This window comes from Streptomyces viridochromogenes (assembly GCF_001270495.1).
Classification (GTDB): domain Bacteria; phylum Actinomycetota; class Actinomycetes; order Streptomycetales; family Streptomycetaceae; genus Streptomyces; species Streptomyces viridochromogenes_A.
On sequence record NZ_LGUR01000072.1, the window covers coordinates 1 to 57,671 of the forward strand.

Below are 57,671 nucleotides of genomic sequence, written 5' to 3' on the forward strand. Positions count from 1 at the left end.
GTACGCCTTCAGCACCGACTTGTTCAGCGTCCCCATCATCCCGGCACTCGCCTCGATACCGATGATCTTCCCGCCGAACTCCTTGCCCCGGCCCTTCAGGTCCGCCAGCGAGTCGACACCCTTCACATAGGAGGGGACCGTCAGCTCCAACGACGTCGGCCCGTACCAGGCGCCCAGGTCGTCGAGCTGGGAGCTGTACTTGTCCCAGTACGCCTTGTGCGTGGTCGGCAGCCAGGCGTCGGTCTGGAAGTCGATGTCGCCGCGGGCCACGCCCGAGTAGAGCGGGCCGGGGTCGAGCTGCTTGACGTCGGTCTCGTAGCCGCGCTGTTCCAGGAGCTCCTTCCACAGGTACGTGGTGGCGGTGCCCTCGTCCCAGGGGATGTAGCCGATGTTGATCTTCTTGCCCTGTCCGACGTCCGTGCCGGCCGCGGCCTCCTGGCTGCTCCCTGAGCCGGCCAGGTTCATGCCGCCCGCGACGAGCGCGAGGATCACGACGCCGATGACCGCCACCGCGCCGCCCGGCTTGTAGTGCGCGAGCTTGAAGCGGCCCGCGGCGGCGACGGCGGCCTTGGCCGCGGCCCGGCGGCCGAGCGGGGAGACCCGCTGGCCCAGCGCTCCGGTCATACGGTCCAGGTACATCGCGAGGATGACCACGGCCACACCGCTCTCGGCGGCCAGGCCGACCTTGAGCTGGGTGATGGCGGAGTAGACCTGCTCGCCGAGGCCACCGGCGCCGGCCATACCGCCGATGACCACCATCGACAGGGCCAGCATGATGACCTGGTTGACACCGGCCATGATCGTCGGCAGCGCGAGCGGCAGCTGGACGCGTGCCAGGGTGCTGCGCGGGCTGGTGCCGAACGCCTCGGCGGCCTCGATCAGTTCGCCGTCCACCTGCCGGATGCCCAGCTCGGTCATGCGGACGCCCGGGGGCATGGCGAAGATGATCGTCGCGAGGAGACCGGGGGTGGTGCCGACGCCGAAGAACATGACGCCGGGGATGAGGTAGATGAAGGCCGGCATCGTCTGCATGACGTCGAGCACGGGCCGCAGCTGGGCGCTGACCCGCTCGCTGCGGGCGGCCCAGATGCCGAGCGGCACCGCGAACACGATGGTGATGACCGAGGCGACGAGGACGAGCGAGAGCGTGTCCATCGCGTCGTCCCACAGCCCGAGCGAATCGATCAGGGCGAGGCCGACGAAGGCCAGGGCGCCGGGCAGCAGTCCGCGCAGCCAGCACGCGATCACCGCGAGGACACCGGCCATCAGAAGCGGCTCGCCGCCTCCGAGGACGGCGTCGACGGCGTCGTACATGCCGCCGAGCACGGTGTTGACGATGTCGAACACCCAGGTCAGATGGGACTGGAGCCAGCCCACCAGGTCTTCGATCCAGTTGCCGAAGTGGAGCCTAGGCATTGGCGATCACCTTCCCGTCGCGGGTGCCGCGCGGGTTGTCGCAGGGGCCGGGCTCGCCCTGCTGGTCGCCGAGGAAGCCGACCAGGCGTTGTCTGGGTACGCGACCGACGAGTTTCCCGTCCGCGTCGAGGACGGCCACGGGGTGCGTGAGGCGGGCGCTGATCGCGCAGAGTTCGGTGACCGGGGTGTCCGTCGTCGCGGTCTCGCAGCCGCAGGTGACCTCGTCACCGGCGATGTCGTCGTCCATGACGGCCTCCGCGGTCAGCACGCGGGAGCGGTCGACGTCCTGGATGAAGGAGGCGACGTAGTCGTTGGCCGGGCGCAGGAGGATGTCCTGGGCCGTGCCGGTCTGGACGATACGGCCGTCCCGCATGACCGCGATGCGGTCGCCCAGGCGCATGGCCTCGTTGAGGTCATGGGTGATGAAGACGATCGTCTTCTTCAGGGTCTGCTGGAGCTGGAGCAGCTGGTCCTGCATGTCCCGGCGGATCAGCGGGTCGAGCGCGCTGAAGGACTCGTCCATGAGGAGCAGGTCGGCGTCGGTGGCGAGGGCGCGGGCGAGGCCCACGCGCTGCTGCATGCCGCCGGACAGTTCGTCGGGCCAGGACTTCTCCCAGCCGGCCAGTCCGGACAGGGCCAGCGCCTCGCCGGCGCGCTTCTCGCGCTCGGCGCGGGGCACGCCCTGCACGGCCAGGCCGTAGGCGGCGTTCTCCAGCACGCTGCGGTGCGGGAAGAGCGCGAAGTGCTGGAAGACCATGCTGATCTTGTGCGCGCGGACCTGGCGCAGCTCGCGGTCGCCGATCGCGGTCAGGTCCTGGCCGTCGAAGCGGACGTGACCCGCGGTCGGCTCCAGGAGCCCGTTGAGCATGCGCAGCAGGGTGGACTTGCCGGATCCGGACAGGCCCATCACGACGAAGATCTGGCCCGGTTCCACGGTGAAGGAGGCGTCGATCACGGCGGCGGTGGTGCCGTCGGCGCGCAGTTCCTCCCGGTCGGCGCCTTGGCGGAGCCGTTCGACGGCCTCGTCCGGTCGTCTGCCGAACACCTTGTAGAGATGTTCGGCCTCAAGCCTGGATGACACGGGTACCTCTTGTCTCGACGGCCAATGAACCGGAACGACGGCGCAGCAGTTGAATGCGCAAGAGTTGAATCCGCAAGCGCGTCGCTCCCGGGGCCGCGCCTGCCCTCGTTTTCCGGACACAAACGCACAAGTGGTCCAGGCCACAGGCATGGGCCCCCGGCAACGCGATGCGCACCGTCCGGCCACTGTCAGTGCCGTACGGCATGATGCGTGGCGTGACCGGACGACTGATGCTCCTCGACACCGCCTCGCTGTACTTCCGCGCCTATTTCGGCGTCCCGGACTCCGTGAAGGCCCCGGACGGCACGCCGGTGAACGCCGTGCGCGGGCTCCTCGACTTCATCGACCGCCTGGTCAAGGACCACCGCCCGGATGCGCTGGTGGCCTGCATGGACGCCGACTGGCGACCGCAGTGGCGGGTCGACCTGATCCCCTCCTACAAGGCGCATCGCGTCGCCGAGGAGCACGAGGTGGGGCCGGACGAGGAGGAGGTGCCCGACACGCTGTCCCCGCAGGTGCCGGTCATCGAGGCCGTCCTGGACGCCCTCGGCATCGCGCGGGTGGGGGTCGAGGGATACGAGGCGGACGACGTCATCGGCACGTTCACCGGGCGGGCGAAGGGCCCGGTCGACATCGTCACCGGCGACCGCGACCTGTACCAGCTGGTGGACGACGCGCGCGGGGTGCGGGTGCTGTATCCGCTCAAGGGCGTGGGCACTCTCCAGCTCACCGACGAGGCGTGGCTGCGCGAGAAGTACGGCGTCGACGGCCGTGGGTACGCCGATCTGGCGCTGCTGCGCGGCGACCCGAGCGACGGACTGCCGGGCGTGCCCGGCATCGGCGAGAAGACGGCCGCGAAGCTGCTGGCCGAGTTCGGCGACCTGGCCGGGATCATGGCGGCGGTCGACGACCCCAAGGCGAAGCTCACGCCCTCGCAGCGCAAGCGGCTCGACGAGTCGCGGGCGTACGTCGCCGTCGCGCCCACGGTGGTGCGGGTCGCGGGCGATGTTCCACTGCCCGACGTGGACACGACGCTGCCGCGGACGCCCCGGGATCCGGCGGGGCTGGACGAGCTGGCGATGCGGTGGGGGCTGGGCGGGTCGCTACAGCGGCTGCTGGCGACACTGGGGGCGTGAAGGGCGCGACAGGCGCACAGGGCCGGCGGGGCGGGTGAATGCGGATCATCGCGCGGGGAATTCGGACCTTGCGCGCGACATGCGCCCGTTCATGAACGAGTCGTAGCGGCATTCTCCGGGACGAGGTGCTAACTTAGGTAAACCTAAGCTTGGAACGAGGGAGGCCAGTGATGGCACTACGCCCTGCCCGCAAGCCGCGGAAGCCCCACTCCGCGCAGGTCATCCGTACCGAACGGCTGACCCCGCACATGCAGCGTGTGGTGCTGGGTGGCGAGGGGCTCGCCGACTTCGCGGCGGACACCTGCACGGACCACTACGTGAAGATGCTGTTCTCCCCCGAGGGCGTGAGCTATCCCGAGCCCTTCGACCTGGAGCGCATCCGCGAGGAGCTGCCGCGCGAGCAGTGGCCGGTGACGCGGACGTACACCGTGCGAGCGTGGGACCCCGAGCACCGTGAGCTCACGCTGGACTTCGTGCTGCACGGCGACGAGGGCCTGGCCGGCCCGTGGGCGATGCGCGCCCAGCCCGGCGAGACCGTGCGTTTCACGGGCCCCGGCGGCGCCTACGCCCCCGACCCGGACGCCGACTGGCATCTGCTCGTCGGTGACGAGAGCGCGCTGCCCGCGATCGCCCGCTCCCTGGAGTCGCTGCCCGACAGCGCCACGGCCTACGCCTTCGTGGAGATCGCGGGCCCCGAGGAGGAGCAGAAGATCGACTCCGACGTCGAGGTCATCTGGCTGCACCGCGGCGCCCGCCCCGTCGGCGAGGCGCTGGTCGAGGCCGTCCGCGCGCTGGAGTTCCCGGAGGGCCGGGTGCACGCCTTCGTGCACGGCGAGGCCCACTTCGTGAAGGAGCTGCGCCAGCTGCTGCGGGTCGAGCGCGGCATGGCCCGCGAGGACCTGTCGATCTCCGGCTACTGGCGGCTCGGCCACGACGAGGACGGCTGGCAGGCCTCCAAGCGGGACTGGAACGCACGGATCGAGGCGGAGCAGGAGGGGACGGCACCGGCCGCGTAGCGCCCGTCCCTGTGTGAATGCTTCGAGGGGCGGCACCTTTCCAGGTGCCGCCCCTCCGCCATGCCCGTGCCCATGTCACCCCGGCGGCGCCCGCCCCGGGTCAGTCGCCCTGCACGCGCGCGTGCAGGTGCATGTCGTGCCAGCCGTCCTGGTGGAGGAGAGCGCTGCGCTTGGTGCCCTCCAGGGCGAAGCCGGTCTTGGTGGCGACACGGCAGGAGGCCGTGTTGGCGACGGCGTGCAGGAGTTCGAGGCGGTGGAGGCCGATGTCGTGGAGCGCCCAGCGGGTCAGGGTGGTCGTGGCGCGTACGGCGACACCCTTCCCGCGGGCCGCCGCTGCGGTCCAGTAGGCGACCTCGGCCGTGCCGTCGGCGAGTTGGATCTCGCGCAGGGCAACACGCCCCAGCAGGCGGTCGGTATCGGACTCGACGACGGCCCACTGAGCGGCCCGCTCCCCCGCCCAGGCCCGCTGCCACTCCTCGATCCAGCCGCCCACCTCGGCCACGGAGTCGGCTGCCCGGACATGCCACTGGTGGAGGACCGGGTCCTGGAAGATCTCGTGGACGGCGGGCGCGTCCTCGGCCAGCCAAGGGCGCAGGAGGAGGCCGTCGCCGGTGGGGAGGGTGGGCTGCGGGGTGCCGGCGAGGGCGCCGGCCGGGACGACGGGGCTGGTCAGATCAGGCATGGTGCGCATCCTGCCAACGCACTGACGACCCGCCCAACGGGTTTTCCGCCGCCGTACGCTTGATCGTGATGAGACGCCGTACGCCGCCCCCGCCCTCTCCCCTGCCGCAGCGCGACGGGGTCGACGCCGTGCGGGTGCGGCTTCCCTTCGAGGGGGCGTGGGCCACCGTGCGGGAGCATCTGGTGGAGCGGCTCACGGGGGCGGGGCCCGGTGTCGTCACGGGGATGTTCGACGCGGGGCTGGTCGTCGGGGCGGACGGGAAGCCGGTGCCGCCCGACGCGGCGTATGTGCCGGGGATGTTCGTGTGGTTCCACCGGGAGCTGCCCGCCGAGGTGCGGGTTCCGTTCACGGTGGACGTCGTGTATCGCGACGAGCACATCGTCGTCGCCGACAAGCCGCACTTCCTGGCCACGACCCCGCGCGGCGGCCATGTCACCGAGACCGCGCTGGCCCGGCTGCGCCGGGAACTGGGCGTCCCCGCGCTGAGCTCCGCGCACCGGCTCGACCGGCTCACCGCCGGGCTGGTGCTGTTCACGGTGCGGCCCGAGGAACGCGGCGCGTATCAGACGCTGTTCCGCGACCGGCTGGTGCACAAGGAGTACGAGGCCGTCGCGCCGTACGATCCCGCGCTCGCCCTGCCCCGGACCGTGCGCAGCCGCATCGTGAAGGAGCGCGGGGTGCTCGCGGCCCGGGAGGTCGAGGGTGAGCCGAACGCCGTCACGCGGGTCGAGGTCGTCGAGCGGCGCGCCGACGGACTCGCCCGGTACCGGCTGGTGCCCTCGACCGGGCAGACCCATCAGCTGCGGGTCCATATGAACGCCCTCGGGGTGCCGATCCTCGGCGACCCGCTGTACCCGGAGGTGACCGCCCCCGTCCCGGCCGGCGACTTCCGGCGCCCGCTCCAACTTCTGGCGCGGGCACTGGAGTTCACCGATCCGGTGACGGGGACGGCACATCGGTTCCGCAGCGCGAGGGCCCTGGATGCCTGGGTCTCGTACTCCGGGTGGGCGGCTCCGCGGCCGCCCCGCACGGAGTCGGCTCAGTCTCAGTAACCCCGCCACCACACCAGGAAACGCCGCCAGGCCCCCTTCGGCCGGACCGGTTCCGGCGTCGGCAACGGCTGCTGCGCCGCGGGCTGCTGGGGTGCGGCCGACTGAGGTGCGGGAGCGGGGGCCGGCTGCGCCTGGGGCGTGCCCACCTGCCAGGTGGCGCGCTGGGGCGGGACCGGGGCGCGGCCCGGCTTCTGCATCACGTCCTGCGGGGGCTTGGGCGCGAAGCGGACCGGCATCTCCACCAGGTGGCTGGAGGCGATCGACCCCCGCCACTCCAACTCGTCCTCGTCGCAGTCGAGTTCGACGTCGGGCAGTCGCATCAGGAGCGCGTCGACGCCGACTTCGGCGATCGCACGGCCGATGTCGGCGCCCGGGCACTCGTGCGGCCCGCCGCCGAAGGCGAGGTGGGAACGGTTGCCCATCATGTTGGCGGCCAGGTCGGGACGTACCCGCGGATCGACATTGCCCGGGGCCGGGGCGAAGAGCAGCCCGTCGCCCTTGCGGATGCGCTGACCGCCCAACTCCGTGTCCTGCTTGGCGAAGTAGGCGAAGACGGTGCTGAACGGCGGCTCGTCCCACAGGGACTGCTCCACCGCCTGCGGAACCGTCATCTGGCCGCCGCTGAGCTGGGCGCGGAACCGCGGGTCGGTGAGGACCACGCGCAGCACGTTGGCGAGGAGGTTGGCGGTGGCCTCGTAGGCGGCGATGAGCACGACCCGCAGGTGCTGGCCGATCTCGTCGTCGGTGAGCCGGGCCGGGTGGTTGATCAGGTGGGTCGCGAAGTCCTCCTCGGGCCTGGCCCGGCGCTTGGCCGTGAGCCGCATCAGCGCGTCCATGATGTACGCGTTGCTGGCGATGGCGGTCTCGGTGCCCTTGAGCATGTCGCGGGCGGCCTCGACGATACGGTCGTTGTACTCGTCGGGCATGCCGAGGATCTCGCACATCACGGCCATCGGCAGATGCTCGGAGAACTGCGCGACCAGGTCGGCGCGGCCCTCCTCGCAGAACCGGTTGACGAGGCGCTGCGTGGAGCGGTTGATGTGGCGGCGCATACCGCGGTGGTCGATGGTGGACATGGCGCCGGTGACCGCGCCACGCAGCCGCAGGTGCTCGTCGCCCTCGGCGTGGGAGCAGATCGGCTGCCAGGCGATGTGCGGCATCAGCGGGTGGTCGGGCTTGACCATGCCCTCCAGGAGCGGGGTCCAGATACGGCTGTCCCGGCAGAACTGCGAGGGCGTACGCACCATGTGCAGGTTCTCGGTGTGACCGAGGACCACCCACATCGGCACGTCCTCGTGCAGCAGCACGGGCGCCACCTGGCCGTGCTGCTCACGCAGTTGCTCGTACAGCTCGCTCAGGTCCTCCGCCTCGTGGAGCCGGTGCAGTCCCCCGGGGCCGAGTCCGAGTCCATGGGCGGGGCAGCCGGGCGGCGGGGTGAAGGGGTCGTGCGTACCGGTCGGGGAATGGGAGTCAGGCGTCACAGTGGTCGCTCCGAAGTGGATCCGGTGTCTGGGGAGTCAGGACGGATGCGGGTGCAGGGGATACGGGAGCCAGGCGATACGGGGCCAGGCGATACGGGGATGCAGGGGTCGCAGGAGGCCCGGGGGTGGTGGGACCGCTGCGGCGATCGGGCCCTACCTGAGCGCTCCCGACATGGCGAGCGAGTGCAGGAAGCGCATCAGGGTCATCAGGACGTCACGGCTGGAGGCCCGGCGGCGTACGTCGCACTCGACGATGGGGATCTCCGGGTCCAGGTCGAGCGCCGTGCGCAGGTCCTCGACGGGGTAACGGGGCGCGTCGGGGAAGGAGTTGACGGCGACGACGAACGGCACGCCGCGCTCTTCGAGTCGCCCTATGACGTCGAAGCTGACTTCGAGCCGGCGGGTGTCGATCAGCACGACCGCGCCGAGCGCGCCCTCGAACAACCCGTTCCACAGGAACCAGAAGCGCTCCTGGCCGGGGGTGCCGAAGAGGTAAAGCACAAGCTCGTCGGTGATGCTGATGCGGCCGAAGTCCATGGCCACGGTGGTGGCCGTCTTGGAGTCCGAGCCGAAGTTGTCGTCGACACCGATGCCGGCCTGCGTCATGGTCTCTTCGGTGGTCAGCGGCCTGATCTCGCTGACCGAGCCGACCATGGTCGTCTTGCCGACCCCGAAGCCGCCCACGATCACGATCTTGACCGCGGCCTCGGCCGTGTGCGGCAGCTGGTCCTCGGTCCGTGGACCGGGGATGGTGTCAGAGCCTTTGAAGTCCATGCATCACCGCTTCGAGAAGGGAACGGTCGGCGACGGCCTGGCGCACGATCGGGTCGCGCGCCGTCACCAGTTCGGCCGTCAGCATGTCGGTGAGCAGGACCGTCATCGTGCTGAACGGCAGGTTGAGATAGGCCGAGAGCTCGGCCACGGACAGGGGGGACGTGCAGAGCCGGAGCAGCGCCGTCTGCTCGGGCGCGGCGGAGGGCGGTGGTTCGGCGCTCGCCACGATTAAGGTGACGAGGTCGAGCTCGGCGCGCTCGCCGTCCTTTCCGGCCACCACGAAGAGCCGTTCCGGGTTCTTCTTCTCCCCTGGCTTCTCGCCCGGCTTCTCCCTCGGCCGGGGCGACTGCGGGGGCCGCTGTTCGGTCGGATGTCGCCGCTGGCGTTGCGGAGGAGTCATACGGTCTGCCCGTTGCGCCGGGGCGGACTGGTGAGATGGGCACCGATCCGGGCGACGAGGTCGGACATGCGGTTGCTCATCATTCCGGGTTCGGCGAACGTGTCGGAGAGCACAGCGAGATAGGCGTTGGCACCGGCTGCCATCAGATAGAAGTAGCCGCCGTTGATCTCGATGAGGACCATCTTCATCTTGCCGTCGCTGTTGGGAATCTCGGAGGCGACGGCGGCCGCCAGGCTCTGCAGCCCGGCGCAGGCCGCGGCGACGCGGTCGGCGGTGTCCGGGTCACCGCCGTAGCGGGCGATGCGCAGTCCGTCGGCGGAGAGCACGACGATCATCTCGATGCCCGGTACGCCGTCGTGGAGCTCCTTGAGCATCCAGTCGAAGTTGGCGCGCTGCTGGATCACTTGAGGTCCCCCTCGTCATCGGCCTCGGGGCGGGCCGGTTGGGCGGGTCGGGTTCGCGGCTTGAGTGTGAGCGGGTCTGGCTTGTCCTTGAGTCCGTTCCAGAACGCCTCGACCCACGCACCGGGGGCGGGCTCGTCCTTCGCCGGCTCGGGCTCGGGTTCGGGCCTGGTCGTGGACCAGACGGTCGGCCTGCCCTCCCGTTCGGCCTGCTCGATGGCCGCCTGCTCGGCGATCCGCTTGCTGAGCGGGGTCTTGACCCGGCTGCGGCGCTGTGGCAGCCCGTTGGCGGTCCATTCGGTGACCACCGGGACGTCGTCTTCCATCGAGACCGTGGCGGGGATCTTCGGGCTGGTGGGGCGGCGCTTCTTGGGGGTGCGCTTGGGGCCTTCGAGCGCACCGGGTCCGAGCTTGGGCGCCGCCGCGGCACCGATGCCGTGGGCGTATCCGGGTGCGGCGTCGGTGGTCAGCATCTCGCGCGGGATGATGAGGACCGCGCGGACACCGCCGTATGCGGAGGTGCGCAGGGAGACCTGCATGTTGAACGCCGTGCACAGTCGGCCCACGACGGCCAGGCCGAGGCGCGGGGACTCGCCGAGTTCCTGGAGGTCCGTGCCCTGCTTGGCGCGTTCGAGCATGCCCTCGACCCGGGCGCGGGTTTCCTCGCTGAGGCTGACGCCGGCGTCCTCGATCTCGATCGCGATGCCGGTCTGCACCTCGGTGGCGGTGACGCGTACCTCGGTCTGCGGCGGCGAGTAGCGCGTGGCGTTGTCGAGCAGCTCGGCCGCGGCGTGGATGACCGGCTCGACGGAGATACCGCGCACGTTGACCTGGGCGATGGAGTCCAGCTTGATCCGGCGGTACTCCAGGATCCGGGACATGGCACCGCGCAGCACGCTGTACAGCTGGACGGGGTTGGGCCACTGCCGGCCGGGGCGGCCGCCGCCGAGCACGGAGATGGAGTCGGCGAGACGGCCGATCAGCATGGTGCCGTGGTCGATGCGGAGCAGGTCGTCGAAGACCTCGGGGTTACGGCCGTGGTCCTCCTCCATCTCCCTCAGTTCCGCGGCCTGTTGGTGCACGATCGACTGGACGCGGCGGGCGATGTTGACGAAGGAGCGCTGGGCGGAGTCCCGCAGGGCCCCTTCGTGGTCGATGATGTCGAGCATCGTCTTGACCAAGGCGACCTGTGCCGGGGGGAGTTGGGCATAGGACGGGTCGATCAGGGCGAGATCGCGGATCACCTCATGGGGTGAATTGTCACAGCGCAGCCGGTGGATCGCGGCGGGCGTGATCTCCGTGGCGAGGCGGATCATCTCGTCGTCGTGGGCGGCGATACGCCGTTCCAGATACGCGGTGTGACGGGCGTGCTCGGCCCGCAGATCCCGCAGGGCGTGGCCGCGACGCACCGCCTGGGCCGCTGCCGCCAGTACCAGCAGCATGGCCACGGCACCGCATACGCCGACGGCCGTCCGGGCCGGTTCCGCCACGACGGCGACGGCGGCTCCGGTCGCCGCGGCCATCAGTATCGCCGGTAGCAACAGCGTGCGCGTGTAAGGGAGTTCACCGCGACGAGGCGGGGATTGAACGCTCACCATGTGGGCCCTCTGAAACGAATCGGGTGGGTGTAGGGGGAGCTTGCAGGGGGGTATGTCATGGGTATGTCGGAATCTTCTGCATGATTGGGAACAAGCGCACGATTACACCTCAACTCGGTGCGCTGCGGGCGAGCTTAGTCCGACCGGATCATCGCTGTGTCATATTCAGCAAGCACCTGAAATGGGGCGCGCGGCGGTAGTACGCTCGGCCCCATTTATACGCTCGGATTACTTTCGCACACGGTGCGTTACGGCGTACGGGCGTGCGAAGAGCACTCACCGTGACGGGTGAAGACCCGTGACGAGTGACGATCGGATTCCGGCGGCACAGGCGAAGCAGGCCGACGCAGCCGCTTGGCGGGGATCAGCGAGGGAACGGTCGGGCCTGCCGCGGACGGCAAAAAGAAAGGCAAGGAGGTCGTTGACTCCTTGCCACTCTCAACTTATAGCGCACCAGGGGCCTTGCGGCAAGGCCCCCCTCGTACCGCAGAATCTCCGGCCTAAGGCCAAATACCTGCGGAAACGGGAGTCTTGAGTGCGCGTGGTGTTGTCGACCTACGGGTCGCGGGGGGATGTCGAACCGATGGTCGGGCTCGCGGTGCGGTTGCGGGAGCTCGGCGCGGAGGTGCGGGTGTGCGCTCCGCCCGACGAGGATTTCGCGCGGCGGCTGGCCGGTGTCGACGTGCCGCTGGTGCCGGTCGGCCCGTCGGCGCGTGCGCTGACGAAGGCACCGCCGGCGCCGTCGTCGATGCCCCAGCGCGCGGCCGAGGTGATCGCCGGCCAGCTGGAGGTGATCCCCGCGGCGGCCGAGGGGTGTGACGTGCTGGTGGCGACCGGGATGATACCGGCCGCGGCCGGCGCGCGGACGGTCGCCGAGAAGCTGGGCATCCCCTCCGTGTCGGTGACCTTCCAGCAACTCCAGCTGCCGTCGCCGCACCGCCGGCCGCTGGAGTACCGGGGCCGCCCGTTCCCGCCGGAGGTGACCGACAACCGGGTGCTGTGGGACCTGGACGCCCAGAGCATCAACGCGCTGTTCGGTGAAGCGCTCAACACGAACCGGGCGTCGATCGGCCTGGCCCCGGTGGACGACGTCCGCGACTACGTCTTCGGCGGCCGGCCGTGGTTGGCGACCGACCCGGTCCTGGACCCGCTGCACGAGATGCCGGGCCTCGACGTCGTCCAGACCGGCGCGTGGATCGCGCCCGACGTCCGCCCGCTCCCGGCCGGGCTGGAGGCGTTCCTGGACGCCGGCGCCCCGCCGGTTTACGTGGGCTTCGGCAGCATGCCCCTGCACGCGTCAACGGACGCCGCCCAGGTGGCCATCGACGCGGTGCGCGCGCAGGGCCGCCGCGTCCTCATGTCCCGCGGCTGGGCCGACCTCGCCCTGGTCGACGACCAGGACGACTGCTTCGTCGTGGGCGAGGCCAACCACCAGGCACTGTTCACCCGGGTGGCCGCCGTCATGCACCACGGTGGTGCCGGTACGACGACCACGGCCGCCCGGGCCGGTGCGCCCCAGGTCGTGGTGCCCCAGATGGCGGACCAGCCGTACTGGGCCGGCCGGGTGGCCGACCTGGGCATCGGGGCGGCACACGACGGTCCGACGCCGGCCTTCGCGTCCCTGTCGGCCGCGCTCGAAACGGCCCTGACCCCCGAGACCCACGCGCGGGCGACCGCCGTGGCCGCCTCGATCCGCACCGACGGGGCGGAAGTGGCCGCGAAGCTGGTGCTCGACGCGGTCGCCTGAGGACAGGCCACCCCGCGCCGCGCCCGCGTGCACCACGCGGGCGCGCCCAGGCGCCTCGCGCGACGCAAGGGCGCGATCCCCAAATCCGTAGAGCCCTCAATGGCCGCAGGGCCACTGGGCCACGGAGCCGCATGGCCATAGAACCGCATGGCCACAGAACCGCGAGTCACCACACCGCCACACCGCCGCACCGCAGTGCTGCAGCAAATCGACCGCACCACCTTCGGAGTCGCCGTGAACCCCGTGACCACCAGCGCGTTCGACCTTCCCGACCGCCTCTCCCCCAAGGCCGACCCGACTCTGATCGCCGGCGACGAGCAGCACTTCGCGGCCATCGCGGAGTGCCTCGACCAGTCGATCGCCGAGCTGACGGACCGTCTCGACGCCGCGCGCAGGGCACCCGGCGGCAAAGGGCAGCAGGCCATGGACCGGGACATCGAGGTGCACCGGCTGACAGCGCGTCTGCGTACGCTGCGCCGCTTCGGCCTGGACCTGTGCCTGGGGCACATGGTCGACGCGGACACCGCCGAGTCCGTCTACATCGGTCGACTCGGCCTGACGGACAGCACAGGCCGTCGCCTGCTGCTCGACTGGCGCTCCCCCGCCGCCGAGCCGTTCTTCGGAGCCACCCACGCCAACCCGATGGGGCTGGCGAGCCGCCGTAGATATCGCTGGGCCGACGGCCGGATCAGTGACTACTGGGACGAGGTGTTCACCTCGGACGGGTTCGGCGGGCACCAGGCCGCGCTCGACGACCAGTCCGCCTTCATCGCCAGCCTGGGCAGCGACCGTTCGCCCCGGATGCGGGACGTGCTGGGCACCATCCAGGCCGACCAGGACGCCATCATCCGCGCGGGATCCCGCGGCGCGCTCGTCGTCGACGGCGGCCCGGGCACCGGCAAGACCGTCGTCGCGCTGCACCGCTCCGCCTACCTCCTCCACTCCGACCCGCGCCTCGGGCACCGCCGGGGCGGCGTGCTCTTCGTCGGTCCGCACCGCCCCTACCTGGCGTATGTCTCCGACGTTCTGCCCAGCCTCGGCGAGGAGGGCGTACAGACCTGCATCCTGCGGGACCTCGTCGCCGAGGGCGCCACCGCGACCGTCGAGGCCGATCCGGACGTGGCACGCCTGAAGTCGTCCGCCGACCTGGTGAAGGCGATCGAGAAGGCCGTCCGGTTCTACGAGGAGCCGCCCACCAAGGGCATGACGGTCACGACCCACTGGTCGGATGTCTGGCTGAGCGCCGGCGACTGGGCGGTGGCGTTCGAAGCGGCGGAACCCGGCACCCCGCACAACGAGGCACGTGACCAGGTCTGGGAGGAGTTGCTCACGATCCTGGTGGACAAGCACGAAGGCGACGCCTCTACGCAGGACGGCGAGGTCTCGGCGGACCTGCTGCGCAGGTCGCTGAGGCGGAACAGGGAACTGCTGACGGCCTTCAACCGCGCGTGGCCGCTGCTCGAAGCGGCGGACCTGGTCGGCGATCTGTGGTCGGTACCCGCCTACCTGCGGATGTGCGCGCCCTGGCTCAGCCGCGAGGACGTCCAGCGGCTCCAGCGCACGGACGCCCAGGCCTGGACGGTGTCCGACCTGCCGCTCCTGGACGCGGCACGACAGCGGCTCGGCGACCCGGAGGCGTCCCGGCGCAAGCGCCGCCACGAGGCCACTGTCGCCGCCGAACGCGAGCGCATGGACAGGGTCGTCGACAACCTGCTGGAGGCCCACACCCACGACGACGGCGAAGGCGTCCTGGTCATGCTGCACGGACAGGACATGCGGAACTCCCTGGTCGACGACTCGGCCCTGCCCACCGCCGAGCCTGACCTGCTCGCCGGCCCGTTCGCGCACATCGTCGTCGACGAGGCCCAGGAACTGACCGACGCGGAGTGGCAGATGCTGCTCCTGCGCTGCCCGTCCCGAAGCTTCACCATCGTCGGCGACCGCGCCCAGGCCAGGCAGGGCTTCACGGAGCCATGGCGGGAACGGCTCGAACGGGTCGGGTTCGGCCGCATCGAACTGGCCTCCCTCAGCATCAACTACCGGACACCGGAGGAGATCATGGCGGCGGCCGAGCCGGTCATCCGCACCGCCCTCCCGGACGCGAACGTACCGACCTCCATCCGCAGCAACGGCATCCCCGTCGTCTACGGATCCACCACGGACCTCGCCGCGACCCTCGAGACCTGGCTCGCCACGCACCCCGAGGGGATCGCCTGCGTGATCGGCGACCCCACGTTCCGCCCGACGGACCGGGTCCAGTCACTGGCCCCGGAACTCTCCAAGGGGTTGGAGTTCGACTTGGTGGTCCTCATGAACCCGGAGGAGTTCGGCGAGGGCATCGCGGGCGCGGTGGACCGCTATGTGGCAATGACGCGGGCGACCCAGCAGCTCGTCATCCTGACCCGCACCTCTTGAGATGCGGCGCGTGCACGTCCCCTCAGGGGCGCGGGGCGGTGTCGATTTGCGGCTCCGCCGCGTGGGCACGCCGAGCCACGACGAACCCACACCCGCCGACAACCCACTCACCCCACCGACGAATAGGCGACAACCCCCCGCAACAGCCCATCCACGGCCTTCCGCGCACTCTTGGCCACGGTCGAGCCCTCCGCAGGAGAAGCCGCCGCGATCTGCCCCAGCACGTCGATCACCTGCTTGCACCACCGCACGAAGTCACCGGCCGGCATCTCCGCCTCACGCAACACCTCATCGAGCCCCGCGCCGCCGGCCCACATGTACGCGGCCCAGGCGAACCCGAGATCCGGCTCACGCTGCCCGACCCCCTCGCTCTGCGTGATCCGGAAGTCCTCCTCAAGGGCATCGAGCCGCCCCCAGATCCGCACCATCTCACCGAGCGCGGCCTTGGCCTTGCCCGAAGGCAGCTTCGGGGCCATCGCATCGTCCCCGACCCGTGCCTCGTACACCAACGCCGAGACACAGGCGGCCAGCTCGGCCGGGCCGAGGCCCTCCCACACCCGTTCCCGCAGGCATTCGCTGGCCAGCAGGTCGAGTTCGCCGTACAGCCGAGCGAGCCGCTTTCCGTGCTCGGTGACCTCGTCGCCGCGCAGATAGTCCAGTTCGGTCAACAGCGCCACAATACGATCAAACGTACGGGCGATGGTGTTCGTCCGCCCCTCGATACGACGCTCCAGCTGCGAGGTGTCCCGCAGCAGCCGGTGGTAGCGCTCGGCCCAACGGGCGTGGTCCTCACGGTCGTTGCAGCCGTGGCAGGCGTGCGCGCGGATCGCCGTGCGCAGCCGGGCGATCTCCCGGTCGTCCGCCGCCTGGGACCGCCGCTTGCGCTGCCGCTCGGGCGCGATGTGCCCCGCCTTGGTGCGCAGCGCGGAGGCGAGGTCCCGACGGGACTGCGGGGAGCGCGGGTTGAAGGACTTGGGGATCCGCATCCGCTCCAACGCCTCGACGGGGACGGGGAAGTCCATGGACGCCAGCCGCTTGACCTGCCGTTCGGCGGTCAGGACCAGCGGGCGCGGGCCGTCGTGGTGCTCGAAGCCGCGGTGGCCGTTGGACCGCCCGGCGGGCAGCCCGGGGTCCAGCACCAGCGCGAGACCGGCGTACTTGCCCGTCGGCACATGGATGACGTCACCCGGCTTGAGCTTCTCCAGCGCGACCGCGGCCTCCGCGCGCCGCTGCGCCGCACCCTCCCGGGCCAACTCGGTCTCACGGTCCTTGAGTTCGCGACGCAGTCGGGCGTACTCCTCGAAGTCCCCGAGATGGCAGGTCATGGACTCCTTGTAACCGGACAGCCCTTCCTCGTTGCGCTGCACCTGCCGGGAGATCCCGACGACCGACTTGTCGGCCTGGAACTGTGCGAACGAGGTCTCCAGCAGCTCGCGCGAGCGGTGCCGGCCGAACTGCCCGACCAGGTTGACCGCCATGTTGTACGACGGCTTGAAGCTGGACTTCAGCGGGTACGTGCGCGTGCCGGCCAGCCCGGCGAGGTGCTCGGGGCTGGAGCCTCGCTGCCACAGCACCACGGCATGGCCCTCGACGTCGATGCCGCGGCGGCCCGCTCGGCCGGTGAGCTGCGTGTACTCACCGGGCGTGATGTCGGCGTGCTGCTCGCCGTTCCACTTGACGAGCTTCTCCAACACCACCGACCGGGCAGGCATGTTGATGCCCAGAGCCAGTGTCTCCGTGGCGAACACGGCCTTCACCAGGCCCCGGACGAACAGCTCCTCGACGACCTCCTTGAAGGTCGGCAGCATGCCCGCGTGGTGAGCGGCTATGCCGCGCTCCAGACCTTCCAGCCACTCGTAGTAGCCGAGGACGTGCAGATCCTCGGACGGGATGGCCGATGTGCGCTCCTCGACGAGGGCACGCACCTTCTCCCGCGCCTCGTCGTCGTTCAGCCTCAGTCCGGCGTACAGGCACTGCTGTACGGCGGCCTCACACGCGGCCCGGCTGAAGATGAAGGTGATCGCGGGCAGCAGCCCTTCGGCGTCGAGGCGTTCGATGACCTCGGGCCGCCCCGGCGTCCACACCCGGGACCGCTGTCTGCGCTCCCGCTCCCGGTCGGCCTCCCGCATGGCACGCCCACGCCTGCGGTCCTGGTACGACGGTCTGGTCGCCTCCATCCGGGCCAGCCGCATGAGGTCGGGGTTGACCGCCTTCTTGCTGCCCTCGCCCTCCTCGAACAGGTCGTACATCCGCCGCCCGGCGAGCACGTGCTGGAACAGCGGAACGGGCCGGTGCTCGGAGACGATCACCTCGGTGTCGCCGCGGACGGTGTCGAGCCAGTCGCCGAACTCCTCGGCGTTCGACACGGTCGCCGAGAGCGAGACGAGCGTGACCGACTCGGGGAGGTGGATGATCACCTCTTCCCATACGGCGCCGCGGAAGCGGTCGGAGAGGTAGTGGACCTCGTCCATGACCACATAGCCGAGGCCGAGGAGGGTCTGCGACCCGGCGTACAGCATGTTCCGCAGCACCTCGGTCGTCATCACGACCACCGGGGCGTCGGAGTTGATGCTGTTGTCGCCCGTGAGCAGGCCGACCATGCCGTCGCCGTAACGGCGGCACAGGTCGGCGTACTTCTGGTTCGACAGTGCCTTGATGGGCGTCGTGTAGAAGCACTTCTTGCCCTGCATCAGGGCGAGGTGGACGGCGAACTCGCCGACGATCGTCTTGCCTGAGCCGGTGGGCGCGGCCACCAGTACGCCCTTGCCCGCCTCGAGTGCCTGGCAGGCCTCGATCTGGAAGGGGTCGAGGCCGAAGTCGTACATCTCGCGGAAGGAGGCGAGCGCGGTGGCCTGCTCGGCAGCGCGCCTGCGTGCTGCCGCATACCGCTCGGCCGGTGAGAGGTCCTCTGTCATCGTGCTTTCGAGCGTACCGGGCCCCACTGACAACAGGACGATCATTATCCGGATCGGCACCCGGCAAACCCGGGATCCCCGCAGCTCATGGCCGCGCAGCGGAAACGGCCGGGTGCGCCCCGTAGGCGCCCCGGCCGTGTCTGCCCGAAAACCGCTTCGCTCAGGTCACGTCGTCGTAGCCGTTGACCCGCTCCGTGCTCGCCTGCTCGGGCAGCGCCCGGCTCGCGGAGACGGTTTCGACCTCTCCGATGCTCTCGGGGGTCAGGTCGAGGTCGGAGGCCTCGTCGTCGTCCAGATCCGAGTCCGGGTTGTTACGGCTGCGCCGTCGGTCGTTCAGGATGGAGAAGCCGACCGCCATGAAGTACAGGATGACGATGGGCCCGGCGAGGGCCATCATGCCGATGGGGTCGGTGGTGGGGGTCGCCACAGCGCCGAAGACGAAGACACCCATCACGACGCCGCGCCACCAGCCGAGCATGCGGCGCCCCGTCACCATGCCCGTCATGTTCAGCATGACCAGGAGCAGGGGGAGCTCGAAGGCCGCACCGAAGACAAGGACCATCCGGACACTGAAGTCGAGGATCTTGTCCATCGGCAGGATGTTCGCCGACCCGTCGGGCGTGATGCCCAGCAGGACACGCATGCTGATCGGCATGATCGTGTAGGCGAGCCAGGCGCCCCCGAAGAACAGCGGCACGGCGGCCGCCACGAAGTAGTACGTGTACTTGCGCTCGCTCTTGTGCAGTCCCGGGGCGACGAACGCCCACAGCTGGTAGAGCCAGACAGGGCTGGACAGGACGATGCCCGCCATGAGGCTCACCTTCACCGTGGTCGTGAAGGGAGAAAGAAGGTCGGTGTACGCGACGACCGCGCAGGCACCTCCCGTGGTCTCGCCCAGTCCCTTGGTGCAGCGAGGCACAGGATCGGAGAGGAACTGCATGAGTTCCTGGTTGTAGAAGGCGGCCGCGATGGTGACGACCGTGATCGCCAGCATGCCTTTCGCGAGCCGGTTGCGGAGCTCACGAAGGTGCTCCACGAGGGGCATCCGCCCCTCGGGATCCTTCTCCTTCTTGCGGGCAGACTTCAGCAACCCACGTTCCCATCTCGTGCGGCGGGCCGGAGGTCACCGGCCCTGCGTCAGCGCTTGGTGGTGTCCGTCGGCTCGTTGACCGGGCGAGCGTTCGTCGCGTCGCCGGGGGCGGCCTGGATGATGCGCTGAGCGGGGGGCTGCTGGTCGCTGTTGTTCGGCGGGTCGGCCGGGGCGGCGGACTTGTCCTCTTCCTTCATCGCCTTGGCCTCGCTCTTGAGGATGCGAGCCGACTTGCCGAGAGAGCGGGCCATGTCCGGGAGCTTCTTGGCGCCGAACAGCAGGATGATCACGACGAGGATCAGAATGATCTCGGTGGGGCCGAGCCTACCCATAGCTTTTACCTTCTTCACCGAGGCGACATGGTCCGAATACCCGGCCGGTCGGACATTCATCCGACCACCGTGCTGCCAGGGATCGTAACGCTCAGGGGTGAACGCGGGACAATCCCTGTGCATACTCCCAGTCCGCGGGCCCGCGCCTCGCTCTCGGGCCGCAATCCGCAGCGTACCTGGCGTGGGCGGCAAGTTGACAGGGCGAAGTGGCCCAAAACGCACGCGACGCAGGTCTCACACCGAATCCTTGAGCGGACTACAGGGAGTCCACAGCCCGGGCGGCACTGGCGGTCGCCCGCTCCAGGTCCTCCGCCGCCCTGCTGATGCGCCGAGCTGAGTCCGTGACCTGCCGACCGAGGCGCTCTGCCTCCAGGAAGACCCGCACGGCGAGCACACCGAGCACGAGGAGACCCAGAAAACCCACCGCTACCGCGAACATCGGCCAGAACATGACGCCGAGCCTAGACCGTCCTACAGCGTGGAGTGCAGCCGCAGGGTGCTGACTCCGCCGCCCGTCAGCAGCTCGACGATCCGCTCGCCCGCCGGCTTGCGGACGGACGCGCCGCACTCGGGACAGGTGAAGGAGTAGAACGTCGTACGGCTGGTCGCGCCGATGGCGAGTCGAAAGGCGCTCGCGGCGAGTTCGAAGCGGCCCCGGCAGTCCGGGCAGCCGGCCTTGAACACCACCGGGGACACGCTTCTCATCCCGCCGAACGCGGACGCCACCGTCATCTCCCGCACCCCGGACGTCGCCGACTCGCTCAAAGCCCTGCTCCCGCCTGTCGCACCGCTAGTCCAACCGCCTGCCGAGCTGTCTGTCCCACCGGCCTGTTCTACCGGCCTGCCCTACCGACCCGTCCTACTGTCCGTCGTCCACCGAGCGCGCCCCGTGAGCGTCGTGCGCCTCGACTCCGTCGTACGCGGCCAGCGCCTCGCGGGCCGCCTGCCGGGCGCTGTCGGCCAGCTCGGACGGCGAGACGATCCGGCCGTCCCGCCCGAGCCGCAGCGCCAGGCGTCGCAGCGACGCCGGGTCAGGGGTGCGCAGAGTGATACGCAGCCCGCCGTCCGCCAGCTCATCCGCGCTGTCGTGCGGGTAGTACTCGGCCACCCAGCGTCCGCCCGGGCCTACCTCGACGACGACCTCGGGATCCTCCGCGGCGGGCTGCACCAGCCCCTCGGAAAGGTCCCGCAGCTCGATCTCGGGGGCCGCGGACGGCTCGTCGAGGATCTTGATCTCGGCAACCCGGTCGAGCCGGAAGGTGCGGCGCGCCTCGGAGCGGCGGCACCATGCCTCGACGTAGGTGTGGCCGACGCTGACCAGGCGGATCGGGTCGATCTCGCGCTCGGTGACCTCGTCCCGGGCGGGCGAGTAGTAGCGGATCCACAGCCGGCGCCGCTCGGAGATCGCGCGGTCGACATCGGCGAAGACGCCACCCTCGGACTCGAAGGTCACCGACAGCCGGGAGCTGGCGCCGGCCGCCTCCCCGGCCGCGGTCTCCACCTTGGCGGTCGCCCGCAGCAACGCCTGCCGGTCGCTCTCGCGCAGTCCAGGCAGCGTGGACACGGCCCGCGCCGCCACCAGCAGCGCGGTGGCCTCGTCTGCGGCGAGCCGCAGCGGCTCGGCGACGTCGTCGGGGTTGTGCCACCAGATGCGCTCACCGTCGGTGTCGATGTCGAGCAGGTCACCGCCACGGAAGCTGGTCCCGCACATGGGCAGCACGTCGAGATCCGAGACCAGCTCGTCCTCGGAGATACCGAAGGCACGCGCCACGTCCTCGACGCGGGCACCCGGACGCTCCCTCAGATACGTCACCAGCGAAAGCATCCGCCGGGTCTGGTCGATGGCATTGACGGGCCGAACCGGTTTGCCTGCCACTGTCTTGCTCCGCTCCCCCTCAGCCCTTGGCCACGGCACGCAGCCGGTCCACCACATCGGCCCGCAACTCCGCGGGCTCCAGGACCACCACGTCGGGCCCGAACTCCACCAGCCACGCATCCAGCCCGTGGCCGTACGGAATCTCCAACTCGTCCCAGCCGTCCCCGAGTTCCCGCACCGCCGTGGCCTTCGCCCGAAGGGGGTACCCCGCGCCCGTACGCAGCCGGATCAGCGCGGAACGGTCGGCGGTCTCCCCCGCCCAGCCCGCCACGGTCTCCCGCACGGTGACCACATCGGGGACCGGTGCGGTGAACCGCGCGCCACGCGAACGCACCTTGCCCGTGATCCGGGACAACCGGAACACGCGCTCCGCGCCGCGGTCCCGGTCCCAGCCCGCCAGATACCAGTGGCCGCGCCAGCACTCCAGCGCCCACGGCTCGACATGCCGGGGCTCGGGACGGGCGGCGGTGGCCTTGCGGTAGTCGAAGAGGACGGGGCGGCGGTCGCGGCAGGCCAGCATCAGCGGCTCGAACGCGGCCTCGTGCACCGGGATCCGGGGCTCCAGCGCGCCATGCGCCTCGTAGGGGTCGACATCCTCGGGCAGCCCCGCCGCGCGCAGCTTCTGCAGGGCGCCGCTGGCCGCGCCCGCGAGCCGGACCTGCTGCCACACCTTGGCCGCCAGCCCCAGAGCGGCGGCCTCCTCGGCGTCCAGGGTGATGGGCGGGAGGCGGTTGCTGTCCCGGCGGGCCAGATAGCCGACCTCGCCGTCGAGGTTCTCCACCGTCTCGATGACCAGACCGAGCTCGCGCAGATCGTCCTTGTCGCGCTCGAACATCCGGTTGAAGGAGTCGTCGGAGCCGGCCTCCAGATAGGCCTCGATGGACTCACGCAGCTCGCGCTTGCTCAGCGGCCGCCGCGTCCCGAGCAGACACAGCGCCAGGTTCATGAGCCGCTCGGCCTTGGCAATGGCCATCGACGCCCTTCGCCTTCCCTATGAAGCTTACGGACGATGACCGTACCGCTCCGCGGTGGCCTGGCAAAAGCCGAGGGCCCATGCGCGGACAGGCATGGGCCCCAGGTAGTCGGGTCCGGTCGTACACCGATCAGCCGTACGCCGATCCGACGTGCGCCGATCAGAGGCGACGATCAGACACCGAGCAGGTCGACCACGAAGATCAGGGTCTCGCCGGGCTTGATCGCCGGGGTCGGGCTCTGGTTGCCGTAGGCGAGGTGGGCCGGGATGGTCAGCTGGCGGCGGCCGCCGACCTTCATGCCCTGCACACCCTGGTCCCAGCCCTTGATGACGCGGCCGCCACCCAGCGGGAAGCGGAACGGCGTACCACGGTTCCAGCTGGCGTCGAACTCCTCGCCCGTGCTGAAGGCCACACCCACGTAGTGCACGGTGACGGTCTGGCCCGCCTGCGCAACCGCGCCGTCGCCCTCCCAGATGTCCTTGATCTCGAGGTCCGCCGGGGGCTCGCCACCCGGGAAGTCGATCTCGGGCTTGTCGATGCTCACTTCTTACGCTCCTGCTGGTTGTGGAAAGGCAACGGCACAGTCTTACACCCGGGCCCGGCTACATCGCCGCCAGGATGTCGACCGAGAAGACCAGAGTGGAGCCCTTCTTGATGACACCGCCACTCGGCGGGGTGTCGCCGTACGCCAGGTCCGGGGGTACGACGACCAGCACCCGGCTGCCCACCTTCTTCCCGGTCAAACCCTGCGCCAGCCCCTTCACGACCTGCTGCATCTGCGGCAGCGCGAACTGGCTCAGCTGCCCCTGCTTGTAGGACGACTCGAACTCCTTGCCGCTGTCCCAGACCACGCCCTTGAACTGGCACAGGACGGTCTGCTCCGCCTTGACCTCGGCGCCGTCGCCCTCCAGGACATAGGCCGACACCAGCTTGGTCGGCGCGTCCGACTTGGGGACGGTGACCGACGGCGCCTTGCCGTCGGTGTTGGTGCCGATCTTGGGCAGATCGATGTTGTCCTGCGCCACCGCCTTGCCCTCGGCCGAGCTCTTGGCGTTGAACGTCTCCTCGACGTCGATGACGAAGACCAGCGTGTCGGTCCCCTTGATACCCGCGTCCTGATTGCCCTGCGGGCCGTAACCCCAGGTCGGCGGGATGGCCATCTCGACCCGGCTGCCCGCCTTCCGCCCCGCCAGACCGTACCGCCAGCCGTCGATGACACGGCCCTGGGTGAGCTGGATCAGCAGCGGCTTCTTGGAGTCGTAGGAGTTGTCGAAGGACTTGCCGGTGGCCCAGATCTGACCGAGATAGTTGGCCACGACGAAGTCGTTCTCCGCCATCGTCCGGCCGCTACCCGCGATGACCGTCCGCACCGCCAGGTCCTTCGACGGCTCTCCGCTGCCCTTGGCGACCGTCGGCTTCTCCCCGAACTTCGTGCCCGCGGTGATCGCCGGCAGCGGACCGTCCACGATCTTCGGCGCCGGAGCCGCCGATGTCGCCGGAGCCGAGGGCGACGCACTGTCGCTCGCCTTGCTCGAGTCGTCCTTGTCATCGCCGCATGCGGCGAGCGTGACCATTCCTGCGGGTACGGCGATGAGAAGTGAGCGTCGGCGCACGGTGAGAGCCTCGTAATCGGTCGATCTTGTGGATGGCGTGCGCGCAACTCTACGGCGTGAGAAGGGCGCCGTACGGGAAACGTACGGCGCCCGCGTTGCGTTCCGGAAATTCCGCCGGAACCCGTCGCTCACATACCGGCGATGAGTTTCTCCACCCGATCGTCCACCGAACGGAACGGGTCCTTGCACAACACCGTGCGCTGCGCCTGGTCGTTGAGCTTGAGATGCACCCAGTCGACGGTGAAGTCCCGGCGCTGTTCCTGGGCCCTGCGGATGAAATCACCGCGCAGCCGGGCCCGAGTGGTCTGCGGCGGAACAGACTTGCCCTCGAAGATCTTCAAGTCGTTGCAGATACGGGCGGCTTGCCCCTTCTTCTCCAGTAGGTAGTACAGGCCACGACGACGGTGGATGTCGTGGTAGGCGAGGTCTATCTGCGCGACCCGCGGATGCGACATGGTCATGTTGTGCTTGGCCCGGTACCGCTCGATGAGCTTGTACTTCATGACCCAGTCGATCTCGGTACCGATCCGGTCGAGGTCCTCGGCCTCGATCGCGTCCAGCGTGCGACCCCACAGCTCCAGGACCTGCTCGACCGTGCCCGTGCGAATGCCGCGGCGCTCGCAGAAGTCCACGGCCTTCTCGTAGTACTCGCGCTGCACCTCCAGCGCCGATGCCTCCCGGCCACTGGCCAGGCGCACCTTGCGGCGACCCGTGATGTCGTGGCTGACCTCGCGGATCGCCCGGATCGGGTTCTCCAGGGTCAGATCGCGCATCACCGTGCCCGCCTCGATCATGCGCAGCACCAGATCGGTCGCGCCGACCTTGAGCAGCATGGTCGTCTCGGACATGTTCGAGTCGCCCACGATCACATGCAGCCGCCGGTAACGCTCGGCATCCGCGTGCGGCTCGTCACGCGTGTTGATGATCGGCCGGGAACGGGTCGTCGCCGAGGAGACGCCCTCCCAGATGTGCTCCGCCCGCTGACTGACGCAGTACACCGCACCACGCGGAGTCTGCAGCACCTTCCCGGCGCCACACAGCAACTGCCGGGTGACAAGGAACGGGATGAGGATGTCCGCGAGCCGGGAGAACTCGCCATGGCGTGCCACCAGATAGTTCTCGTGGCATCCGTACGAGTTGCCCGCCGAGTCGGTGTTGTTCTTGAAGAGGTAGACGTCGCCCGCGATTCCCTCCTCGTGCAGGCGTCGTTCCGCGTCCACCAGGAGTCCTTCGAGAATGCGCTCGCCTGCTTTGTCGTGGGTGACCAGTTCGGTCACGTTGTCACATTCGGGTGTCGCGTATTCCGGATGTGAGCCCACGTCGAGATACAGGCGGGCGCCGTTACGCAGAAAGACATTGCTGCTACGGCCCCATGACACGACACGGCGGAAGAGGTACCGCGCCACCTCGTCAGGCGACAGGCGGCGCTGTCCCCTGAACGTGCACGTGACGCCGTACTCGTTCTCCAGCCCGAAAATGCGGCGGTCCATGACTGAACATTACGCCCGATCCCCCGAGCTGAAACGGGGTTCGACAGCACGGTTTGGATCATTTTCCGATGAAGCCGCAACCACCGCACCCCTCGCGGGAGCTGCGAGGACCCCTCCCGTGGCCAGCAGGACCAGCAACGACACCGCCCCCGCGGCACTCGGCACGGCGAACCCCCACAGCGTTCCGCCCGCCTCGACGACCGGCCCCGCCAGGCCCGTTCCCACCGACGCACCCACCGTGAACGTCGTCACAAGCCACGAGAACGCCTCGGTGACCGTCCCGCGCGGCGCATGCCGGTCGACCAGCACGAACGCACAAGCGATGCACGGCGCGAGAAACACCCCCGCGAGCACCGCCAGCAACGTCATCGCCACCACACCCGGCATCAGCATCAACGGCAGATAACACACCGCCAGAAGCGCCACCAGCAGGCGCAGTCGCCGCGCCGGCTCACCAGCCCACTGCCGCGCCCCGTACACCACACCACCGACCAGCGCACCCAGCCCCACGCCCGCCATCAACCAGCCGTACACCACGTCCCCGCCGTTTCCGTCCGCGTACGACACGGCCGCGACCGCGATCGACCCGAGCGCCATCCCGATGAACAGGAACGAGGCCAGCAGCGCCAGCAACCCGGACGAACGCAACGCCCCCAGCCAGTGCGCCTCACGCGGCGCCGAACGCCACGCGCGCGAAGGCGGCGACACCACCACCGACAGCGCACCCAGCACCCCGATGACGTTCACGACGAGCAACGCCACCTGCGCCGACCACAACGACGCACACAGCGTCAGCAACAACGGTCCGACCGTGAACATGACTTCCTGGGCCACCGCGTCCATCGCATACGCCGCATGCACCTGGCCCTCCTTGTGGAGGACCGACGACCACAGCGCCCGCAGACCACCCTCCAGAGGCGGCGTGAACAGCCCGGCGGCCGCCACGGCCGCGTAGGCGAGCGGCAGCGCCCCGATGCCCACGAAGGCGAACCCGGCCATCGCGACGGCCGAGGCGACCGCCGCCGGCAGCTGCACCCGCGGCTGCCCGTACATGTCCACCAGCCGCCCCAGCACCGGCTGCCCCACCGCGTTGGCGACCCCGTACACCGCCGCCAGCCCCCCGGCCAGACTGTACGAACCCCCCTCCGCGCGCACGAACAGCACGATCGCGAGCGCGGCCACCGCGTTCGGCAGCCGCCCCACAAGCGTGCCGACCAGCAGCCGGCCGGCATGCCTCGCCCTGAGGACCTCCAGGTATGCGCCGGTCATCAGCCGCGCCGCCCTCCGCATAGGTTTTACGTATAACGTCGTCCGTCATACGTACCATGTGCGCTGTTCAAGAGTCCAGACAAAGGAGCAGGCGGACGGTGGCACACGGCAGCACCCGACCCACCAGCCGAGACGTCGCCCAAGCAGCAGGCGTCTCCCAAGCCGCGGTCTCCCTCGTACTCGGCGACAAATGGCGCGGACGAGTCTCCGAAACCACCGCCGAACGCGTCCGCGAGGCCGCCCGCGAACTCGGCTACCGACCCAACCTCGCCGCCCGCAACCTACGCCTCGGCCACACCCGCACCGTACTGCTCGTAGTCCCCGCGCTCACCACCGAATTCTTCGCCGGCGTCTACACCGGCGCCGCCCGCATCGCCGCCCAACACGGCTTCGGCGTCGTCCTCTACCCCTCCCCCGAAGGCATCGGCCCCGCCCGCAACCCCTTCGCCTCCGCCCAAGCCGCCCTCGACGGCATCATCGCCTCCTCCATGGCCGCCGACGCCCTCACCGCCATCCGCGGCGACCAGCTCCCCCTCGTCATGCTGGACAGCGACCCGGCGGGCAGCCTCGGCGCCGCCACAGTCAACCTCGACATCACCGACGGCATCCGCCAGGTCACCGACCACCTGCTGGGCCTGGGCCACCGACGCTTCCTCCACCTCGCGGCCGACGTGGCGTCCTGGACGTTCGAAGTACGCGCACACGAACTCGCCGCACGAATCGGCGACGTCCCCGGCACGTCACTGCTCACCGTCCGCGCACCCATCTCCATCGAAGACGCCCGCACCGCCACGGAAACCGCCCTCGCCGCCAAAGGCCCCCGCCCCACCGCCATCGTCTGCGACGACGACAAACTCGCCGCCGGCGCCTACAAAGCCGCACGACGCCTCGGACTACGCATCCCCGACGACCTCTCCATCACCGGCCTCGACGACCTCGCCCTCGCCACCGCCATCGACCCCGAACTCACCACCGTCCGACTCGACGCCGAACTCTTCGGCGAACGCGGCATGCAAGCCCTCCTGGCCGTCCTGGAAGGCCGCGAACCCGAGGAGGGCGACATCCCCGTCGAACTCGTCGTACGGGGCTCCACAGCCCCGCCCAGCGCGCCGTGAAGCCCCCCGGGAACGCCTGTGCCCCGACCGAGAGATTCGGCCGGGGCACAACACAAGCGGGGCGAAGTGGGACTACTCCTCGGAACTACCGGACTCCTCCGAGTCCTCTCCGTTGTCGGCACTCTCGGCCTCAGTGGACGCACCGTTGGCCTCCAACAGCCGCGCCAGCTGACGACCCACGATGCGCTTGAACTTGCGCGACTGCGGACGCGTACGGTCCAGCACCGCGACCTCCAGCCGCTCCGCGGGAATCTCCCGCTGCGTACCGTTCGACTCGCGGGACAGAGCCTGCACCGCCAGCTTGAGCGCCTCGGCGAGGCTCATCCCGTCCTCATGCCGCTGGTCAAGGAAATTACTGATCAGCTCGGCATTACCACCGACCGCGACCGAACCGTGCTCGTCCACGATCGAACCGTCATGCGGCAGCCGGTAAATCTGGTCACCCTCAGGCGTCTCACCCACCTCGGCGACAACCAGCTCCACCTCGTACGGCTTCTCCGCAGCCGAAGAGAAGATCGTGCCCAGCGTCTGCGCATAGACGTTCGCCAGGCCACGAGCCGTCACATCATCACGGTCATAGGTGTAACCACGAAGATCGGCGTACCGCACACCACCGATCCGCAGATTCTCGTACTCGTTGTACTTACCGGCGGCCGCGAAACCGATCCGGTCATAGATCTCGCTGAACTTGTGCAGCGCACGGGACGGGTTCTCGCCGACGAACACGATGCCGTCGGCATACTGCAGCACAACCAGGCTGCGACCACGCGCGATGCCCTTACGGGCGTACTCCGCCCGGTCGGCCATGGCCTGCTGGGGGGAGACATAGAACGGCGTCGACACCGGTTATCCGTCCCTTTCTGTCGAAGTCACAGGATCACGTGGACAAGACCGAACCGCCGCTACAGCAGCGCGGCCCGCGGGCCGTCAGGCTGCTCCAGACGACGCTCCAGAATGGAACGGGCGATCTCCGAGGACTCATCATCGGTGAGCCGGCGGAAACCGTCGTCAGTGATCACCGTGACGATCGGGTAGATCCGGCGGGCGACATCGGGACCACCGGTCGCCGAGTCGTCGTCAGCCGCGTCATACAGGGCCTGCACGACCAGCGTCGTGGCCTCGGCCTCAGTCAGGTCATTACGGAAGAGCTTCTTCATGGCACCACGCGCGAAGATCGACCCCGACCCGGTGGCGGCGTACCCCTGCTCCTCGGAACGACCACCGGTGACGTCGTAGGAGAAGATCCGCCCCTTCTCCCGATCCACGTCATACCCCGCGAACAGCGGCACCACGGCCAGCCCCTGCATCGCCATCCCCAGATTCGACCGGATCATGGTCGACAGCCGGTTCGCCTTACCCTCCAGCGACAGCTGAGCACCCTCGACCTTCTCGAAGTGCTCCAGCTCCAACTGGAAGAGCTTCACCATCTCGACGGCCAGACCAGCGGTACCGGCGATACCGACGGCCGAGTACTCGTCGGCCGGAAACACCTTCTCGATATCGCGCTGCGCGATGACGTTCCCCATGGTCGCCCGCCGGTCACCGGCCAGCACGACACCGCCGGGGAACGTCGCGGCCACGATCGTGGTGCCGTGCGGCGCCTCGATCACGCCCTGCGTGGGCGGGAGTTGACGGTTACCGGGCAGCATCTCGGGCTGGTGCTCCGAGAGAAAATCCATGAACGAGGACGACCCAGGCGTCAGGAAGGCAGCTGGTAGACGCCCGGTGCTACGAGTGTTGGCTTCCACGCGATTCCTTCCACGTAAGCAGCAGCCCGCCTTATGACGTCGGGCCGATCCTTGAACTGCCCCAGTGCGGCGTTGCAGCTGAAGCACAGTACGCCACGGACCCTACCCGTCTCGTGGCAGTGATCCACATGCTCGGGCAGAGCAGCCAAACATATGCAGCAGACGCCCCCTTGAGAGGCGACCAACTCGTCGCGCTCGGCTTCGGTGATGCCGTACTTGCGCCACAAATGGTCTTGCCGCCCCCGGACGGCCCGACACGCCTTACAGCGTGTCGACAGGCCGTCCGGTGCCGTCCCATTGCGATGCCATTCACTGTGGGACTTGACCTCACCACACGTCCGGCAGAGCTTGTGCCCAGCCGGAGCATCCACCTTCTCCCGCACCTGCTTCCCCATAGCCTCCCGGCGGGGCCGGTAGCGCGTGGCACCGTACTCAGCCACGCACTCCCGACACCACACCTGAAGGCCATCGGGCCGATCTCCGTTCTTCGCGAAGGCTGAAAGAGACAAGCTCCTTTTGCATCTCCTGCACTGCCTCGCGTCCGGGCCACCGACCAACCCCGCCCCTATCTTCAATTCGAAGGCCAAGGCACCTAATGGCCTTTACTGGCCACCTTTCTGCACGAAGGAGCGCACGAAATCCTCGGCGTTCTCCTCGAGTACGTCGTCGATCTCATCGAGAACCGAGTCGACGTCATCGCTCAGCTTCTCCTGCCGCTCCTTGAGGTCCTCAGAAGCCTGCGTCTCAGCCGCCTGCTCCTCGACCTCCTCAGTAGAGCGCGTGGCCTTCTGCTGTCCGCCGCCGGTGTCCTTGGTTGCCATATCCCTCACCCCGCTCATTTCGCCCGACATGGTCGACAGGTCGGCTTTCCTGCCGATCGATGATGATCAGACCCTACAAGCAGGGTCTGACATCGGCCCCGCAGTTTCTCCAACGTACGGGGGCCATCTCGATGATTCCCGGACGTCAGGTTTTCCACCCTGTTCGGCCGACGTCCGGTCGGCATCTTCCGAGTACCCCTCAGCCGCCTGACAGGACCCTGACCAGGTCTTCTGCCGTGCGACAGCGGTCCAGGAGCTCCTTGACGTGATTTCGCGTTCCGCGAAGGGGTTCGAGGGTTGGAACGCGTTGGAGGGAGTCGCGGCCGGGGAGGTCGAAGATGACCGAGTCCCAGGAGGCCGCGGCGACGTCGTCGGCGTACTGCTCCAGGCAGCGTCCGCGGAAGTACGCGCGGGTGTCCTCCGGTGGCTTGGCCTTGGCCCGCTCGACGGCTTCCTCGTCCATGAGGCGCTTGATGCGTCCGCGGGCCACGAGGCGGTTGTAGAGGCCCTTGTCGGGGCGTACGTCGGCGTACTGGAGGTCGAGGAGGTGGAGCTTGGCGGCGTCCCAGTCGAGGTCGTCGCGGCGTCGGTAGCCCTCCATGAGTTCGCGTTTGGCGACCCAGTCGAGTTCGCCGGCGAGGCTCATGGGGTCCCTCTCCAGGCGGTTGAGGGTGTCCTCCCAGCGGCTGAGGACGTCCTTGGTCTGTTCGTCGGCGTCGGCGCCGAACCGCTCCTCCACGTATTTGCGCGAGAGCTCGTAGTACTCCATCTGGAGCTGGACCGCGGTGAGTGTGCGGCCGCTACGGAGGGTGATGAGCCGTTGGAGTGAGGGGTCGTGGGATACCTGGTGGAGGGTGCGGACGGGCTGGTCGACGGCCAGGTCCACCGCGATGAAGCCGTCCTCGATCATGGACAGGACCAGGGCCGTCGTTCCGAGCTTCAGATAGGTCGAGATCTCGGAGAGGTTCGCGTCGCCGATGATCACGTGGAGGCGGCGGTATTTTTCCGCGTCGGCGTGCGGCTCGTCCCGGGTGTTGATGATGGGGCGCTTCAGGGTGGTTTCGAGCCCGACCTCGACCTCGAAGTAGTCGGCGCGCTGGCTGAGCTGGAAGCCGTGTTCGTGACCGTCCTGGCCGATGCCGACGCGGCCTGCGCCGGTGACGACCTGGCGGGAGACGAAGAAGGGGGTGAGGTGGCGCACGATGTCGGAGAAGGGGGTTTCCCGCTTCATGAGGTAGTTCTCGTGCGTGCCGTAGGAGGCGCCCTTGTTGTCGGTGTTGTTCTTGTAGAGGTGGATGGGCTGGGCGCCGGGTAGCTGTGCCGCCCGTTCGGCGGCTTCGGCCATGATGCGTTCGCCGGCTTTGTCCCAGAGGACGGCGTCCCGGGGGTTGGTGACCTCGGGGGCGCTGTATTCGGGGTGTGCGTGGTCGACGTAGAGGCGTGCTCCGTTGGTGAGGATGACGTTGGCGAGGCCGATGTCCTCGTCGGTGAGCTGGCTGGAGTCGGCGGCCTCGCGGGCGAGGTCGAAGCCTCGCGCGTCGCGCAGCGGGTTCTCCTCCTCGAAGTCCCAGCGGGCCCGGCGGGCCCTGTGCATCGCGGCCGCGTAGGCGTTGACGATCTGGGATGAGGTGAGCATGGCATTGGCGTTGGGGTGGCCGGGGACGGAGATCCCGTACTCCGTCTCGATGCCCATTACTCGCCGTACGGTCATGCGGCCCTCCTTGCCCGGCGGCGCCCTCGGTCGGGGGCGCCGCTCAAGTACCGCTGGCGCTCCGGTGCGTGTGCGGTGCCCGTCCCCGCACTGCGCGACTCGGCGGTATGGAAGAGCCTAGAACGCCTTTGCGCTGGTGGGGAGATCATTTGCGTCATTGCGTTGCTCGCCTTTGTTCCGGCGGTGGCCGGAAAAACAGTCGGCTGCGGGTACCCGGTGGGGGCACCCGCAGCCGCCCTGTCTTTTACAGGTACTGACCGGTGTTTGCCACCGTGTCGATGGAGCGTCCGGTGTCTGCGCCCTGCTTTCCGGTGATGAGGGTGCGGATGTAGACGATCCGTTCGCCCTTCTTTCCGGAGATGCGGGCCCAGTCGTCGGGGTTGGTGGTGTTGGGCAGGTCCTCGTTCTCCTTGAACTCGTCCACGCAGGCCTGGAGGAGGTGGGAGACGCGGAGGCCCTTCTGGTTGTGCTCGAGGAAGTCCTTGATCGCCATTTTCTTGGCGCGGCCCACGATGTTTTCGATCATGGCGCCGGAGTTGAAGTCCTTGAAGTAGAGGACTTCCTTGTCGCCGTTGGCGTAGGTGACTTCCAGGAAGCGGTTTTCCTCGGATTCGGCGTACATCTGTTCGACGGCGGTCTGGATCATGCTCTCGACCGTGGTCGTCCTGCTGCCACCGTGTTCTCCGAGGTCTTCGGAGTGCAGGGGGAGGCGTTCTGTGAGGTACTTGCCGAAGATGTCCTTGGCGGCCTCGGCGTCGGGACGTTCGATCTTGATCTTCACGTCCAGGCGGCCGGGGCGCAGGATGGCGGGGTCGATCATGTCCTCGCGGTTGGAGGCGCCGATCACGACCACGTTCTGCAGGCCCTCCACGCCGTCGATCTCGGCGAGCAGCTGCGGGACGATGGTGTTTTCCACGTCGGAGCTGACGCCGGAGCCGCGGGTGCGGAAGAGGGATTCCATTTCGTCGAAGAAGACGATGACGGGTGTGCCCTCACTGGCCTTTTCTCGTGCGCGCTGGAAGACGAGGCGGATTTGCCGCTCGGTCTCGCCGACGTATTTGTTGAGGAGCTCGGGTCCCTTGATGTTGAGGAAGAAGCTCTTGCCCTGGGCTTGGCCGGTGACTTCGGCGACCTTTTTGGCCAGCGAGTTGGCGACGGCTTTGGCGATGAGTGTCTTGCCGCATCCGGGGGGCCCGTACAGGAGGACGCCCTTGGGCGGCCGCAGTTCGTGCTCCTTGAACAGGTCGGGGTAGAGGTAGGGGAGCTCGACGGCGTCGCGGATCATTTCGATCTGGCCGCCCAGGCCGCCGATCTGCTCGTAGCCGATGTCGGGGACCTCTTCGAGGACGAGTTCCTCGACCTCGCTCTTCGGAACGATCTCGTAGACGTAGCCGGAGCGGGGTTCGAGCAGAAGGGCGTCGCCGGGTCGGATGGTGACGTCCAGCAGCGGCTCGGCGAGCCGTACCACCCGTTCCTCGTCGGTGTGCCCGAGCACCAGGGCTCGCTCGCCGTCCTCAAGGATCTCCTTGAGGGTGACGATGTCCCCGACGCGCTCGAACTCCATGGCTTCGACCACGTTGAGCGCTTCGTTGAGCATTACTTCCTGGCCGCGCCTGAGGTCGTCGAGTTCGACGCTCGGGCTGACGTTCACGCGGAGTTTGCGGCCTCCGGTGAAGATGTCGGCGGTGCCGTCCTCAAGGGCTTGCAGGAAGACACCGAAGCCGGCCGGCGGCTGTGCGAGCCGGTCGACTTCTTCCTTGAGGGCCACGATCTGGTCGCGGGCCTCACGGAGCGTGTTGGCGAGTCGCTCGTTCTGTGCGGACACGCCGGCCAGGTTGGTCTGCAGCTCGACGATCCGCTCTTCGAGAATCCTCGTGTGCCGCGGAGAGTCGGCGAGCTTGCGTCGCAGGACGGCGATCTCCTGCTCAAGGTAGGCGATCTGCCCGGCCGGGTCGTCGGACCCTCGTCCCGGGCGGATGCCGCGGTTCATGTCGTCGTCGTGGGCTGCCACGGTCCTCACCTCCTCCAAGGGGAGCTGGACGCTTCCAGACCCTACCTGGGTGGGTGTCGATTGAAACCCCTAGATCACAAAGACTGTAGGGGTGTGTCCGATCTTCACCCTTGCGCTCTCCCTCACGCCAGGGGAATACCCACCGAACATGATTGGGAAGCCGCCGCAGGTAGGCTCGAAGCGTTCAACACCCGTCAGAGCTGGCCGGATTCCCGTTCGGCTCGACGTAGCTAGCGGCAGGAGAGATGAGCGTGGAGCAGGCGGCCGGGGTCGAGGGCGGGGCGCTGGAGGTCTGGATCGATCAGGATCTCTGTACTGGTGACGGCATCTGTGCCCAGTACGCGCCGGAGGTGTTCGAGCTGGACATCGATGGTCTGGCGTATGTGAAGAGCGGCGAGGACGAGCTGCTGCAGGCCAAGGGGGCCACTACGCCTGTGCCGTTGCCGCTTCTCACGGATGTGGTGGACTCGGCGAAGGAGTGTCCGGGCGACTGCATCCATGTGCGTCGGGTTTCGGACAAGGTCGAGGTGTACGGTCCGGACGCCGAGTGACCTTGCGCGTACGGGGTGTTACGACTGTCTGATTTCTCACATGTGCTGGTGGCGTGGGTCAGACGCTGTGGGCGCCGGAGGGTGTCGAGCGGATGAACGCGCCGTTTTTCCACTGCCACTTCGCGCTGCTCTTCACGTCGGGGCAGCACCGGGGTACGTCGTCGGACGAGTAGCCGAGCAGATCGGCGATGACCGCGCCGTCTCGGACGGTGATGTCACTGACGGTAGTGCTGTCCTTCGGGTCGACGAGGGTGGCGGCGACGCGGGGGGTGGTTGTCCCGGCGCTGTGGGTGAGGACGTAGATGCCGTCGGGCGGGGTCCCCATGGGGGCGTCGCAGTGGACGACGACCACGGTTTCGGGGCTGGCGTCGCCGTCCAGGTCGCCGGTGGCCTTCTTGACCACGATCGCTTTCACCGGGCCGCACTCGAGCGGGAAGTCGGCGCGTGCCGGGTCGGGGGGTGCGAGGGCCGCGGGGGCGTGTTTCGCGTCCGGGCCGGTTGTCTGGGCCGCTGTCGCCGAGTTGGGCTGGAGGACCGAGGAGAGGGCGACGACGCCGGCGACCGCTGTGGCGGTGGCGAGCCAGTGGATGGGGCGGGTGTGGGTGTGTGCCAGTTCCGGGACGGCGGATTGCTGCACTAGGAGCGTCTCCTGTGAGGGCTGTGCCGGTGGGGTGGCCAGCATGGTGCCACACGTCACAGTGCGGGGGAACGGCGGGGTGGAGTTCCGGTGCTGGTGTTCGGTGGTTGGGGGTGCGTGGGGGGCGTGCGGGTGTTGTGCGACGTTCGGATTTGCGGGTTGTCGGTGTTGGGCCAACAGAAAGGCGCTGTGGTCGAGTTCCCGGGGCGTTCCGGGAACTCGACCACAGCGCTTGTACGTTGGATGCGGCACGGGCCGCCTCAGCGGCCGGCGCCTCCGTCGGCGTTGGGGCCTTCGTAGTCCTCGCCGTAGGCGCCCTTGGCGGGGCGGCGGCGGCGCATGGGCGGCTCGACTCCGTCGGCGAGGCGGCGGGCGGTGAGCAGGAAGCCGGTGTGGCCGATCATCCGGTGGTCGGGGCGGACGGCGAGGCCCTCGATGTGCCAGTTGCGGATCATCGTCTCCCAGGCGGTCGGCTCGTTGAAGCAGCCGATCTCGCGGATGGACTCGACGGTCCGGGCGAGCTGGGTGGTGGTGGCGACGTAGCAGCAGAGGATGCCGCCGGGGACGAGGGCCTTGGAGACGGCTTCCAGGCACTCCCAGGGGGCGAGCATGTCGAGGATGACGCGGTCGACGTCGGTGTCGCTCAGGTTGTCCTGGAGGTCGCCGACGGTGAGCTGCCAGGCGGGGTGGGGGCCGCCGAAGTAGCGCTCGACGTTCTGCTGGGCGATCTCCGCGAAGTCTTCGCGGCGCTCGTAGCTGTGCAGCATGCCCTGGTCGCCGATGGCGCGCAGCAGGAAGCTGCTGAGCGATCCGGAGCCGACGCCGGCTTCGACGACGCGTGCGCCGGGGAAGATGTCGGCGAAGGCGAGGATCTGCCCTGCGTCCTTGGGGTAGACCACGGCGGCGCCGCGGGGCATGGACAGGACGTAGTCGGGGAGCAGGGGGCGCAGCGCGAGGTAGGCGACGTTCCCGGTGGTGCGGACAACGCTGCCCTCGGGTGCGCCGATCAGTTCGTCGTGCGGGAAGGAACCCTTGTGGGTGTGGAAGTTCTTCCCGGCTTCGAGCGTGAACGTGTAGTGGCGGCCCTTGGGGTCGGTCAGCTGAACCTGGTCCCCGACCTTGAAGGGCCCGCGCCTGCGGGCGGCACCGGTCGGTTCGGACATGTGAACAGCCTACCGGTTCCCTGGCGGGGGCTTGGCCACTGAGGGTGTGGGGGTCGACGCCAGGCGGTGGGGTTGCGCGCCGTCGTGGTTGATCGCGCCGTTCCCCGCGCCCCGGGGGGGTCAGGCCGGTCTTGCCATTGCCTTGACGAAGGCGCGTTCCACGTCGGCCGCGGACAGGACGCCGTAGATCTCGCCGGTCTCCTCCACGACCAGGTATTCGGTCGCGGGGGCGGCCCTCAGGGCGTCCAGGAGGTCCTCTCCCGCGAGTTCGGCGGAGACGCGCATGCCGTCGGTGAGGTCCTGGGCGAGGCCGCTGACGGCGACCCAGGGGCGGCGGTGTTCGGGGACGCCGACGATGGCGGCCTCGCGGACGAGGGAGAGGGGGTTGCCGTCGGCGTCGACGACGACGAGGGCGCGGGCGCCGGCGGCGTTGGCGCGGCGCAGGGCTTCGGAGAGGGGGGTGTCGGTCTCGACGGGGACGGCGCGGCGGGTGAGGGTGCGGGCGCGTAGTTCGGGGAGGTGTTCGCGCAGACGGGCCATGCGGAGGCTGTTGCCGGCGCCGGTCCAGATGATCGCGGCGAGGATGGCGGCGAGCAGGGCGTCCATGACGGTGTCCATGCCGACGTTGTCGACGGCGTCGGAGCCGAGGGCGCCGGACTGGGTGAGCCAGGGCAGTCCGACGAGGACGGAGACGGCGAGGGCGCGGCCGACCCAGGCGGCGGCGATGGTGCCGGTCATGGGCTTGCCGGTGATCTTCCAGACGATGGCGCGGAGCATGCGGCCGCCGTCGAGGGGGAGGCCCGGGAGCAGGTTGAAGGCGGCGACGATGAGGTTGGAGATCATCAGGCCGGCCAGGAGGACGCCGGGGACGGTGCCGGGTTCGACGGGCTGCATGGCGGCGTAGAAGACGCCGGCGAGGACGAGGGAGAGCAGTGGTCCGACGAAGGCGAGGACGAACTCGCGGCCGGGTGTCTCGGCCTCCTTCTCGATTTCGGAGACTCCGCCGAAGAACTGCAGCTGGATGCGGCGCACGGGCAGTTTGAAGCGGAGTGCGGCGACGGTGTGGGCGAGTTCGTGGACGAGGACGGAGGCGTAGAAGGCGACGGCGAAGAAGAGGGAGACGAGGTAGCGGGCGGCGCCGAGCTCGGGCAGGACGCGGTCGAGCTGTCCGCCGAACACCCAGGTGATGAGCGCGGCGACGAGGAACCAGCTGGGGGCGACGTATACGGGTACGCCGAAGGGGCGTCCCATGAGCAGTCCGCCGCGGGGTTCCTTGGGGCGCGGGGGCGGTTGGCCCTTGGTCGTGCCGGTGTGGGCGAGGGTGCGGTCGTGGGCGTCGGGGGCGTGGGTGGGAGCCGGCCGGGTCGCGGGGTCGTTGACGGGGGCGTCTTGTGCCTGCTGGGGCGCCTCACCGTCGGTGGCCTCGTCGTCGCTGTCCGCGCCCTGTGGGGGGGCGTCGTTCTCGGAGCGTGCTTCGGCGTGGAGGGGCGGCTGGGCGGCTTCCTGCGCGGTGTCGTCCCGGTCGGGGCCCAATGGGCGGCCGTCCGTGGGCTGTTCGGCGGTCGGGGCCGGGTCGGGCCGTGCGGGTTCGGTGGCCGGGGCCCTACGGTCTGCTCGGCCCTCGGCCGACTCGTCGGTGCCGGACCGCGGCTGCCCGCTCCCGCCGCTCTCGTCCACGGTGTCCCCTCGTTCGAAGCGTCGTCCGCGCCTGCCGGGCGGATGGGTCTGGGTCGATGGTATGCGGCCGTCGCGGCGTGTTCCGCCCCGGCACCCCTCTCTGTTTCCCCGGCTGTCCCAGCCGTAACGGCCGCGGCTGGGTCACTGTCAGTGGCGGGCCGTAAGGTCTGTGGGCATGGAGACGAGCACGGAGGGTGCCGCGGCGGACTGCGGCGGTGACGTCGCGCCGGTGACTGCGCCGGCGACGGACGAGTACCCAGCGGGGGCGGAGAGTAAGGCGGCGGCGGTCGGGGCGGGTGAGGGCGCGCCCTCGGCGGGTGGCACGGCGGTCCGCGCGGCCATAGCGCCGGCCTCGCTGTCTCCGTCGCGTGCGAGTGACTTCATGCAGTGCCCGCTGCTTTACCGGTTCCGGGTGATCGACCGGCTGCCCGAGAAGCCGAGTGCGGCGGCGACGAAGGGCACGCTGGTGCATGCGGTGCTGGAGCGGCTCTTCGATGCGCCGGCCGCCGAGCGGACCGCTCCGCGCGCCAAGTCGCTCATCCCCGGTCAGTGGGACCGGCTGCGGGAGAGCAGGCCGGAGGTCGTGGAGCTGTTCGCGGACGATCCCGAGGGCGAGCGGCTTGCGACATGGCTGGGTGAGGCGGAGCGGCTCGTCGAGCGGTGGTTCGGGCTTGAGGACCCGACCCGGCTGGAGCCGGCCGAGCGAGAGCTGTTCGTGGAGGCCGAGCTGGATTCGGGGCTGCGGTTGCGCGGCATCATCGACCGTGTCGACGTGGCGCCGACGGGTGAGGTGCGGATCGTCGACTACAAGACCGGCAAGGCGCCGCGGCCCGAGTACTCCGAGGGTGCGCTGTTCCAGATGAAGTTCTACGCGCTCGTGGTGTGGCGGCTGAAGAACGTGGTTCCGCGCCGGCTCCAGCTCGTCTATCTCGGCAGTGGTGACGTGCTGACGTACGACCCGGTCCTCGCCGATCTGGAGCGGGTGGAGCGCAAGCTGCTGGCGCTGTGGGACGCGATCCGGGAGGCGACCGAGACGGGTGTCTGGCGTCCGCGGCCGACGAAGCTGTGCGGCTGGTGTGATCACCAGGCGCACTGCCCGGAATTCGGCGGCACTCCCCCGCCCTATCCGTTGCCGGTCAGGGCGGGCGAGTCCGGTGGCGGCCCGCAGGGCAGAATGGGGCCGGACTAGCGAAGGAGACTTACGTGGCCATCCGCGTCCTACTGGTCGACGACCAGCCGCTGCTGCGTACCGGCTTCCGGATGATTCTGGAAGCGGAGCAGGACATCGCGGTCGTGGGCGAGGCCGGCGACGGCCTCCAGGCTCTCGACCAGGTGCGGGCCTTGCAGCCCGATGTGGTTCTGATGGACATCCGTATGCCTCGGATGGACGGGGTCGAGGCGACCCGGCAGATCACCGGGCCCGGGCGGGACGGTCCGGCGAAGGTGCTGGTGCTGACGACCTTCGACCTCGACGAGTACGTGGTGGAGGCGTTGAAGGCGGGCGCCAGCGGCTTCCTGCTGAAGGACGCTCCGGCCAATGAGCTGGTGCAGGCGATCCGTGTGGTCGCCGGCGGTGAGGCGATGCTCGCGCCGAGCATCACGCGTCGGCTGCTCGACAAGTACGCGACGCATCTGCCGTCGGGTGACGAGCCGGTTCCGGACACCCTGCACACGCTCACCGAGCGGGAGGTGGAGGTGCTGAAGCTGGTGGCGAGGGGCTTGTCCAACGCGGAGATCGCCGCGGATCTGTTTGTCAGCGAGACCACGGTGAAGACGCACGTCGGGCATGTCCTCACCAAGCTGGGGCTGCGTGACCGGGTGCAGGCCGCGGTGTACGCGTACGAGAGCGGGTTGGTGCGCCCCGGCGCACAGTAGGGGCCCGCGACGGCGAGAGCCCGCGTCACATGCGGAGAGGGCGCCCCTTCCTGGAAGGGGCGCCCTCTTCGTATGTGCGTCGGGTCCGAGCGGCCGTCAGCTGTGGCCGTTCGTCAGCCCTTGCTCAGCCCTTGCTCAGCTCCCAGAAGCGGAAGACGGTGGAGGCGTCGAGGCAGTACTCCAGGCCGTAGACGTTGTCGCGGACGACGGCGTACTGCTTGGCCTGCCAGACCGGCAGGACGGGGAGTTCCCTGGCCACGATGTTCTGGAGCTGGTTGAACTCGTCGTCGGTCGCGGAGCGGTCGCTCTCGGCGGCGGTGCGCGGGATGAGCGAGCCGGTGATCGCGTTGTTGCTGTAGTTGTTGCTCAGCACGTTGCCCTTGCCGAAGAAGGGGGCCGTGAAGTTGTCGGCGTCCGGGTAGTCCGGGATCCAGCCCTTCACGTACACGCCGTACTTGCCGTCGGCGATGTCCTTCTCGTACTGGTCGAACGCGACGGACTGCACGTCGGCGTCGAACAGGCCGCTGTCGTTGAGCTGCTGCGCGATCGTCTTCAACTCCTGGTCGGTGGCCGGGCCGTAGCGCGACGGGGTGGACCAGAGGGTCAGCTTGACCTTGCCGGTGATGCCGTCGTCCTGGAGCGCGGCGGCGGCCTTGGCCTTGGAGGGCCGGGCGCCGTAGGTGTCGAAGAAGGCCGTGTTGTGGCCGCCGATACCGGCCGGGATGATCGAGTACAGCGGGCTGGCGGTGCCCTGGTAGACGTCCTTGATGAGGGCGTCACGGTCGATGAGGTAGGCGATGGCCTTGCGGACGCCGAGCTTTCCGGTGACCGGGTCGTCCATGTTGAAGACCAGGTGCTGGACTTCGGCGCTGCTGCCCTCGACGACCTCGATGCCGGAGTCGCCGCCGGACTTCTCGCCGTCGGCGATGTCGCCCGCGGTGAGGCCTCGGTAGGCGATGTCGACCTCGCCTGCGCGCAGGGACTTCTTCAGGGCGTCCTGGTCGCCGTGGAAGAACTTCAGCGTCACGCCGGAGTTCTGCGTCTTCGCGGTGCCCTTGTAGTTCTCGTTGACGGAGAAGACGGCTTCGTCGTCCCCGAAGGAGTCCAGCTTGTACGGGCCGGAGCCGACCGCTTCGTTGTCCTTGCGGAGGCCGTCGGCGTCGTACTGCTCCTGGTCGACGATGGAGCCGGCGCCGGAGGCTATCTTGCTCGGGAAGGTGGCGTCCGGGGTGTTGAGCTGGAAGACGACCGTCTTCTCGTCCGGGGTCTGCACCTTGTCGAGCGTGGGGAACATGACGGCGGGGCCGTCGGGGTCGTTGATCTTCAGCATGCGGTCGAAGGAGAACTTGACGTCCTCCGAGGTGAGCGCGTCACCGTTGCTGAACTGGAGGCCGTCTCTGAGCGTGCACTTGTAGACCTTGGCTTCCGTGTCGGAGAAGGTGCACTGCTCGGCGGCTTCGGGCTGTGGTTCGGTGGCGCCCTTGGGGAAGCTGAGCAGGGACTGGAAGACGTTGTTGAACAACAGCCAGGAGCCGGGGTCGTAGCCGGAGGCGGGGTCGGTGGCGAGGACGTCGTCGGACATCCCCATGACCACCGAGCTGCCGGTCCCCCCGGAATCGCCCGTCTCGGTTCCGCAGCCGGTCAGCAGGCCGGAGGCCAGCCCTGCCACGACGGGCAGGACCGGCCACTGGTTACGCATGTTCACGTACGAGTGCCTTGTCGTCGTTGTGAGGAACCCGGGCCGCGTCCCGGATCCCGGGCCTGGCCCGGCGCCTTGGTCGTCGGCGCCGGGCACGGAGAGACGTCAGCCGCTCACGCCACGGCCGAGCTCCCACAGCTGAAGGGTCGAGGAGGAGTTGAGCACGTATGCCGTACCGGTGACGTCGTCACCGGCGGCGACGTACTGCTTGCCCTGCCACAGCGGCAGCACCGGGACGTCGTCGGCGACGATGTCCTGGATGTCCGTCAGGCTGCCGGACGCCGAGAGCCGGTCGGCCACGCGGCGGGACTCCGGGATGAGGTTGTTGCGGATCGCGCTGTTGCTGTAGGGCGAGCCGAGGAAGTTGTCCTTGTCGAGGAAGGGCGCGAGGAAGTTGTCGGCGTCGGGGAAGTCGGGGAACCAGCCCATGCCGTACACCTCGTACTCGCCCTTCTGCTCGGCGGGGCGGAACGTGGCCCAGGGGGCGCCTTCGATGTCGACGTCGAACAGGCCGCTGTCGTTGAGCTGCTTCTGCAGCAGCTCGAACTCCTTCTTGGTGGCCGACCCGTAGTGGTCGGTGGTGTAGTGCAGGGTCAGCTTCACCGGGGTGGTGATACCGGCCTTCTCCAGCAGGGACTTGGCCTTGGCGGCGCTCGGATCGCCGTACTTGTTGAAGAAGGCGTTGGAGTGGCCCGTGACGCTGGCGGGGACCAGCGAGTACAGCGGTTCGGCCTGGGAGCCGTACACCTTGGAGACGAGTTCGCCGCGGTTGATGAGCTGTGCCATCGCCTGGCGGACGGCCTTGGTCCGTACGCTCGGGTCGTTGGTGTTGAAGGCGAGGTAGCGGATTTCCAGGCCGGGCATGTCGACGAGGTCGACGGTGTCGTCGGAGTCGGCGGACAGCTTCTGGATCTGCTCGGGCGACATGGTGCGGGTCATCAGGTCGATGTCGCCCTTGTCGAGGGCGGTGCCCATCTCGTCGGCGTCCGCGAAGTTGCGCAGTTCGACCTTGTCGTTGTTCACCGTCAGACTCCCCTTGTAGTCGGGGTTCTTGGTGAACACGGCGGAGACCAGCTTGTCGTTCTCGACCTCGGCCTGGAGGGTGTACGGGCCGGAGCCGTCGACCTCGAAGCCGTCGCGCAGCTTGTCCTTGGCGTAGATGTCCGGGTCGACGATGCCCGCGACCGGGGTGGACAGCTTGAACGGGAAGGTGGCGTCGGCGGTCTTGAGGTGGAAGATGACCTCGCGGTCGCCCTGGGTCTCGACGGTGTCGATGGTGGACAGCAGGGCGAAGACGCCGCTGTCGGCCTTGAGGGCGCGGGCGCGGTCGATGGAGTACTTGACGTCGGCCGCGGTGACGGGGTCGCCGTTCGCGAACTTGAGGTTCTCGCGCAGGGTGCAGGCGTAGCGCTCGTTGCCGCTGTCGGTGAAGCCGCAGCTCTGGGCGGCCTCGGGCACCGGGTCGCCCTCGCCGCGCGGCTGGACCATCAGGGTCTGCACGGTCTGGCGGAGGATGTTCCAGGTGCCGACGTCGTAGGCGTACGCCGGGTCGAGGGGGGCGGGAGCGTCCTTCGAGGCAGTGAACGCGTCCGTGGTGCCGACGACGATCGCGTCGCCGCCGCCGCTACCGCTGTCGGTTCCGCCGCAGGCGGCGAGAACCGGCGCGAGCAGGCCGATGACGGCCGGCAGCACCAAAGTCTTGCGGTTCATGCTCGGGTTTCTCCAGCTGTCGACTCCGTGTACCCGGCATGCAGGGGTGTCGCGGCGGGTCACGGGGGTAAGGGCGATGTTCTCGCGACGAGGTTAGTCCGCACCTGCAGGAAGGTTCGCCGCCACCGGAGTTGAGAACCCATCACGCTGTGAGACCGCTCGCGGACGCACCGGAAACCTGATGCCGGAAGGATTCGTGCACCGATCCATCAATCGGGACACAACGGTGCGCCCGAAAGCCCCAAATCAGGGTCGGCGGCACACCGTAGAGCACCTGTCGACACTCCGGAGAGTGGCGAACGTCACAACTGGACGTTTCTCGATCCGCACCGGAATTCAACCATCTCCAGGCATTCGAATTCCCTTGCGGAATTCCTCGGTCTATCAGGGTTGCACGCTGGGTGAACGACAGGCCTTTTCCGTTGTCAGACCACGATCAGCCCGCGCAGAAATGCCAGATCGACCTCTTCCAACGAGGTCACCACGGTACGCCGGGCGGCCGGCGTGATCGGCGCCACCGACGGCACGGCCACCACATGGCAGCCCGCGGCCTCGGCGGCGGCGACACCGGTCGCCGTGTCCTCGACGACCGCGCATCTGGCGGGCTCGGCACCGAGCCCGGCCGCGGCGAACAGGTACGGGTCCGGGTACGGCTTGGTGCGCGCCACCTCGTCGCCGGCGACGGTGAGCGCGAAGTACTGCGGCCCGAGCGAGGTGAGCACCCGGTCGATGATGCGCCGGTGCGAGGCGGAGACGAGCGCCGTGGGGATCTCGTACTCGGCCAGCTCGGCCAGCAGCCGGGCGGCGCCCGGCATCAGCGGCAGGGCGCGGTCGATACGGTCCTCGAAGCCCTGGTTGAGCAGCACCGTGAGCTCGGCGAGGGTGATGTCGGCGCCGGTGGCCTCGATCAGGAAGCCCGCGCTGCGGCTCATCGGGCCGCCGACCACGACATGGCGCCAGGTGTCGTCGAGGGTGTGGCCGAGGCCGGCGAAGATCTCGACCTCGACGTCCCACCAGAAGCCCTCGGTGTCCACCAGGGTTCCGTCCATGTCGAGGAGTACGGCCTGAAGTGCCGAACCGTCGGCCGTACGGGTTACTGGCGCGGGGACCGTGCTGGTCATCCTGGCGCACCTCCTTGAGGGGCGATCAGGCCGGCTCCCATGAAGGGAGCCGGCCTGCGGTGGACCGTCCAGTGTACGACGTGCGGCGACGAAGCGCCTGATTTGATCGGTGTGCCTCCAGGCACACCGACTACGTCATCGTGCGTTGAAGTACTTCGCCTCGGGGTGGTGGATGACGATCGCGTCCGTGGACTGCTCGGGGTGCAACTGGAACTCCTCGGACAGGTGGACCCCGATGCGCTCCGGCTGGAGCAGGTCGGCGATCTTGGACCGGTCCTCCAGGTTCGGGCAGGCGCCGTAGCCGAGGGAGAAGCGGGCGCCCCGGTACTTCAGCGCGAACATGTCCTCGATGTCGGCCGGGTCCTCCCCGGCGAAGCCCAGCTCGGAGCGCACGCGCGCGTGCCAGTACTCGGCGAGCGCCTCGGCCAGCTGCACGGAGAGGCCGTGCAGCTCCAGGTAGTCGCGGTAGGCGTTCGCCTCGAACATCCGCGCCGTCTCCTCGCCGATCCGCGAGCCGACGGTGACGACCTGGAGGCCCACGACGTCCGTCTCGCCCGACTCCTGCGGGCGGAAGAAGTCCGCGAGGCACAGGCGGCGGCCGCGGCGCTGGCGCGGGAAGGTGAAGCGGGTGCGTTCATTGCCGTGCTCGTCGAGGAGGATCAGGTCGTCGTCCTTGGAGACGCACGGGAAGTAGCCGTAGACCACGGCCGCTTCGAGGAGGTTCTCCGTCTGGAGCCGGTCGAGCAGACCGCGCAGCCGCGGGCGGCCCTCGGTCTCGACGAGTTCCTGGTACGACGGCCCGTCGCCGGTGCGGGCTTCCTTCAGGCCCCACTGGCCCTTGAACAGGGCGCCCTCGTCGAGCCAGGACGCGTACTCCTTGAGCTGGATGCCCTTGATGACGCGGGTGCCCCAGAACGGCGGCTCGGGGAGCGGGTTGTCGGTGGCGACGTCGGAGCGGACGTGGCCTTCCTCGGGACGCTCCTCCGGTACGGCCGTCGTGGCGGTGCTCCTGACCCGGCGCTGCTTGAGGTCGGGCAGCTTCGCACCGGGCACGCCCCGCTTGACCCCGATCAGGGCGTCCATCAGGCGCAGGCCCTCGAACGCGTCCCGGGCGTAGCGGACTTCGCCCTCGTAGATCTCGTGCAGGTCCTGCTCGACGTACGCGCGCGTGAGGGCCGCGCCGCCGAGGATGACCGGGTAGTTCGCCGCCAGGCCGCGCTGGTTGAGCTCCTCCAGGTTCTCCTTCATGATCACCGTGGACTTGACCAGCAGGCCGGACATGCCGATGACGTCGGCCCGGTGTTCCTCGGCGGCCTCGAGGATCGCGGAGACGGGCTGCTTGATGCCCAGATTGACCACGTTGTAGCCGTTGTTGGACAGGATGATGTCCACGAGGTTCTTGCCGATGTCGTGGACGTCGCCGCGCACGGTGGCCAGCACGATGGTGCCCTTGCCCTCGGCGTCGGACTTCTCCATGTGCGGTTCGAGGTGGGCGACGGCGGCCTTCATGACCTCGGCGGACTGGAGGACGAACGGCAGCTGCATCTGGCCGGAGCCGAACAGCTCGCCGACGACCTTCATGCCGTCCAGGAGGGTCTCGTTGACGATGTCGAGCGCCGGACGCTCCTGGAGGGCCTCGTCGAGGTCGGCCTCCAGGCCGTTGCGTTCGCCGTCGATGATGCGGCGCTTGAGGCGCTCCTCCAGGGGAAGGGCGGCGAGTTCCTCGGCCTTGCCCGCCTTCAGTGACTTGGCGGTGGCGCCCTCGAACAGGGCCATCAGCTTCTGCAGCGGGTCGTAGCCCTCGGCGCGGCGGTCGTGGATCAGGTCGAGGGCGGTCTGCACCTCTTCCTCGCTGAAGCGGGCGATCGGAAGGATCTTCGAGGCGTGGACGATGGCCGAGTCCAGGCCCGCCTTGACGCATTCGTCGAGGAAGACGGAGTTGAGCAGGATGCGGGCGGCCGGGTTCAGGCCGAAGGAGATGTTCGACAGGCCGAGGGTGGTCTGGACGTCCGGGTGGCGGCGCTTGAGTTCGCGGATCGCCTCGATGGTGGCGATGCCGTCCTTGCGGGACTCCTCCTGGCCGGTACAGATGGTGAAGGTCAGGGTGTCGATGAGGATGTCCGACTCGTGGATGCCCCAGTTGCCGGTCAGGTCGTCGATCAGCCGTTCGGCGATCTCGACCTTCTTCTCGGGGGTGCGGGCCTGGCCTTCCTCGTCGATGGTCAGCGCGATCAGCGCGGCGCCGTGCTCACGGGCGAGCTGGGTGACCTTCGCGAAGCGGGACTCGGGGCCGTCGCCGTCCTCGTAGTTGACGGAGTTGATGACCGCGCGGCCGCCGAGCTTCTCCAGGCCGGCCTGGATGACGTCGACCTCGGTCGAGTCGAGGACGATGGGCAGCGTGGAGGCGGTGGCGAAGCGGCCGGCCAGCTCCTCCATGTCGGCGACGCCGTCCCGGCCGACGTAGTCCACGCACAGGTCGAGCATGTGCGCGCCCTCGCGGATCTGCTCGCGGGCCATCTCCACGCAGTCGTCCCAGCGGGCCGCCAGCATGGCCTCGCGGAACTTCTTGGAGCCGTTGGCGTTGGTGCGCTCGCCGATGGCCAGGTAGGAGGTGTCCTGGCGGAAGGGGACGGTCTGGTAGAGGGAGGCGGCGCCGGGCTCGGGGCGCGGGCTGCGCCCGGCCGGGGTGAGGTCGCGGACGCGGTCGACGACCTGGCGCAGGTGCTCCGGGGTGGTGCCGCAGCAGCCGCCGATGAGGGAGAGGCCGTAGTCGCGGACGAAGTTCTCCTGCGCGTCGGCCAGTTCCGGGGCCGTCAGCGGGTAGTGGGCGCCGTCCTTGGTCAGTACCGGCAGGCCCGCGTTGGGCATGCAGGACAGCTGGACGCGGGAGTGCCGGGACAGGTAGCGCAGGTGCTCGCTCATCTCGGCCGGGCCGGTCGCGCAGTTCAGGCCGATCATGTCGATGCCGAGTGGTTCCAGCGCGGTCAGCGCGGCGCCGATCTCCGAGCCGAGCAGCATCGTGCCGGTGGTCTCCACCGTCACGGACACGATCAGCGGGACGTCGTACCCGGCCGTCTCCATCGCCCGGCGGGCGGCGAGGACGGAGGCCTTGGTCTGCAGCAGGTCCTGGGTGGTCTCCACCAGCAGCGCGTCGGCGCCGCCCGCCAGCAGGCCCTCGGCGTTTCGCTGGTACGCGTCACGGATGGCGGTGAAGGTGGTGTGGCCGAGGGTGGGCAGCTTGGTGCCGGGGCCGATGGATCCGAGTACCCAGCGCTGCCGGCCGTCACGTGCGGCGAACTCGTCCGCCGTCTCGCGGGCGATGCGGGCGCCGGCCTCGGACAGTTCCGCGACGCGTTCGGGGATGTCGTACTCGCCGAGCGCGGTGAGGTTCGCACCGAAGGTGTTGGTCTCGACGCAGTCGACGCCCGCGTCGAAGTACTCGGAATGCACCGAGCGGACGATGTCCGGGCGGGTCACGTTGAGGATCTCGTTGCAGCCCTCCAGCTGCTGGAAGTCCTCCAGGCTGGGCTCCTGGGCCTGCAACATGGTGCCCATCGCTCCGTCGGCGACCACCACACGGGTGGCGAGCGCCTCGCGGAGGGCGGACGCACGGGTCCGGCTGTCGGCGGAAGGGGTCGGTGGCAACGAGGCCATGAAAGGGCTCCCTGGAATGCGACGGCTGTCGGCTTTGCACCCTTGTGTGACTTTCCACGGCGGGCGCACCCCGCCAGCGTAGCCGGGACCGCGGCGGAAGGGTCAGGCCGTCCACGGGGCGGACGTCAACGACGATGCGGGCACTCACCGGATCGTATGACGGATACCTGCGACACAAGAGAAGCAGGCGGATGGCGGCAGACCATTAGCGGGAGGTCGGCATCGACCGGTAGTGTTCGACATTGCCGAACGGCGGCGCGACGTCGCGATGTCGACGGTCGAAGTGGACGGAGGCAGTACGGCGATGGCACGGAACATCCAGTCGCTCGAACGGGCGGCCGCGATGCTGCGGCTTCTCGCAGGCGGCGAGCGGCGCCTCGGCCTGTCGGACATCGCCTCGTCACTGGGCCTCGCCAAGGGCACCGCCCATGGAATCCTGCGCACCCTCCAGCAGGAGGGGTTCGTCGAGCAGGACGACGCCTCCGGGCGCTACCAGCTGGGTGCCGAGCTGCTGCGCCTGGGCACGACCTATCTGGACGTGCACGAGCTGCGGGCACGCGCGCTGGTGTGGACGGACGACCTGGCCCGCTCCAGCGGGGAGAGCGTCTACCTGGGCGTTCTGCACCAGCAGGGGGTGCTGATCGTCCACCACGTCTTCCGCCCGGACGACAGCCGGCAAGTGCTGGAGATCGGCGCCATGCAGCCCCTGCACTCCACGGCCCTGGGCAAGGTCCTGTCGGCGTACGACCCGGTCGCGCACAGCGAGGCGATCGAGGCCGACCGCAAGGCCTTCACGGACCGGACGGTGTGCGAGCTGGACGACTTCGAACATCTCCTCGACCTGACACGCGCGCGTGGCTACGCGGCCGACGTCGAGGAGACCTGGGAGGGCGTCGCCTCCCTGGCCGCCCCCATCCACGACCGGCGCCGTATGCCGGTCGGCGCGGTCGGCATCACCGGCGCCGTGGAGCGGCTGTACCGGGACGGCGAGCTGCGCCCCGAGCTGATCGCGGCGGTGCGGGACTGCGCCCGCGCGGTGTCGCGGGACCTGGGCGCCGGGCGGTTCTGAGCGCCGCACGGGACGAGAGTGGCCGCCGGGACGCCGTAGGACGTTCCGGCCTTCGTCATGCCACGGCTCCGTTATCGGCATGTCGATAAATCAACACAATCAACAACGATCGCGCATTCAACGACACAGCTCTTGACGCACACCTGACGCCGGGGCAAGCTCCCGTCCATCGGTCGGCATTGTCGAACACCTACCGGCAATACGCGCTAGAGTGTGACAACGCCAAGGGCCGGCATCGCTCTCACCCCCGAGGGCAACGCGAACCACCGGAGGGACCCGGGGTTCGGCTTCCCTGGACGAAGGACAAAGGAGTCGCGGGTGTCCAGCTCCGACATCTTCATCGGCGAGACCATCGGTACCGCCATACTCATCCTGCTCGGCGGGGGCGTCTGCGCCGCCGTCACGCTGAAGGCCTCCAAGGCCCGCAACGCCGGCTGGCTCGCCATCACCTTCGGGTGGGGCTTCGCAGTACTCACGGCGGTCTACACCTCGGCGCCGCTGTCCGGCGCCCATCTGAACCCGGCCGTGACCGTCGCACTCGCGATCAAGGACGGCGAGTGGAGCAATGTTCCGACGTACTTCGCCGGACAGCTGCTCGGCGCCATGATCGGTGCGGCCCTGGTCTGGGTCGCCTACTACGGCCAGTTCCACGCCCACCTCACCGACAGGGAGATCGTCGGCGGTCCGGGTGCGCAGGCCACCGCGGCCAAGGCCGTCGAGGCCCAGGAGAAGGGCGCCGGCCCGGTCCTGGGCATCTTCTCCACCGGTCCCGAGATCCGGAACGCGGTGCAGAACCTCGCCACGGAGATCATCGGCACGGTCGTGCTGGTCCTCGCCGTCCTCACGCAGGGCCTGAACGACGCCGGCAACGGCCTCGGCACCCTGGGCGCCCTGATCACCGCGCTCGTGGTCGTCTCCATCGGTCTGTCGCTCGGCGGCCCGACCGGTTACGCGATCAACCCGGCCCGTGACCTCGGTCCGCGCATCGTCCACGCCCTTCTTCCGCTGCCCAACAAGGGCGGTTCCGACTGGGGCTACGCCTGGATCCCGGTGGTCGGCCCGCTGATCGGCGGCGCCATCGCGGCAGGTATCTACAACGTCGCTTTCGCCTAGGAGCAGCGAGCTTCACCCGTTCGGGTGATCAGCACCGAAACTCTCAGCGCGCGCCGTACGTAAAGCCCCATAACCACGGAACTTCCAGGAGCTAACAGTGACCGACGCCCACACCGCCGGCCCCTTCATCGCCGCCATCGACCAGGGCACCACCTCGTCCCGCTGCATCGTCTTCGACCGCGACGGCCGTATCGTCTCCGTCGACCAGAAGGAGCACGAGCAGATCTTCCCGAAGCCGGGCTGGGTCGAGCACAACGCCACCGAGATCTGGACCAACGTCCAGGAGGTCGTCGCCGGAGCGATCGCCAAGGCCGGCATCACCCGCGACGACATCAAGGCCATCGGCATCACCAACCAGCGCGAGACCACCGTGCTGTGGGACAAGAACACCGGTGAGCCCGTCCACAACGCCATCGTCTGGCAGGACACCCGCACCGACGCGCTCTGCAAGGAGCTCGGCCGCAATGTCGGCCAGGACCGCTTCCGCCGCGAGACCGGCCTTCCTCTGGCCTCCTACTTCGCCGGTCCCAAGGCCCGCTGGCTGCTGGACAACGTCGAGGGCCTCAAGGAGCGCGCCGAGGCCGGCGACATCCTCTTCGGCACCATGGACACCTGGGTCATCTGGAACCTGACCGGCGGTGCCAACGGCGGCAAGCACGTCACGGACGTCACCAACGCCTCCCGCACCATGCTGATGAACCTCCACACCATGGAGTGGGACGAGAAGATCGCCGAGTCGATCGGCGTGCCGCTGCAGATCCTGCCGGAGATCCGGTCCTCCGCCGAGGTCTACGGCGAGGTCACCGGCGGCAAGCTGGGCGACCTGCTCGGCGGCATCCCGGTCGCCTCCGCGCTCGGCGACCAGCAGGCGGCCCTGTTCGGCCAGACCTGTTTCTCCGAGGGCGAGGTCAAGTCGACGTACGGCACCGGCACCTTCATGGTGATGAACACCGGTGACAAGATCATCAACTCGTACGCGGGCCTGCTGACCACCGTCGGCTACAAGATCGGCGACCAGCCGACGGTGTACGCCCTGGAGGGCTCGATCGCCGTCACCGGCTCGCTGGTGCAGTGGATGCGTGACCAGATGGGTCTGATCTCCACCGCCGCCGAGATCGAGACGCTCGCGCTGTCGGTCGAGGACAACGGCGGCGCCTACTTCGTGCCGGCCTTCTCCGGTCTGTTCGCCCCGCACTGGCGCTCCGACGCCCGTGGTGTGATCGCCGGCCTGACCCGGTACGTCACCAAGGCGCACCTCGCGCGTGCCGTCCTGGAGGCGACCGCGTGGCAGACGCGGGAGATCGCCGACGCCATGGTCAAGGACTCCGGCGACGAGCTGGTGGCCCTGAAGGTCGACGGCGGCATGACCTCCAACAACCTGCTGATGCAGACCCTCTCGGACGTCCTGGACGCACCCGTGGTGCGCCCGATGGTCGCCGAGACCACCTGCCTCGGCGCCGCCTACGCCGCCGGTCTCGCCGTCGGCTTCTGGTCCGACACCGACGAACTGCGCGCCAACTGGCGCCGGGCCGCCGAGTGGACCCCCCACATGGACGCGGACACCCGCGACCGTGAGTACAAGAACTGGCTCAAGGCCGTCGAGCGGACCATGGGCTGGATCGAGGACGACGAGAGCTGAGAGCAGTTCTCGCCCGCTCTCGAACTCTGATGAGGAGTAAGAACCCGAAATGACCAGTCAGACCACCCTGCAGTCCGTGCCTGCCCTCGGTACGCGCCCGGCCTCCGGCTCCAACCCGAGCCGCGCCGAGACCCGGGAGCAGCTCGCCAAGGCGTCGTACGACCTTCTCGTGATCGGCGGCGGCATCCTGGGCATCTCCACTGCCTGGCACGCCGCGCAGTCCGGCCTGCGGGTGGCTCTGGTCGACGCCGGTGACTTCGCCGGCGCCACCTCGTCCGCCTCCTCCAAGCTGCTCCACGGCGGCCTGCGCTATCTGCAGACCGGCGCGGTGAAGCTGGTGGCGGAGAACCACTTCGAGCGCCGTGCGGTCTCCCGCCAGGTGGCCCCCCACCTGGCGAACCCGCTCACGTTCTACCTCCCCGTGTACAAGGGCGGGCCGCACGGCGCCGCGAAGCTCGGGGCGGGCGTCTTCGCCTACTCCGCGCTCTCCGCGTTCGGTGACGGCGTCGGTCACCTCTTGTCCCCCGCCAAGGCGGCTCAGGACGTGCCCGAGCTGCGCACCGAGAACCTCAAGGCCGTGGCCGTGTACGGCGACGACCAGATGAACGACGCGCGCATGGCGCTGATGACGGTCCGCGGGGCCGTCGAGGCGGGCGCTGTCGTGCTCAACCACGCCGAGGTAACCGGCCTGCGCTTCACCAAGGGCCGGGTGACCGGTGCGGACCTGAGGGACCGCGTGTCCGGTGACGAGTTCGGGGTCAACGCCCGTCTCGTGCTCAACGCGACCGGCCCGTGGGTCGACCACCTGCGCAAGATGGAGGACCCGAATGCCGCGCCGTCGATCCGTCTGTCGAAGGGCGCGCATCTGGTCCTGAAGCGGACGTCGCCGTGGAAGGCGGCGCTCGCGACCCCGATCGACAAGTACCGCATCACGTTCGCCCTGCCCTGGGAGGACATGCTCCTCCTGGGCACCACGGACGAGGAGTTCGAGGGCGACCCGGCGGACGTCGCGGTCACCGAGAAGGACACGGCCCAGATACTCGACGAGGCCGCGTTCTCGATCCGCGACCAGCAGCTCGACCGTGACCTCATCACGTACTCCTTCGCGGGTCTGCGCGTGCTGCCGGGCGGCCCCGGTGACACCGCGAAGGCCAAGCGCGAGACGGTCGTGACCGAGGGCAGGGGCGGCATGCTGTCCGTCGCGGGCGGCAAGTGGACGACCTTCCGGCACATCGGCCGCACGATCATGAAGAAGCTGGAGGCGCTGCCGGGCCACCCGCTGGGCGACGACTTCGAGCCGATCGCCTCGCTGCCGAAGAAGCTGCCGCTGCCCGGCATCGCCAACCCGCGCGCGGTCGCCCACCGGCTGCTGACCGACCACCCGGCGCCCGGCCCGCGCATGGCGGCCGACACCGCCAAGCACCTGGCCACGCACTACGGTTCGCTGGCCTTCGACATCGCCCGCATCGCGAACGAGAACCCGGAGCTGGGCGAGCGCGTCCACCCGGACGCCCCGGAGATCTGGGCCCAGGTCGTCTACGCCCGCGACAACGAGTGGGCCGAGACGCAGGACGACGTGCTGCGCCGCCGCACGACGCTGACGATCCGGGGTCTGGCCACGGACGACGTCCGCGCGAAGGTCCAGGACCTGCTCGACAAGAAGTGAGCCTCGCGGCGCCGAGGGAGGTTTTCGCCGGATGAGCCTCCCTCGGTGTCAGGTCCGGCCACTCCCCTGACCACGCCGGACCGTACGAGGGCGGCCCCGTTTCTTCCGCACCGGGGCCGGCCAACACCGGAAGGGGCGGCTCCACGCCGACGGAGCCGCCCCTTTCGCAATGCCTGACATGCGCGTCGACAGGCCGGATATTCGCGGGCGTCGAGGCCGATGCGGCCCTTATCGTGCGGGCGTGACGATCACCGACGCCGAGATGGCCGGCCTGCTCGCGCCCGGCGGGTTTCTCTTCCTGCGGCGCCTGAGCGAGGACGAGGTCCCGCCGGCTCCTCTGCCGCCCCACCACGGTCCCGCCAACTGCCTGCCCGAGCACGGGCGGATCGACTCGCCCGTGGTCGACATCGACGACCCGGATCTGCCCGCCAAGGTCCGGGAGGGGTGGCATGGGATGGCCGCCGAGTACGGACTCCTCGACGACGCACGGGAGTTCCTGCTCTGCGTCGACTACTCCGACCCCGAGGACGTGAACAGTGAATGGGCGTGGGCCCGGGTGCGGCTCCTCGACGAGTGGGATCTCGGCGGTGGTGACGATGGCCCGCTGCCGTTGTGGATGCGGTTCTACATGGGCGACCGGTTCGTACCGGAGTTCACGGTGATGGCCCTCGACGGGCATGTGATCATGAACACCACCCTGTGGGGCGACGGCACGGTCAGCACCATCGTCGTCTGCCCGTCCAGGCTGCCCTGACGTTCGTCAGAGAAGCGCCCGTACGTGCTCCGGCGTCGAAAGCTCCTCGCGCCGCACGATCAGTTCACGCCCCAGCAGCAGCGCACGCCGGGACGCCGGTACCGGGTCCGGGAGGGTGGTCAGGTCCGTCAGGTGCGCGAAGCCGATGATGCGGCGGACGATCTCCGTGCCGGCGTAGCCGAGGGACTCGGTCCATACCCGGCGCAGGAAGCGGTCCAGGTACGCGTCGTCGAAGAACGTGTCGACGCGGGTCGGCCAGAGGCGGCGGAACTCCGACTCGAACGCCTCCCAGGAGAGGCGGAGTTGGTCACCGTGGTCGGACAGCGTGCCGAGCGCCCGTGCCCGCTCCTCCGACACCAGGGCGTTGGCCCAGTACAGGCCCAGGTCGTAGCCGACGGGGCCCACGAAGGAGAACTCGGGGTCGAAGACCCGCACCACGTGGGCGCCTTCGCGCTCGCCGACCATGATGCTGCCGGTGTGCAGATCACCGTGGAGGAGGGCCTGGGCGCTGGTCATGAAGGTGTGGCGGAGGTCGGCGACCTCGGTACGCAGCCGCGCGTCGGCGCGGAAGTCCGCCGCCAGGTCGTCCAGTTGCTCGTGCCAGTGGTTGTGCTCGTGCTCGATGTACGGCTCGGACAGGACCACGTCCTCGGTGATCTTGCAGAGTTCGGGACTGACCGAGGCCGCGATGAGCGCCTTCCGCTCGGCGGACTCCATGCCGAAGTCGCTGGTCGCGAAGGAGAGCTGAGCGACGAGCTCGCCGGTGCGCGCCGAGGTGTGCGGGCCGTACGGCTCGCCCTCGTTCAGGCGGGTGCGCAGGACCTCCAGGTCCGACATGTCCTCCATGACGAGGGCGTGGTTCTCGGGGTCGTAGCCGTGGATCGCCGGGATCTTGTCGGGGGCGACCTTCGCCACCTGGGCGTACGCACGGGCCTCGGCGTCGGCGCGGTCCGGGCTCATCGGCCAGGACGGGCCGGCGACCCGGACCCAGGGCAGGGCCTGCTTGACGGCGAGGCTGCGGGTGCCGTCGGCGGACGACGCGAGGAACACCCGGTTCATGTTGCCGTCCGACACCTCGCGGACCCCGATGTCGGTCGCGTCGTCCCAGTGGCCGCGCTCGCGCAGGTAGCCGGGGATGTCGTCGGTCTCCAGGATGCGGTAGCTCATCGTACGAACTCCTCGAACTTCCTTGTGCGTCATGCGGTGCGGCGCTTGGACAGGGTGAAGCTGAAGACGAGGGCGAGGATGAGGACCGCGCCCTCGACGACGTCCTGGGTGTAGTACGGCAGCCCCTTGATGGTCAGGCCGGTGGTGATGATGCCGATGAGGACGGCTCCGAGGGCCGTGCCCCAGACGTTGGGACGCCCGCGGCCCAGGACGGAGGTGCCGACGAGGGCCACCGCGACCGCCTCCAGCAGCTGCGAGGTGCCTGCCGACACGTCGCCCTGGCCGATGCGGGACGCCAGGATGAGGCCGCCGATCGAGGCGAGCACGCCGGAGAGGACGTACGCCAGGGCCCGGTACGCGCCTACGCGGATGCCCGCCAGGCGCGATGCCTCGGGGTTGGCGCCGATCGCGTAGAGCACCCGGCCCCAGCGGGTGCGGGCCAGGAAGACCCAGGCGGCGATCGTGAGGCCGCCGAAGACGAGGACCGAGACGGGGATGCCGAGGACGGTGCCGCGGTCGATGCGCAGGAAGCCGTCGGTGAACCTGCCGGGGGCCGTGGTGCCGTCGTCCAGGGTCATCCCGGGGGTGATGGACTGGCCGTCGACCAGGATGAGTTTGGTGCCCTGGATGACGAACATGGTGCCGAGCGTGGCCAGCATGTCGGGGATCTTCAGGACCACGATGAGCAGGGCGTTGAGCAGCCCGGCCAGGGCTCCCGCCGCCAGTACGGCGAGGATCGCGACCGTGCCGACCTGGTTGAGGACGACCATGGTGTGCGCGGCGACCGAGACGCCGAGCCCGGCCACCGCTCCGACGGACATGTCCATTCCGCCGACGGCCATGGTGAGGGTGACCCCGAGGCCGAGGATCGCGGCGACGGAGACGTACCGCAGGGTGTCGAGGAGGGTCGCCGACTCCCGGAAGGAGCCCTCGCTCAGCGCGAAGTACAGGAACAGCGCGACGGTGACGAAGATGAAGCCGTACTTGATGACGGCGTTCTGGACGCGTGCAGCCGTGGAGGTCGCGGGCGGGATCGCCGCCTTGGTGGGGACTTCCGTGCTCTGGGTGGTGGTCATGGCGTAGTTCCTCAAGGGGCCGGGGTCACACGGACGCCGAGATGGTCTGGATGACGCGGTCGCGTTCCGCGTCCTCGCCGTAGGCGTCGAGGTGGATCTCGCCGGCGGCGAGCACGACGACCCGGTCGGCGATCTCGAGAACCTCGTCGACGTCGGCGGACAGGACGAGCACGGCGGCGCCCTCGGCAGCGAGGGACCGGGCACGGCGGCCGATGTCCCGGCGGGCGCCGATGTCCACACCTCGGAACGGCTCGTCCAGGATGAGGACGCGGGGTGTCTCGGCGAGCCAGCGGCCGACGACGACCTTCTGCTGGTTGCCGCCGGACAGCTCCTCGACGGTGCTGTGCTCGTCGCGGGCGACGACGCCGAGGGCGGCGATGGTGTCGCGGCCGAGGGCGTCCTCCTTGGCCGTGTTCATCAGCCCCATCCTGGACAGGGACTTCAGGAACGGCAGCGAGATGTTCCGGGCCAGCGACCAGCCGGGGACGAGGGCGTCGGCATGCCGGTCCTCGGGGACCAGATGGACGCCGGCGCGGATCGCGTCGGAGGGCCTTTTCGGCTCGTACGGCCTGCCGTCCAGTTCGGCGGAACCGGTCGCGAAGGGCTCGGCGCCGAACAGGCCGCGGGCCAGCTCGGTCTTGCCCGCGCCCAACAGACCTACGACGCCGGTGACTTCACCCGTACGCAGGTCCAGGTCGAGCGGTGCGCGGCCGTCGAAGAGCCGTACGCCCCGCAGCGACAGCGCCACATCGCCCTCGGCGCCTTCGCGGACCGGGCGGGCCGTCGTCGCCTCCTGGGCCTGGGCCAGCATCGCGCGCAGGGCGCTGTCCCAGTCGAAGGGCTTGGACTGGTCCTCGGTGAGACGGCCGTCCCGCAGGACGACCAGGCGGTCGGCGAGGGCGTCGATCTCCCCGAGGCGGTGGGAGACGTAGAGGA

Annotated in this window: 49 protein-coding genes (1 of these 49 running past the window's edge); 14 read left to right on the forward strand and 35 right to left on the reverse strand. The window is 69.2% G+C overall.

Translation table 11 applies throughout. The features are described 5' to 3' along the window. Together ADK36_RS08835 and ADK36_RS08840 are read right to left on the reverse strand one after the other, a co-directional pair. On the reverse strand, nt 1-1,416 hold a 1,416-nt coding region (locus ADK36_RS08835), incomplete at its 3' end, for a glycine betaine ABC transporter substrate-binding protein (protein WP_159391102.1). Next, nucleotides 1,409-2,497, reverse strand: a complete 1,089-nt coding sequence (locus ADK36_RS08840) for a quaternary amine ABC transporter ATP-binding protein (protein ID WP_048584517.1) — start codon at nt 2,495-2,497, stop codon at nt 1,409-1,411. The genes ADK36_RS08840 and ADK36_RS08835, both read right to left, overlap by 8 nt. A gap of 206 nt (nt 2,498-2,703) precedes the next feature. Between ADK36_RS08840 and ADK36_RS08845 the strand changes: the two genes are divergently transcribed. Further along, a complete protein-coding gene (locus tag ADK36_RS08845; RefSeq protein WP_048584574.1) occupies nt 2,704-3,633 on the forward strand; it encodes a 5'-3' exonuclease in 930 nt (309 codons plus the stop codon). A 170-nt stretch (nt 3,634-3,803) separates the two neighbouring features. Further along, a complete protein-coding gene (locus tag ADK36_RS08850; protein WP_053196943.1) occupies nt 3,804-4,649 on the forward strand; it encodes a siderophore-interacting protein in 846 nt (281 codons plus the stop codon). 100 nt (nt 4,650-4,749) lie between these two features. Here the strand turns inward: ADK36_RS08850 and ADK36_RS08855 are convergent, their stop codons facing one another. Continuing rightward, nucleotides 4,750-5,331: a GNAT family N-acetyltransferase gene (locus tag ADK36_RS08855; RefSeq protein WP_053196945.1), complete on the reverse strand. Its 582-nt coding sequence runs from the start codon at nt 5,329-5,331 to the stop codon at nt 4,750-4,752. A gap of 68 nt (nt 5,332-5,399) precedes the next feature. Between ADK36_RS08855 and ADK36_RS08860 the strand changes: the two genes are divergently transcribed. Then, nucleotides 5,400-6,383, forward strand: coding sequence for an RluA family pseudouridine synthase (locus ADK36_RS08860; protein ID WP_048584520.1), 984 nt, complete (start codon nt 5,400-5,402; stop codon nt 6,381-6,383). Here the strand turns inward: ADK36_RS08860 and ADK36_RS08865 are convergent. The 5 genes from ADK36_RS08865 to ADK36_RS08885 form a co-directional block, all read right to left on the reverse strand. Next, nucleotides 6,377-7,864: a cytochrome P450 gene (locus ADK36_RS08865; protein WP_048584521.1), complete on the reverse strand. Its 1,488-nt coding sequence runs from the start codon at nt 7,862-7,864 to the stop codon at nt 6,377-6,379. The two genes, ADK36_RS08860 and ADK36_RS08865, sit on opposite strands and share 7 nt — an antisense overlap. Nucleotides 7,865-8,017: 153 nt before the next feature. Next, complete coding sequence (locus ADK36_RS08870; RefSeq protein ID WP_048584522.1) at nt 8,018-8,638, reverse strand: GTP-binding protein; 621 nt, start codon at nt 8,636-8,638, stop codon at nt 8,018-8,020. Continuing rightward, nucleotides 8,619-9,038, reverse strand: a complete 420-nt coding sequence (locus ADK36_RS08875) for a DUF742 domain-containing protein (protein WP_048584523.1) — start codon at nt 9,036-9,038, stop codon at nt 8,619-8,621. The genes ADK36_RS08870 and ADK36_RS08875 overlap by 20 nt, the downstream gene beginning before the upstream one ends. Beyond that, on the reverse strand, nt 9,035-9,442 hold the full coding sequence (locus ADK36_RS08880) for a roadblock/LC7 domain-containing protein (protein WP_030049419.1): 408 nt from the start codon (nt 9,440-9,442) through the stop codon (nt 9,035-9,037). Before ADK36_RS08880 ends, ADK36_RS08875 begins: the two co-directional genes overlap by 4 nt. Continuing rightward, entirely contained in the window at nt 9,439-11,037 is a 1,599-nt protein-coding gene (locus ADK36_RS08885) for an ATP-binding protein (RefSeq protein ID WP_048584524.1), read from the reverse strand. The genes ADK36_RS08880 and ADK36_RS08885 overlap by 4 nt, the downstream gene beginning before the upstream one ends. A 583-nt stretch (nt 11,038-11,620) precedes the next feature. Between ADK36_RS08885 and ADK36_RS08890 the strand changes: the two genes are divergently transcribed. After that, complete coding sequence (locus ADK36_RS08890; protein WP_234329726.1) at nt 11,621-12,784, forward strand: glycosyltransferase; 1,164 nt, start codon at nt 11,621-11,623, stop codon at nt 12,782-12,784. Between the two features lie 234 nt (nt 12,785-13,018). Continuing rightward, a complete protein-coding gene (helR, locus tag ADK36_RS50040; protein WP_053196964.1) occupies nt 13,019-15,199 on the forward strand; it encodes an RNA polymerase recycling motor ATPase HelR in 2,181 nt (726 codons plus the stop codon). A 107-nt stretch (nt 15,200-15,306) separates the two neighbouring features. On the opposite strand, the gene ADK36_RS08900 is transcribed toward helR, so the two are convergent. The 11 genes from ADK36_RS08900 to ADK36_RS08950 all read right to left on the reverse strand — a co-directional run bounded on the left by ADK36_RS08900 (nt 15,307) and on the right by ADK36_RS08950 (nt 26,758). After that, nucleotides 15,307-18,159, reverse strand: a complete 2,853-nt coding sequence (locus ADK36_RS08900; RefSeq protein ID WP_053196947.1) for a DEAD/DEAH box helicase — start codon at nt 18,157-18,159, stop codon at nt 15,307-15,309. Between the two features lie 115 nt (nt 18,160-18,274). Beyond that, nucleotides 18,275-19,204 carry a twin-arginine translocase subunit TatC gene (tatC, locus tag ADK36_RS08905; RefSeq protein ID WP_234329727.1) on the reverse strand — a complete coding sequence of 310 codons (930 nt, stop codon included), beginning with the start codon at nt 19,202-19,204 and terminating at the stop codon, nt 18,275-18,277. Between the two features lie 47 nt (nt 19,205-19,251). Next, nucleotides 19,252-19,536, reverse strand: a complete 285-nt coding sequence (gene tatA / locus ADK36_RS08910) for a Sec-independent protein translocase subunit TatA (protein ID WP_048584527.1) — start codon at nt 19,534-19,536, stop codon at nt 19,252-19,254. Nucleotides 19,537-19,792: 256 nt separating this feature from the next. Further along, nucleotides 19,793-19,987: a hypothetical protein gene (locus ADK36_RS08915; protein WP_048584528.1), complete on the reverse strand. Its 195-nt coding sequence runs from the start codon at nt 19,985-19,987 to the stop codon at nt 19,793-19,795. Between the two features lie 20 nt (nt 19,988-20,007). Beyond that, entirely contained in the window at nt 20,008-20,301 is a 294-nt protein-coding gene (locus tag ADK36_RS08920) for a hypothetical protein (protein ID WP_048584529.1), read from the reverse strand. A gap of 94 nt (nt 20,302-20,395) precedes the next feature. Beyond that, nucleotides 20,396-21,412, reverse strand: a complete 1,017-nt coding sequence (locus ADK36_RS08925; protein ID WP_053196949.1) for a helix-turn-helix transcriptional regulator — start codon at nt 21,410-21,412, stop codon at nt 20,396-20,398. Nucleotides 21,413-21,431: 19 nt separating this feature from the next. Continuing rightward, nucleotides 21,432-22,385: a helix-turn-helix transcriptional regulator gene (locus ADK36_RS08930; RefSeq protein WP_053196951.1), complete on the reverse strand. Its 954-nt coding sequence runs from the start codon at nt 22,383-22,385 to the stop codon at nt 21,432-21,434. A 173-nt stretch (nt 22,386-22,558) separates the two neighbouring features. Next, nucleotides 22,559-22,930 (reverse strand): FKBP-type peptidyl-prolyl cis-trans isomerase, encoded by a 372-nt coding sequence (locus ADK36_RS08935; RefSeq protein WP_030053355.1) that lies wholly within the window; start codon nt 22,928-22,930, stop codon nt 22,559-22,561. A 58-nt stretch (nt 22,931-22,988) separates the two neighbouring features. Continuing rightward, the gene (locus ADK36_RS08940) at nt 22,989-23,999 is read right to left on the reverse strand and encodes an FKBP-type peptidyl-prolyl cis-trans isomerase (RefSeq protein WP_053196953.1); all 1,011 of its coding nucleotides are present in this window, start codon (nt 23,997-23,999) and stop codon (nt 22,989-22,991) included. Between the two features lie 128 nt (nt 24,000-24,127). Next, the gene (pafA, locus tag ADK36_RS08945) at nt 24,128-25,489 is read right to left on the reverse strand and encodes a Pup--protein ligase (protein ID WP_028801611.1); all 1,362 of its coding nucleotides are present in this window, start codon (nt 25,487-25,489) and stop codon (nt 24,128-24,130) included. Between the two features lie 9 nt (nt 25,490-25,498). Then, nucleotides 25,499-26,758: an MFS transporter gene (locus ADK36_RS08950; RefSeq protein ID WP_048584577.1), complete on the reverse strand. Its 1,260-nt coding sequence runs from the start codon at nt 26,756-26,758 to the stop codon at nt 25,499-25,501. A 98-nt stretch (nt 26,759-26,856) separates the two neighbouring features. On the opposite strand from ADK36_RS08950, the gene ADK36_RS08955 reads away from it, so the two are divergent. Next, nucleotides 26,857-27,873, forward strand: coding sequence for a LacI family DNA-binding transcriptional regulator (locus tag ADK36_RS08955; protein WP_048584532.1), 1,017 nt, complete (start codon nt 26,857-26,859; stop codon nt 27,871-27,873). Between the two features lie 72 nt (nt 27,874-27,945). Here ADK36_RS08955 and prcA read toward each other — a convergent pair whose 3' ends face one another. From prcA to arc, 6 genes are all read right to left on the reverse strand, one after another. Continuing rightward, nucleotides 27,946-28,716 carry a proteasome subunit alpha gene (gene prcA / locus ADK36_RS08960; RefSeq protein ID WP_048584533.1) on the reverse strand — a complete coding sequence of 257 codons (771 nt, stop codon included), beginning with the start codon at nt 28,714-28,716 and terminating at the stop codon, nt 27,946-27,948. Between the two features lie 59 nt (nt 28,717-28,775). After that, nucleotides 28,776-29,621 carry a proteasome subunit beta gene (prcB, locus tag ADK36_RS08965; RefSeq protein ID WP_048584534.1) on the reverse strand — a complete coding sequence of 282 codons (846 nt, stop codon included), beginning with the start codon at nt 29,619-29,621 and terminating at the stop codon, nt 28,776-28,778. Further along, nucleotides 29,573-30,178, reverse strand: coding sequence for an endonuclease VII domain-containing protein (locus ADK36_RS46000; RefSeq protein WP_078916510.1), 606 nt, complete (start codon nt 30,176-30,178; stop codon nt 29,573-29,575). The genes prcB and ADK36_RS46000 overlap by 49 nt, the downstream gene beginning before the upstream one ends. A gap of 45 nt (nt 30,179-30,223) precedes the next feature. Then, entirely contained in the window at nt 30,224-30,442 is a 219-nt protein-coding gene (locus ADK36_RS08970) for a ubiquitin-like protein Pup (protein WP_019757212.1), read from the reverse strand. A 199-nt stretch (nt 30,443-30,641) separates the two neighbouring features. Next, nucleotides 30,642-32,153, reverse strand: a complete 1,512-nt coding sequence (gene dop / locus ADK36_RS08975) for a depupylase/deamidase Dop (protein WP_338060774.1) — start codon at nt 32,151-32,153, stop codon at nt 30,642-30,644. 244 nt (nt 32,154-32,397) lie between these two features. Continuing rightward, nucleotides 32,398-34,164, reverse strand: coding sequence for a proteasome ATPase (gene arc / locus ADK36_RS08980; RefSeq protein ID WP_048584536.1), 1,767 nt, complete (start codon nt 34,162-34,164; stop codon nt 32,398-32,400). Nucleotides 34,165-34,409: 245 nt separating this feature from the next. Between arc and ADK36_RS08985 the strand changes: the two genes are divergently transcribed. Then, nucleotides 34,410-34,715, forward strand: a complete 306-nt coding sequence (locus ADK36_RS08985; protein ID WP_048584537.1) for a ferredoxin — start codon at nt 34,410-34,412, stop codon at nt 34,713-34,715. 58 nt (nt 34,716-34,773) lie between these two features. On the opposite strand, the gene ADK36_RS08990 is transcribed toward ADK36_RS08985, so the two are convergent. From ADK36_RS08990 to ADK36_RS09000, 3 genes are all read right to left on the reverse strand, one after another. After that, entirely contained in the window at nt 34,774-35,352 is a 579-nt protein-coding gene (locus ADK36_RS08990) for a hypothetical protein (RefSeq protein WP_048584538.1), read from the reverse strand. Between the two features lie 260 nt (nt 35,353-35,612). Beyond that, nucleotides 35,613-36,515, reverse strand: a complete 903-nt coding sequence (locus ADK36_RS08995) for a tRNA (adenine-N1)-methyltransferase (protein ID WP_030053342.1) — start codon at nt 36,513-36,515, stop codon at nt 35,613-35,615. 120 nt (nt 36,516-36,635) lie between these two features. After that, nucleotides 36,636-38,192 carry a site-2 protease family protein gene (locus ADK36_RS09000; protein ID WP_048584539.1) on the reverse strand — a complete coding sequence of 519 codons (1,557 nt, stop codon included), beginning with the start codon at nt 38,190-38,192 and terminating at the stop codon, nt 36,636-36,638. A 175-nt stretch (nt 38,193-38,367) separates the two neighbouring features. On the opposite strand from ADK36_RS09000, the gene ADK36_RS09005 reads away from it, so the two are divergent. Together ADK36_RS09005 and ADK36_RS09010 are read left to right on the forward strand one after the other, a co-directional pair. Then, a complete protein-coding gene (locus ADK36_RS09005) occupies nt 38,368-39,381 on the forward strand; it encodes a RecB family exonuclease (protein ID WP_048584540.1) in 1,014 nt (337 codons plus the stop codon). Nucleotides 39,382-39,395: 14 nt separating this feature from the next. Beyond that, the gene (locus tag ADK36_RS09010; RefSeq protein WP_030053339.1) at nt 39,396-40,067 is read left to right on the forward strand and encodes a response regulator; all 672 of its coding nucleotides are present in this window, start codon (nt 39,396-39,398) and stop codon (nt 40,065-40,067) included. 124 nt (nt 40,068-40,191) lie between these two features. Here the strand turns inward: ADK36_RS09010 and ADK36_RS09015 are convergent, their stop codons facing one another. From ADK36_RS09015 to metH, 4 genes are all read right to left on the reverse strand, one after another. Next, on the reverse strand, nt 40,192-41,772 hold the full coding sequence (locus ADK36_RS09015; protein ID WP_048584541.1) for an ABC transporter substrate-binding protein: 1,581 nt from the start codon (nt 41,770-41,772) through the stop codon (nt 40,192-40,194). Nucleotides 41,773-41,871: 99 nt separating this feature from the next. Continuing rightward, nucleotides 41,872-43,476, reverse strand: a complete 1,605-nt coding sequence (locus ADK36_RS09020) for an ABC transporter substrate-binding protein (protein WP_048584542.1) — start codon at nt 43,474-43,476, stop codon at nt 41,872-41,874. A 425-nt stretch (nt 43,477-43,901) separates the two neighbouring features. Beyond that, nucleotides 43,902-44,597 (reverse strand): HAD family hydrolase, encoded by a 696-nt coding sequence (locus ADK36_RS09025; protein ID WP_048584543.1) that lies wholly within the window; start codon nt 44,595-44,597, stop codon nt 43,902-43,904. Nucleotides 44,598-44,732: 135 nt separating this feature from the next. Beyond that, nucleotides 44,733-48,251 (reverse strand): methionine synthase, encoded by a 3,519-nt coding sequence (gene metH / locus ADK36_RS09030; protein ID WP_048584544.1) that lies wholly within the window; start codon nt 48,249-48,251, stop codon nt 44,733-44,735. Nucleotides 48,252-48,555: 304 nt separating this feature from the next. On the opposite strand from metH, the gene ADK36_RS09035 reads away from it, so the two are divergent. From ADK36_RS09035 to ADK36_RS45490, 5 genes are all read left to right on the forward strand, one after another. Continuing rightward, the gene (locus ADK36_RS09035; protein ID WP_048584578.1) at nt 48,556-49,320 is read left to right on the forward strand and encodes an IclR family transcriptional regulator; all 765 of its coding nucleotides are present in this window, start codon (nt 48,556-48,558) and stop codon (nt 49,318-49,320) included. A gap of 318 nt (nt 49,321-49,638) precedes the next feature. After that, the gene (locus tag ADK36_RS09040; RefSeq protein ID WP_048584545.1) at nt 49,639-50,433 is read left to right on the forward strand and encodes an MIP/aquaporin family protein; all 795 of its coding nucleotides are present in this window, start codon (nt 49,639-49,641) and stop codon (nt 50,431-50,433) included. Nucleotides 50,434-50,530: 97 nt separating this feature from the next. Beyond that, nucleotides 50,531-52,072: a glycerol kinase GlpK gene (gene glpK, locus ADK36_RS09045; RefSeq protein ID WP_048584546.1), complete on the forward strand. Its 1,542-nt coding sequence runs from the start codon at nt 50,531-50,533 to the stop codon at nt 52,070-52,072. Between the two features lie 49 nt (nt 52,073-52,121). Continuing rightward, the gene (locus ADK36_RS09050; RefSeq protein WP_048584547.1) at nt 52,122-53,738 is read left to right on the forward strand and encodes a glycerol-3-phosphate dehydrogenase/oxidase; all 1,617 of its coding nucleotides are present in this window, start codon (nt 52,122-52,124) and stop codon (nt 53,736-53,738) included. Between the two features lie 241 nt (nt 53,739-53,979). After that, nucleotides 53,980-54,492 (forward strand): hypothetical protein, encoded by a 513-nt coding sequence (locus ADK36_RS45490; RefSeq protein ID WP_063776921.1) that lies wholly within the window; start codon nt 53,980-53,982, stop codon nt 54,490-54,492. A gap of 6 nt (nt 54,493-54,498) precedes the next feature. On the opposite strand, the gene mtnK is transcribed toward ADK36_RS45490, so the two are convergent. The 3 genes in view from mtnK to ADK36_RS09070 are tightly spaced (at most 29 nt apart) and all read right to left on the reverse strand, a layout consistent with a single transcriptional unit that may run on beyond the window. After that, nucleotides 54,499-55,659: an S-methyl-5-thioribose kinase gene (mtnK, locus tag ADK36_RS09060; RefSeq protein WP_048584548.1), complete on the reverse strand. Its 1,161-nt coding sequence runs from the start codon at nt 55,657-55,659 to the stop codon at nt 54,499-54,501. A 29-nt stretch (nt 55,660-55,688) separates the two neighbouring features. Further along, nucleotides 55,689-56,735, reverse strand: coding sequence for an ABC transporter permease (locus ADK36_RS09065; RefSeq protein WP_048584549.1), 1,047 nt, complete (start codon nt 56,733-56,735; stop codon nt 55,689-55,691). Between the two features lie 25 nt (nt 56,736-56,760). Beyond that, nucleotides 56,761-57,671, reverse strand: the 3' portion of a protein-coding gene (locus ADK36_RS09070) for a sugar ABC transporter ATP-binding protein (protein WP_048584550.1). Its footprint extends 649 nt past the window's final position; only the last 911 of its 1,560 coding nucleotides appear in the window; its start codon lies off the right edge, out of view; its stop codon occupies nt 56,761-56,763.

Coding starts and splice junctions, on each gene's coding strand:
- ADK36_RS08845 (WP_048584574.1), top strand. CDS start 2,704: ATGCGTGGCGTGACCGGACGACTGATGCTCCTCGACACCGCCTCGCTG.
- ADK36_RS08850 (WP_053196943.1), top strand. CDS start 3,804: ATGGCACTACGCCCTGCCCGCAAGCCGCGGAAGCCCCACTCCGCGCAG.
- ADK36_RS08855 (WP_053196945.1), bottom strand. CDS start 5,331: ATGCCTGATCTGACCAGCCCCGTCGTCCCGGCCGGCGCCCTCGCCGGC.
- ADK36_RS08860 (WP_048584520.1), top strand. CDS start 5,400: ATGAGACGCCGTACGCCGCCCCCGCCCTCTCCCCTGCCGCAGCGCGAC.
- ADK36_RS08870 (WP_048584522.1), bottom strand. CDS start 8,638: ATGGACTTCAAAGGCTCTGACACCATCCCCGGTCCACGGACCGAGGAC.
- ADK36_RS08875 (WP_048584523.1), bottom strand. CDS start 9,038: ATGACTCCTCCGCAACGCCAGCGGCGACATCCGACCGAACAGCGGCCC.
- ADK36_RS08885 (WP_048584524.1), bottom strand. CDS start 11,037: ATGGTGAGCGTTCAATCCCCGCCTCGTCGCGGTGAACTCCCTTACACG.
- ADK36_RS08890 (WP_234329726.1), top strand. CDS start 11,621: ATGGTCGGGCTCGCGGTGCGGTTGCGGGAGCTCGGCGCGGAGGTGCGG.
- ADK36_RS08900 (WP_053196947.1), bottom strand. CDS start 18,159: ATGATCGTCCTGTTGTCAGTGGGGCCCGGTACGCTCGAAAGCACGATG.
- tatA (WP_048584527.1), bottom strand. CDS start 19,536: ATGGGTAGGCTCGGCCCCACCGAGATCATTCTGATCCTCGTCGTGATC.
- ADK36_RS08915 (WP_048584528.1), bottom strand. CDS start 19,987: ATGTTCTGGCCGATGTTCGCGGTAGCGGTGGGTTTTCTGGGTCTCCTC.
- ADK36_RS08930 (WP_053196951.1), bottom strand. CDS start 22,385: ATGGCCATTGCCAAGGCCGAGCGGCTCATGAACCTGGCGCTGTGTCTG.
- pafA (WP_028801611.1), bottom strand. CDS start 25,489: ATGGACCGCCGCATTTTCGGGCTGGAGAACGAGTACGGCGTCACGTGC.
- ADK36_RS08950 (WP_048584577.1), bottom strand. CDS start 26,758: ATGACCGGCGCATACCTGGAGGTCCTCAGGGCGAGGCATGCCGGCCGG.
- ADK36_RS08970 (WP_019757212.1), bottom strand. CDS start 30,442: ATGGCAACCAAGGACACCGGCGGCGGACAGCAGAAGGCCACGCGCTCT.
- dop (WP_338060774.1), bottom strand. CDS start 32,153: ATGACCGTACGGCGAGTAATGGGCATCGAGACGGAGTACGGGATCTCC.
- ADK36_RS08985 (WP_048584537.1), top strand. CDS start 34,410: ATGAGCGTGGAGCAGGCGGCCGGGGTCGAGGGCGGGGCGCTGGAGGTC.
- ADK36_RS08995 (WP_030053342.1), bottom strand. CDS start 36,515: ATGTCCGAACCGACCGGTGCCGCCCGCAGGCGCGGGCCCTTCAAGGTC.
- ADK36_RS09005 (WP_048584540.1), top strand. CDS start 38,368: ATGGAGACGAGCACGGAGGGTGCCGCGGCGGACTGCGGCGGTGACGTC.
- ADK36_RS09020 (WP_048584542.1), bottom strand. CDS start 43,476: ATGAACCGCAAGACTTTGGTGCTGCCGGCCGTCATCGGCCTGCTCGCG.
- ADK36_RS09025 (WP_048584543.1), bottom strand. CDS start 44,597: ATGACCAGCACGGTCCCCGCGCCAGTAACCCGTACGGCCGACGGTTCG.
- metH (WP_048584544.1), bottom strand. CDS start 48,251: ATGGCCTCGTTGCCACCGACCCCTTCCGCCGACAGCCGGACCCGTGCG.
- ADK36_RS09035 (WP_048584578.1), top strand. CDS start 48,556: ATGGCACGGAACATCCAGTCGCTCGAACGGGCGGCCGCGATGCTGCGG.
- ADK36_RS09050 (WP_048584547.1), top strand. CDS start 52,122: ATGACCAGTCAGACCACCCTGCAGTCCGTGCCTGCCCTCGGTACGCGC.
- mtnK (WP_048584548.1), bottom strand. CDS start 55,659: ATGAGCTACCGCATCCTGGAGACCGACGACATCCCCGGCTACCTGCGC.
- ADK36_RS09065 (WP_048584549.1), bottom strand. CDS start 56,735: ATGACCACCACCCAGAGCACGGAAGTCCCCACCAAGGCGGCGATCCCG.